At 69.2% G+C, this 57,253-nt stretch carries 43 protein-coding genes and 2 tRNA genes (1 of these 45 only partly in view); 13 read left to right on the forward strand and 32 right to left on the reverse strand.

Going from position 1 to position 57,253, the window contains the following annotated elements; genetic code table 11:
* From ACTWQD_RS04580 to mtrA, 6 genes are all read right to left on the reverse strand, one after another.
* Nucleotides 1-1,112, reverse strand: partial view of a winged helix-turn-helix domain-containing protein gene (locus ACTWQD_RS04580; RefSeq protein ID WP_443195008.1) — the 5' portion only. The gene continues 166 nt to the left of window position 1, outside the view; the window shows 1,112 of its 1,278 coding nt (coding positions 1-1,112); the start codon lies at nt 1,110-1,112; its stop codon lies beyond the left edge, outside the window.
* 32 nt (nt 1,113-1,144) lie between these two features.
* Entirely contained in the window at nt 1,145-1,870 is a 726-nt protein-coding gene (hpf, locus tag ACTWQD_RS04585; protein ID WP_066432764.1) for a ribosome hibernation-promoting factor, HPF/YfiA family, read from the reverse strand.
* 143 nt (nt 1,871-2,013) lie between these two features.
* Nucleotides 2,014-3,045, reverse strand: coding sequence for a ComF family protein (locus tag ACTWQD_RS04590; protein ID WP_443195009.1), 1,032 nt, complete (start codon nt 3,043-3,045; stop codon nt 2,014-2,016).
* Nucleotides 3,046-3,167: 122 nt separating this feature from the next.
* Nucleotides 3,168-4,889 carry an LpqB family beta-propeller domain-containing protein gene (locus ACTWQD_RS04595; RefSeq protein ID WP_443195010.1) on the reverse strand — a complete coding sequence of 574 codons (1,722 nt, stop codon included), beginning with the start codon at nt 4,887-4,889 and terminating at the stop codon, nt 3,168-3,170.
* The gene (gene mtrB, locus ACTWQD_RS04600; protein ID WP_443195518.1) at nt 4,886-6,598 is read right to left on the reverse strand and encodes an MtrAB system histidine kinase MtrB; all 1,713 of its coding nucleotides are present in this window, start codon (nt 6,596-6,598) and stop codon (nt 4,886-4,888) included. The genes ACTWQD_RS04595 and mtrB overlap by 4 nt, the downstream gene beginning before the upstream one ends.
* A 355-nt stretch (nt 6,599-6,953) precedes the next feature.
* A complete protein-coding gene (mtrA, locus tag ACTWQD_RS04605) occupies nt 6,954-7,628 on the reverse strand; it encodes an MtrAB system response regulator MtrA (RefSeq protein WP_066432760.1) in 675 nt (224 codons plus the stop codon).
* 155 nt (nt 7,629-7,783) lie between these two features.
* Between mtrA and ACTWQD_RS04610 the strand changes: the two genes are divergently transcribed.
* Nucleotides 7,784-8,497: a DUF4166 domain-containing protein gene (locus tag ACTWQD_RS04610; RefSeq protein ID WP_443195011.1), complete on the forward strand. Its 714-nt coding sequence runs from the start codon at nt 7,784-7,786 to the stop codon at nt 8,495-8,497.
* Nucleotides 8,498-8,515: 18 nt separating this feature from the next.
* Here the strand turns inward: ACTWQD_RS04610 and ACTWQD_RS04615 are convergent, their stop codons facing one another.
* The 7 genes from ACTWQD_RS04615 to mnmA form a co-directional block, all read right to left on the reverse strand.
* Nucleotides 8,516-9,565, reverse strand: a complete 1,050-nt coding sequence (locus tag ACTWQD_RS04615) for a hypothetical protein (RefSeq protein WP_443195012.1) — start codon at nt 9,563-9,565, stop codon at nt 8,516-8,518.
* Nucleotides 9,566-9,567: 2 nt separating this feature from the next.
* On the reverse strand, nt 9,568-10,035 hold the full coding sequence (locus tag ACTWQD_RS04620; RefSeq protein WP_443195013.1) for a chorismate mutase: 468 nt from the start codon (nt 10,033-10,035) through the stop codon (nt 9,568-9,570).
* A gap of 164 nt (nt 10,036-10,199) precedes the next feature.
* Nucleotides 10,200-11,903 (reverse strand): dipeptide ABC transporter ATP-binding protein, encoded by a 1,704-nt coding sequence (locus ACTWQD_RS04625; protein WP_443195014.1) that lies wholly within the window; start codon nt 11,901-11,903, stop codon nt 10,200-10,202.
* On the reverse strand, nt 11,900-12,925 hold the full coding sequence (locus tag ACTWQD_RS04630; RefSeq protein ID WP_443195015.1) for an ABC transporter permease: 1,026 nt from the start codon (nt 12,923-12,925) through the stop codon (nt 11,900-11,902). Before ACTWQD_RS04630 ends, ACTWQD_RS04625 begins: the two co-directional genes overlap by 4 nt.
* Before the next feature lies 1 nt (nt 12,926).
* A complete protein-coding gene (locus ACTWQD_RS04635; protein WP_066432748.1) occupies nt 12,927-14,018 on the reverse strand; it encodes an ABC transporter permease in 1,092 nt (363 codons plus the stop codon).
* Nucleotides 14,019-14,148: 130 nt separating this feature from the next.
* Nucleotides 14,149-15,783, reverse strand: a complete 1,635-nt coding sequence (locus ACTWQD_RS04640; protein ID WP_443195016.1) for an ABC transporter substrate-binding protein — start codon at nt 15,781-15,783, stop codon at nt 14,149-14,151.
* Nucleotides 15,784-16,108: 325 nt separating this feature from the next.
* Entirely contained in the window at nt 16,109-17,209 is a 1,101-nt protein-coding gene (gene mnmA, locus ACTWQD_RS04645; protein WP_443195519.1) for a tRNA 2-thiouridine(34) synthase MnmA, read from the reverse strand.
* A 244-nt stretch (nt 17,210-17,453) separates the two neighbouring features.
* Between mnmA and ACTWQD_RS04650 the strand changes: the two genes are divergently transcribed.
* Nucleotides 17,454-18,698, forward strand: a complete 1,245-nt coding sequence (locus ACTWQD_RS04650) for an NAD(P)/FAD-dependent oxidoreductase (protein ID WP_443195520.1) — start codon at nt 17,454-17,456, stop codon at nt 18,696-18,698.
* On the opposite strand, the gene ACTWQD_RS04655 is transcribed toward ACTWQD_RS04650, so the two are convergent.
* A complete protein-coding gene (locus ACTWQD_RS04655) occupies nt 18,695-19,924 on the reverse strand; it encodes a cysteine desulfurase family protein (RefSeq protein ID WP_443195017.1) in 1,230 nt (409 codons plus the stop codon). The two genes, ACTWQD_RS04650 and ACTWQD_RS04655, sit on opposite strands and share 4 nt — an antisense overlap.
* A gap of 50 nt (nt 19,925-19,974) precedes the next feature.
* Here ACTWQD_RS04655 and ACTWQD_RS04660 point away from each other — a divergent pair, with 50 nt between their 5' ends.
* Nucleotides 19,975-20,910, forward strand: coding sequence for a DMT family transporter (locus tag ACTWQD_RS04660; protein ID WP_443195018.1), 936 nt, complete (start codon nt 19,975-19,977; stop codon nt 20,908-20,910).
* Here ACTWQD_RS04660 and ACTWQD_RS04665 read toward each other — a convergent pair.
* The 3 genes from ACTWQD_RS04665 to ACTWQD_RS04675 all read right to left on the reverse strand — a co-directional run bounded on the left by ACTWQD_RS04665 (nt 20,810) and on the right by ACTWQD_RS04675 (nt 23,490).
* Complete coding sequence (locus ACTWQD_RS04665; protein ID WP_443195019.1) at nt 20,810-21,631, reverse strand: helix-turn-helix transcriptional regulator; 822 nt, start codon at nt 21,629-21,631, stop codon at nt 20,810-20,812. The genes ACTWQD_RS04660 and ACTWQD_RS04665 overlap by 101 nt on opposite strands.
* 101 nt (nt 21,632-21,732) lie before the next feature.
* Complete coding sequence (locus ACTWQD_RS04670; protein WP_443195020.1) at nt 21,733-22,467, reverse strand: hypothetical protein; 735 nt, start codon at nt 22,465-22,467, stop codon at nt 21,733-21,735.
* A gap of 120 nt (nt 22,468-22,587) precedes the next feature.
* Entirely contained in the window at nt 22,588-23,490 is a 903-nt protein-coding gene (locus ACTWQD_RS04675) for a diacylglycerol/lipid kinase family protein (RefSeq protein ID WP_443195021.1), read from the reverse strand.
* A gap of 125 nt (nt 23,491-23,615) precedes the next feature.
* Here ACTWQD_RS04675 and ACTWQD_RS04680 point away from each other — a divergent pair, with 125 nt between their 5' ends.
* The 4 genes from ACTWQD_RS04680 (at nt 23,616) to ACTWQD_RS04695 (ending at nt 26,793) form a co-directional block, all read left to right on the forward strand.
* Nucleotides 23,616-24,578, forward strand: coding sequence for a J domain-containing protein (locus ACTWQD_RS04680; protein WP_443195022.1), 963 nt, complete (start codon nt 23,616-23,618; stop codon nt 24,576-24,578).
* Between the two features lie 21 nt (nt 24,579-24,599).
* Nucleotides 24,600-25,067 (forward strand): tRNA (cytidine(34)-2'-O)-methyltransferase, encoded by a 468-nt coding sequence (locus ACTWQD_RS04685; RefSeq protein ID WP_443195023.1) that lies wholly within the window; start codon nt 24,600-24,602, stop codon nt 25,065-25,067.
* A gap of 228 nt (nt 25,068-25,295) precedes the next feature.
* Nucleotides 25,296-25,901, forward strand: a complete 606-nt coding sequence (gene sigK / locus ACTWQD_RS04690) for an ECF RNA polymerase sigma factor SigK (RefSeq protein ID WP_443195024.1) — start codon at nt 25,296-25,298, stop codon at nt 25,899-25,901.
* 1 nt (nt 25,902) lies between these two features.
* Nucleotides 25,903-26,793, forward strand: a complete 891-nt coding sequence (locus ACTWQD_RS04695) for an anti-sigma factor (protein WP_443195025.1) — start codon at nt 25,903-25,905, stop codon at nt 26,791-26,793.
* Nucleotides 26,794-26,919: 126 nt separating this feature from the next.
* Here the strand turns inward: ACTWQD_RS04695 and ACTWQD_RS04700 are convergent, their stop codons facing one another.
* The 5 genes from ACTWQD_RS04700 to ACTWQD_RS04720 all read right to left on the reverse strand — a co-directional run bounded on the left by ACTWQD_RS04700 (nt 26,920) and on the right by ACTWQD_RS04720 (nt 31,888).
* The gene (locus ACTWQD_RS04700) at nt 26,920-27,444 is read right to left on the reverse strand and encodes a gluconokinase (protein WP_443195521.1); all 525 of its coding nucleotides are present in this window, start codon (nt 27,442-27,444) and stop codon (nt 26,920-26,922) included.
* Between the two features lie 75 nt (nt 27,445-27,519).
* Nucleotides 27,520-28,296, reverse strand: coding sequence for a PIG-L deacetylase family protein (locus tag ACTWQD_RS04705; protein WP_443195026.1), 777 nt, complete (start codon nt 28,294-28,296; stop codon nt 27,520-27,522).
* A gap of 4 nt (nt 28,297-28,300) precedes the next feature.
* Entirely contained in the window at nt 28,301-29,254 is a 954-nt protein-coding gene (locus ACTWQD_RS04710; protein ID WP_443195027.1) for an electron transfer flavoprotein subunit alpha/FixB family protein, read from the reverse strand.
* Between the two features lie 14 nt (nt 29,255-29,268).
* Entirely contained in the window at nt 29,269-30,069 is an 801-nt protein-coding gene (locus ACTWQD_RS04715; RefSeq protein WP_443195522.1) for an electron transfer flavoprotein subunit beta/FixA family protein, read from the reverse strand.
* A gap of 229 nt (nt 30,070-30,298) precedes the next feature.
* Nucleotides 30,299-31,888, reverse strand: coding sequence for a S1C family serine protease (locus ACTWQD_RS04720; RefSeq protein ID WP_443195028.1), 1,590 nt, complete (start codon nt 31,886-31,888; stop codon nt 30,299-30,301).
* A gap of 308 nt (nt 31,889-32,196) precedes the next feature.
* Here ACTWQD_RS04720 and ACTWQD_RS04725 point away from each other — a divergent pair, with 308 nt between their 5' ends.
* The 3 genes from ACTWQD_RS04725 (at nt 32,197) to ACTWQD_RS04735 (ending at nt 36,741) form a co-directional block, all read left to right on the forward strand.
* A complete protein-coding gene (locus tag ACTWQD_RS04725) occupies nt 32,197-34,233 on the forward strand; it encodes a TPM domain-containing protein (RefSeq protein ID WP_443195029.1) in 2,037 nt (678 codons plus the stop codon).
* Nucleotides 34,234-34,365: 132 nt separating this feature from the next.
* Nucleotides 34,366-35,154, forward strand: a complete 789-nt coding sequence (locus tag ACTWQD_RS04730; protein ID WP_443195030.1) for a PspA/IM30 family protein — start codon at nt 34,366-34,368, stop codon at nt 35,152-35,154.
* 147 nt (nt 35,155-35,301) lie between these two features.
* Complete coding sequence (locus tag ACTWQD_RS04735) at nt 35,302-36,741, forward strand: cryptochrome/photolyase family protein (RefSeq protein ID WP_443195031.1); 1,440 nt, start codon at nt 35,302-35,304, stop codon at nt 36,739-36,741.
* A gap of 90 nt (nt 36,742-36,831) precedes the next feature.
* On the opposite strand, the gene ACTWQD_RS04740 is transcribed toward ACTWQD_RS04735, so the two are convergent.
* The 4 genes from ACTWQD_RS04740 to ACTWQD_RS04755 all read right to left on the reverse strand — a co-directional run bounded on the left by ACTWQD_RS04740 (nt 36,832) and on the right by ACTWQD_RS04755 (nt 41,645).
* Nucleotides 36,832-36,905 (reverse strand) — tRNA-Met (locus ACTWQD_RS04740).
* 186 nt (nt 36,906-37,091) lie between these two features.
* A tRNA-Met gene (locus ACTWQD_RS04745) sits at nt 37,092-37,165 on the reverse strand.
* Nucleotides 37,166-37,388: 223 nt separating this feature from the next.
* Entirely contained in the window at nt 37,389-40,388 is a 3,000-nt protein-coding gene (locus ACTWQD_RS04750; RefSeq protein ID WP_443195032.1) for a UPF0182 family membrane protein, read from the reverse strand.
* A gap of 114 nt (nt 40,389-40,502) precedes the next feature.
* On the reverse strand, nt 40,503-41,645 hold the full coding sequence (locus tag ACTWQD_RS04755) for a YlbL family protein (RefSeq protein ID WP_443195033.1): 1,143 nt from the start codon (nt 41,643-41,645) through the stop codon (nt 40,503-40,505).
* A gap of 235 nt (nt 41,646-41,880) precedes the next feature.
* Between ACTWQD_RS04755 and ACTWQD_RS04760 the strand changes: the two genes are divergently transcribed.
* Nucleotides 41,881-43,446, forward strand: a complete 1,566-nt coding sequence (locus ACTWQD_RS04760) for a zinc-dependent metalloprotease (protein ID WP_443195034.1) — start codon at nt 41,881-41,883, stop codon at nt 43,444-43,446.
* Nucleotides 43,447-43,586: 140 nt separating this feature from the next.
* Here ACTWQD_RS04760 and ACTWQD_RS04765 read toward each other — a convergent pair whose 3' ends face one another.
* From ACTWQD_RS04765 to nudC, 3 genes are all read right to left on the reverse strand, one after another.
* On the reverse strand, nt 43,587-44,234 hold the full coding sequence (locus ACTWQD_RS04765; protein ID WP_443195035.1) for a M48 metallopeptidase family protein: 648 nt from the start codon (nt 44,232-44,234) through the stop codon (nt 43,587-43,589).
* On the reverse strand, nt 44,234-46,324 hold the full coding sequence (locus ACTWQD_RS04770) for an ATP-dependent DNA helicase UvrD2 (protein WP_443195523.1): 2,091 nt from the start codon (nt 46,322-46,324) through the stop codon (nt 44,234-44,236). Before ACTWQD_RS04770 ends, ACTWQD_RS04765 begins: the two co-directional genes overlap by 1 nt.
* Before the next feature lie 192 nt (nt 46,325-46,516).
* Nucleotides 46,517-47,572, reverse strand: coding sequence for an NAD(+) diphosphatase (gene nudC / locus ACTWQD_RS04775; protein WP_443195036.1), 1,056 nt, complete (start codon nt 47,570-47,572; stop codon nt 46,517-46,519).
* 201 nt (nt 47,573-47,773) lie between these two features.
* On the opposite strand from nudC, the gene ACTWQD_RS04780 reads away from it, so the two are divergent.
* Nucleotides 47,774-49,123 (forward strand): phosphotransferase, encoded by a 1,350-nt coding sequence (locus ACTWQD_RS04780; RefSeq protein WP_443195037.1) that lies wholly within the window; start codon nt 47,774-47,776, stop codon nt 49,121-49,123.
* Here the strand turns inward: ACTWQD_RS04780 and ACTWQD_RS04785 are convergent.
* The 3 genes from ACTWQD_RS04785 to ACTWQD_RS04795 all read right to left on the reverse strand — a co-directional run bounded on the left by ACTWQD_RS04785 (nt 49,120) and on the right by ACTWQD_RS04795 (nt 56,452).
* Entirely contained in the window at nt 49,120-52,626 is a 3,507-nt protein-coding gene (locus ACTWQD_RS04785) for an ATP-dependent helicase (protein WP_443195038.1), read from the reverse strand. The two genes, ACTWQD_RS04780 and ACTWQD_RS04785, sit on opposite strands and share 4 nt — an antisense overlap.
* On the reverse strand, nt 52,623-55,901 hold the full coding sequence (locus tag ACTWQD_RS04790) for an ATP-dependent helicase (RefSeq protein WP_443195524.1): 3,279 nt from the start codon (nt 55,899-55,901) through the stop codon (nt 52,623-52,625). The genes ACTWQD_RS04785 and ACTWQD_RS04790 overlap by 4 nt, the downstream gene beginning before the upstream one ends.
* Before the next feature lie 134 nt (nt 55,902-56,035).
* The gene (locus tag ACTWQD_RS04795) at nt 56,036-56,452 is read right to left on the reverse strand and encodes an MGMT family protein (RefSeq protein WP_443195039.1); all 417 of its coding nucleotides are present in this window, start codon (nt 56,450-56,452) and stop codon (nt 56,036-56,038) included.
* A 66-nt stretch (nt 56,453-56,518) separates the two neighbouring features.
* On the opposite strand from ACTWQD_RS04795, the gene ACTWQD_RS04800 reads away from it, so the two are divergent.
* Nucleotides 56,519-57,229, forward strand: coding sequence for a 3'-5' exonuclease (locus ACTWQD_RS04800; RefSeq protein ID WP_443195040.1), 711 nt, complete (start codon nt 56,519-56,521; stop codon nt 57,227-57,229).
* Nucleotides 57,230-57,253: the final 24 nt, after the last annotated feature.

A 57,253-nucleotide genomic window follows, 5' to 3' on the forward strand; every position in this document is an offset into this window, starting at 1 on the left:
GCGCCGGGCTCCGCGTGGGCCGCCCTGGCGAGCAGGAGGCCGGCGGCCCGGTCGGCCTTGAGGTCCACCCGGGCCACGATGGCGTCGCGCAGGAGAAAGGGCAGCACGTAGTAGCCGAAGCGGCGCTTCGGCTCCGGCGTATAGATTTCAATCCGGTAGTGGAACCCGAAAAGGGCTTCCAGTCGTTTGCGTTCGAAAACCATCGAATCAAAGGGGCTCAGCAGCGCGCGGCCGGAAGCGGTGCGCGGGAGCTTTGCTTCGGCGTGCCGGTACACGGACTTGTTCCACCCGCGCACGGTGACGGGCCGCAGCCGGCCGGCACCAACGAGGTGTTCCACCGCGGGGGCCGAGGCGCGCAGGGGCGTCCGAAAGTAGTCGGCGAAGCACCGCAGCGTGCCGATGCCGTGGGCCTGGGCCGCGGCATCGATCAGGCGGACCATCGCCGCCGCCGGATCGCTGTCACCCCCTGCGCCGGCGCCAGGCGCGGGTCCGGCGGGAGCCGCGTCCGCCCGGGCGGGAAGGACGTTGGCGGTGAGGGTGTAGCGCCGTTCAAAGGAATCCGTCCGGGACGCCGCTGAAATGAGGCCGGCCTCGAACAGGTGCTCCAGGACCCGTTTCACGGTGTTCCAGTTCCATCCCCAGTTGCCCTGCTGGCGGTCCTCCACGTGGCCCAGCCGGGCGGTGAGTTCGGCGGCGGTCATGGGCGGCCCCGCGGCGAGCGCCGCAAGGAGCTGCCCGGCGACGCCGTTCCGCAGGTCGGGGTCCATGGAATGCGCCCCCACCCATTTGCGGCTCTGCCACAGGAGCAGGTCCTGGAAATGGTCAGGCCGGATGAAGCTGGCCTCGTGGGCCCAGTACTCCATCATGCGGCGCGGGTGCGTTCCTGCCATGCGCTGCAGGATGGTCCGGTCATAGTTGCCCAGCCGGGAGAAGAACGGCAGGTAGTGGCTCCGGGCCAGAACATTGACGGAGTCGATCTGCACCAGCTGCAGCCGGGCAAACGTACGGCCCACCGCCCGTGCTGTCACGGGTCCGGCGGGCCGTACCTTGTCCAGTCCCTGGGCTGCCAGTGCGATCCGCCGTGCCTGCTTGAGGCTCAGCACTTCCTGCACATCAGTCCCTTCGCTGGATGGTCAGCACCAGCTTATGCGGTGGCGGGCTCATCCTCGGAACGGTAGGCGAGGATCTTCTCCTCCAGGGCTGCGGCACCGGGCTCGCAGGTCTGGTCCAGCGAGATCACTCCGTAGGTCCACCCCTCGCGCCGGTAGACGACCGACGGTGCCTTGGTCTCCTTGTCCACGAAGAGGTAGAAGTCGTGGCCCACGAGCTCCATGTTGTCGACGGCGTCGTCAAGAGTGAGGGATGAGGCGGGGAACACCTTCCGGCGGATGAGCACCGGCGAGTCCCCTGCCGGGATGTCGTTCTCGACCTCGTAGGGCGATTTTTCCGCGGGAGCCGTTTTGGGCTCGAGCCAGTGGTTGGCCTCTTCGTAGATGGGCTCTTTGGTACTCGCGGGTTCAAGGGTCGCCGTCGCTTCCGTGACGGACTTGGGGGTGTGACGGCCGTGGTGGACCTTCTTGCGGTCCTTCGCCCGGCGCAGGCGTTCAAGAAGCTTGTTGTAGGCGAGATCGAACGCGGCGAATTTGTCGGCGGCGCTGGCTTCGGCACGAATCACGGGGCCCCGTCCCAGGACGGTCAGCTCAACCGTGAGCATCTCGTCGGTCTGCCGGGCCTTGGTCTCCTTGGAAACCTTCGCGTCCACCCTCTGGACTTTGTCCCCCAGCGACGCGATCTTCGAGATCTTCTCGTCGGCGTACTCGCGGAAACGGTCCGAGACCGTCAAATTGCGTCCGCTGATCATGAACTCCATGGTGCCCTCCAAATGACTTCGGTGACACGACAGCGGCACTTCCTGGGGCTGGTCTGACAGACAGTCGAGCCCCTTTCCGAGCCGCTATCGACAGGTACATCTTCTCTTGGTACCCATATTCGACGTTAGTTCATCGCTACCTCTTATTCATCCTTTTTTGGTTTATTTTTTTCCTTGACGGGGCGCTCCCCTGCTGTGGCGGGGCCGGGCGCGCCGAAGCCGGGAGAGCCGGGCGGGCGTGTCGCGGCGAGGACGACGGCGCCCCTCACCAGTGCGCCGCCGGCCCGCAGCGCGCGGGCTGCTTCGGCGAGGGTCGCGCCCGTTGTGAGGACATCGTCAACGATGATGCACGGGACGCCGCGCACGTCCGGTGCGAACGGCCCGCGGCGGACCCGCATGGATCCGCGCACCCGCTCGGCGCGCTCCCCGCGGCCCAGCCCTTTCTGGCCGGCGGATCCTCCGGGGGCCCCGGGCCGGCCGAACCGGGACCACGCCACCTGCCCCGCGCTTCCCCGCCCGCCGGTCCTGCTGCCGGCCGTCCGGCCTGTTGTCCAGCCTGTCGTCCAGCCCTTTATCCAGCCCTTTGCCCAGCCGCTCGTTCTGCCCAGGGCGCGGGCGGTGGCGAATCCGGCGTGCGGCTCCGCCCGCAGCGTACCGCGGGGGTCCAGCCTGCCCAGCAGAACATGAACCGGGCTGAAGCCCCTCCTCCGGTAGGCCCTGCCGCTGGTGGGGACGGGCACGAGCAGCACCCCCTCGCCCGCTCCGGCAGCAGCCCTCAGGGCGCCTGCAAGGCCTTTCGCCAGGACCCGCGCCAGCTGTCCCTGCCCGTGCTTCTTGAAAGACAGCACGGCTTGTGCCAGCTCCGCGCGGTAGGCCCCGGCGGCCACCACCGGCAGGAGCACCGAACCGTCCACGTCCATCAGCGCCGGAGCGTGCGCTTCTGCCCTGAACGGTGTGCGCATCAGCAGCCGGACCTGCCGTTCGCAGCCGCCGCAAAGCGCCAAGTCCTCGGCCCCGCAACAGACGCAGTCAACCGGCGCAGCAAGCGCCATCACTTCGGCCGCGGCGGCCGCGGCTCCGTCCGCCAGCCGGGCCAGCGCCCGGCGGTAGGAGCCCCGGTGCTTCGCTGCTGCCGGTGCCGCTGGAGACAGGTCAGGGTCCGCGGATACCACCATGGGACAACCATGACGCCCGGGGCGGGCACCGCGGAAGGCCCTGCACGGGCCATGTGGACAGCCGGCGGCAAGGACCGGTCACGGGTGTCTGCACGCTGCAAGGCTCCAGTGACCCGCATACCTCAGCCGGGGAAGGAGGGGTCGACCGGTCCCTTGAGCTGCGGAGACCATCCGTTGCCGAGCCGCTGGAAGATCCCTTCCGTTGATTGCGCGTAGATGTCTTCGACGCCGTTGCCGGCGCTCAGGGCGGTCAGCCCCGGCCAGGGCGCCAGCTGCAGCGGCTGCGACGAGGTGAGGAACAGGAGTTCGGGAGTGACGGCGCCGCTGGACGAGCCCCGCATCACGGCCACCGTTGTGTCATCGACCCACACACCCTGGTCCGGGTCGTTCGTGGCCAGCAGGGTCATCGGCGCCGTCAGGTCCTTGGGCGTGCCGTCCGCTGAACGGATGATGCCCGTCATCTGGACCTTGCTCTTGCCGTTCTGCTCCGTGATGATGAGGGCGCGCGTTCCCTCGCGCGAGACCCTGAACTCCTTGACCGAGCGGCCGGAAAGCCATGCCGGCGCCAGCGTCACGGCGGGAACGCTCGCGCCTTCTGCGACGCCGACAGGCCTGAAGGCCGTCATTTCCGTGGCGCCGTCGGCCCCCGGCCCGGCCGTCCAGACCCAGTCGTACCGGTCGAACGAGGGCCGGGTCAGGGTGCTTCGTGTGGTCAGTGCCCGGGCAGGCTGGCCCGGAATGATGGAATACAGGGTGCCGCGGCCGGAGCCGAGGAAGGCGGCGGACTGCGAGACCGGGGACTCTGCCGGTGCCCGGGGCCCCAGGGCCGCCACGGGCTGCATGTCCGGAAGCGGCGAGATCCGGTTGTTCTCATACCGGACCAGGTCGTTCTCGCTCACTGCGATCTGGTGGCCCGGGACGTTCTTGTCACGGATGGGAGGCAGCACCGAACCGTTGTCTTCCACGCGGACCAGGTCCTGGTTGGCACGGAGTTCGACGTTGATGACGTCGGGCTGGCTGCGGAAGGTGAGCGCAAGCTGGGTCTGCATCCGCAGCCTGTCCTCGTTGGACGCCTCGACGAGGTCCTTGGCCGTGAGGTCCACCTGGGCGGCGCCCGACACCACGGGGACGGACTCGCGGGCCAGCTTGATGCCGGAGGGGAAAGCGCTCACCACGGCACCTTTGAGGTACGGGGCCGGGCCGCCCAGCAGGGCGCTGGTCATGGCCTTGACGGTCTTCTTCTTGATGAACCAGCGGACGTCGGGCACCGCGTAGGTGAAGGAGGGATCGTAGAAGTAGATCGGATACGCCCCGTAGATGACCTTGAACGTCTCCTCCGGTATGGCCGTGCCGTCCGGAAGCTCCGCGATCCGCCATTCGCCGTCGACCTGCGTCAGCGTGGCGGGAATGTTTTCCTTGGTGCCTTCCGGCATCTGGGTCGCCACCCCGTCCGCGTCAACGGAGTAGGACACGTCCAGTTCGTAGTTGAAGACGTTTTCGACGCCGGTCGGCACCACTCTCGCCGAGCGGAAGACGAGGACGCGCTGGTCCGGCTTCCAGGTCACGGACGACGCCTGGGTGAGGTACTGGCGGGCCACCGCATAGTCGTCCTCGTAGCCGCTGCCGGCCAGGTAGAAGTCTTCGATCACCGCTTCAGGCCCGGCCCCCGCACGGGGCGCGGACGGGAAGAACACGGGAGCGTTGTTGGGGTTCCCCGCGCTCTCATCAGTGCTTTTCCCCACCGGACCCGATCGCGGGATCTGGGCGCACGATGTCAGCAGGAACAACAGGACCGCCAGCAGCGCGGCAGCGGCACGGGTGGCTTTTCGGGGGGCTCCGCTCATGGCCTCTCCTTCGTTCCGGTGTCCGCTGACGTGTTGTCCGCTGCGCGGTCGTCGGCTGGGTTGTTGTCCGCTGGTGCGGATTGGGCCGGTGACGGGTCCAGCAGCAGCATGGTCCGTTCGCTGCCCGCACCGTGGAGGCCCACGTCCACCGGCTCCAGCTGGAGCGGGGATTTGGTGATGGTGTCGCCCTGGCGCAGCGGAAGGGTGAGCCGGAAGTTGGCCCCGCTGCCCTTGCTGCCCCATGCCTGGAGCCAGCCGTTGTGGAGTTTACTGTCCTCGGCCGCGATGGACAGGCCGAGGCCGCTGCCTCCGGTGGTGCGGGCCCTGGCCGGGTCGGCGCGCCAGAACCGGTCGAACACGCGGGCGGCTTCCGCGGCGGTCATGCCGATGCCGTGGTCCCGGACGGCAACTGCCACAGCGGTGCCGTTGGCGGCCACGGAGATGTTCACCGGCCGGCCTTCGCCGTGTTCCAGGGCATTCAGGACCAGGTTGCGCAGGATCCGGTCGATCCGGCGGTCGTCCATGTCCACGATGATGCCTGCAGCGGGGGCGTTGAGCGTGACCTTGGAGCCGTACTCAGCGGCGACCGGGCCGACGCCCTCCAGCACGTGGGAAACCAGCTGCACAATGTCGCCCGGTTCGGCGTCGAGCGTTGCCACGCCGGCGTCGAAGCGGGAGATTTCGAGCAGGTCGGCGAGCAGCGACTGGAAGCGCTCCACCTGGTTGTACAGCAGTTCCGCGGAGCGCTTGTTGATGGGGTCGAAGTCATCGCGCGCGTCATACAGCACCTCTGCGGCCATCCGCACGGTGGTGAGGGGGGTGCGGAGTTCATGCGAGACGTCGGAAACAAACCGTTGCTGCATCTGGGACAGTGTGGCGAGCTGGGTGATCTGTTCCTGCAGGCTGGCAGCCATGTGGTTGAACGATGCACCCAGCCGGGCCACCTCGTCCTCGCCTTTGACCACCATCCGCTCCTGCAGCTGGCCCGCAGCCAGCTTCTCCGAGACGAGCGCGGCGTGGCTGACCGGGCTGACGACGTTGCGCGTGACGTACCAGGCCACGGCGCCGATCAGCAACGCGAGTACCGCGCCGCCTGCCAGCAGCACGTTCTGGATCTCATCGAGGGTCTTTTGCGCCGTGTTGAGGTCGTAGATCAGGTACAGCTCGTACACCGTGCCGTTGAACGTGACCTTGTTGCCGACGGCGATCCCGGGCCGGTCCTCGGTTCCCACCGGGAACTCCGTGGAGGCCCAGAACTGCTCTTTGCCGGAATCCTGGACGGCCTTGCGCAGCTCGTCTGGAATGACGCTGATGGTGAGCTGGTCGGACGCCCGCGACTCCACCCAGCGGTTGCGTGGTTTGGTCTGCTCCGGCATCGCCTCGAAGACGTAGCGCCGCTGGATCACGGAACCGCGGCCCTCCACGGCGTTCAGGGTGTCGTAGACCAGCGTGATGACGCTGGACTGATCGGTGACTTGCGCGCCGTCGAACGTGTCCTGGACCTGCTTGACGTTATAGCGGGTCTCCGACTCCGCCTGGGCGAGCCGTTCCTGAAACAGGTTGTTGGCAATCTGGTTGGACAGGTAGGCCCCGACGACCGCGAACGACGCGATCGCCAGCATCAGCGTCGTCAGCACGGTCCGGAACTGCAGGGACCGCCGCCACTTGCGGTGCAGTGAGCGGGCCAGGTAGCGGATGCCCGGCAGCATGCTGCTGGCGCCGATCCGGACCAGCCGCGCCACCCGCACGCCCACAATCCGCGCGCGCTTTACCCAGATCCTGGTGCGGAAGCCCAGGGCATTCCAGCTGGCGAGGAACCCACCCTCACGGTGGGCGGCCGGGTCCAGGGCTGGTGCTGGTACGGGTGCTGGTGCGTCTACACCGGTTGCCGGTGCACCGGGCGCGGGCTCGACGGGGGCCGGGTCGACAGTTGGGTGCTCAGCGGCTGCGGGCGCGGCGTGCCCCGGCTCGCGGAGGTCAACTGAGGTGGCGGCGGCCTTCCCGGGAACGGCCCCACCTGCAGGGGCGCTCACCGGCCCCCCTGCGGGATGTCCCTCCGCCGGGTCAGGAACCTGCTTTGTAGCCGACACCACGGACCGTCAATACAACTTCGGGGGCTTCCGGGTCGCGTTCGATCTTTGACCTCAGCCGCTGGACGTGGACATTGACCAGCCGCGTGTCGGCGGCGTGCCGGTAGCCCCAGACCTGCTCCAGCAGGAGCTCCCGGGTGAAGACCTGCCAGGGTTTGCGGGCCAGCGCCACCAGCAGGTCGAATTCCAGCGGTGTCAGCGAGATGCGTTCTGTGCCGCGGCTGACGAGGTGCCCCGCGACATCGATGGTCACATCGGCGATGCGCAGAGTCTCGGGCGCCTTCTGGTCGCCGGGACGGAGGCGGGCCCGGACGCGGGCGACGAGTTCGGCCGGCTTGAACGGCTTCGGGACGTAGTCATCGGCCCCGGATTCAAGGCCCCGGACGACGTCGGACGTGTCGGCTTTGGCGGTGAGCATCACGATCGGCACGTCGGATTCGCCCCGGATCTGGCGGCAGACCTCAATGCCGTCGATGCCCGGAAGCATCAGGTCCAGCAGCACGAGGTCGGGCTTGGCGGAGCGGAACACTTCCAGCGCCTGCCCGCCGTCAGCGCAGAAGACGGGTTCAAAGCCGTCGTTGCGCAGCACAATACCGATCATCTCGGCCAGCGCCTCGTCATCGTCCACTACCAGAATGCGTGCCTTCATATGTATATATTCCCCTATCGAAATGGCTTTGTCGTATTCAGCGCTGCCCGGGCATGGCGCCCGCGCCGGAACGATTGCGGCCCGGCGCACAAACTATAGGCTGGTCCCACGCCCGGACCGCTGGGTGCGGAACACCTGGCTGGAAGGAATTGTCTGTGAGCACCCCTATTTATGAACGTGCACTCGGCGCCGGCTTTACGCGGTTGCAGCCGGAGCTGCAGGACTACTTCTCGCTGGCTCCCGGATCGGGCCACTACGGGGTCGGCGAGGGCGTTTTCGACGTGGTGGGCTGCCGGCAGGCGTGGCTCCGCCCGCTGCTGCGGCTCGCCAGCTCCGAGGAGTCCTTTTTCCCCGAATACGGCGAGGGCATCCCGTTCCGGATCGAGAACCACGCCCATCTGGACCCGTTCGGCCGGTCCAGCCTCACCGCCCGGCGCGAAATCTTCTTCCCGTCCACCACCCGGCTGTTCCACGACACCACGAGCTTCGAGGAGTCCGGCCGCCGGCACGGCCTGGTGGATTACGTGGGGCGGTACCGGCGGATGGTCACCGACCTCAACCTAAGTGTCACCGCCGGGGGCCGGTTGCGCGGGGTTTCGGAGGCTTCGCGGCTCTTCCTGGGACCGCTGCGGATTCCCCTGCCGGCCGCCCTGGATGCCAAGGCGTACGCCGAGCAGTGGTGGGCTGCGGAGGAGGGCCCGGCCGGGAAACACAGGATCCAGGTGAAGGTGATCCAGCCGCAGCTGGGGCTGGTCCTCGTCTACGCCGGGCATTTCGACTACCGGCTGGAGCCCTATCCCGGCGGACAGTCCAGTCCCGGCTACCTTCCGGACCGCGCCCGGCCGGACCGCTGGGAAGCCCGTATCTGACGTACGCCGCCGCCGGCGCTAGCCGAGAGCGAGCTGGTTGAGCCCGTCGGCGACCTTGGTGAGCCGCGCCAGCACAGCAGTCGCCGCCGACGGCGAGTGCCTGGCCAGCCCCTCTGAAGGCGTCACCCGGACGCCGGCGAGGGCGGAGGCCGGCAGCCCCAGCTGGCGCCAAGGCCGCCAGAGAGTTTCCACGACGTCGGCCACTCTCGGCGGCGCGGCGGAGGGGTCTCCGACGTCGAGCACGCCGGCCCACAGCCGTTTGCCCGACTCCACCGCGGCCGCAAGCTGTTCCCACTGCCGGGACGTCAGGGCGCGCAGGGGCACGGCGATCCCGTCGGCGCCGGCCGCGAGGATCCGGTCGAAGGGCGCTTCGATTTCCGGGACGGACACCACCACCTCGGCGGCGCCGGCGGCCCGCAAGGCGTCAATGACCAGTTGCCACGAGTCGGTGGCCTCCCGGCCCGGCACGGAGCGCAGGGTCCGATATCCGCTGGAGGTGGGAATGGTGCCGCCCAGCACCGAGGCAATTTCGGGCTCGTCGACCTGGACCACAATCCGGGCCCCGGGGGCCGCAGCAGCCACCCGGCGGAGGTAGCCGCCGGCCCCGGCCGCCAGCGAGGCCGCAAGGTCCCGGCGGGCACCGTGGTCAATCAGGGCCCGTTCGCCATTGTGGAGGTGCAGGCCCGCGGCGAGGCTCAGGGGTCCGCGGAGCTGGACCTTGATGTCCGCCGCGGGCGTGTCCTCGGCGCCGATAACGTCGGCGAGGATGTTGATGTCGGTGGACAGCGCGGACTGGGCGCGCCGGGAATCCTTGCCCGGCCGGTCCACGATCCGCCAGCCGTAGGGCTGGACGTCCACGGCGAGGTCCACCAGCAGCGCGGCCGTCCGTCCCAGCGCGTCGGAGCCGACGCCCCTGTCCGGCAGTTCGGCGAGGAACGGAAGGTGGGGGCTGCCCAGCTCGCCGCGGATGATGCGCGCGGCCTCCAGGGGGTCCTCGCCAGGCCAGGTGCCCAGGCCGGTGGCAGTGACCTGCTCCGGCTGCGCGGCCGGGAGTGGTGTCTGTGCCACGGCTAGGCGGTGGCGGAGACGGCCGGGCCGGCGGCGCCGGGTACGTCGCCGCCGGCTTGCGGGCGCACGGAACCGGCGGTCCGGGGCTCTGTGGCCAGGGCCGCCTCGTGGTCCTCAGCGATGGCCTCATGGTGCCGGATCACTTCGCCGATGATGAAGTTGAGGAACTTCTCCGCGAAAGCCGGATCCAGGTGGGCCTCCGCGGCGAGGCGCCGCAGCCGTGCGATCTGCGCCGTTTCCCGGCCGGGGTCCCCGGCGGGAAGTTTGTGCGCGGCTTTCAGGAAGCCCACCTTCTGGGTCGCCTTGAAGCGCTCGGCGAGGAGGTACACGAGGGTGGCATCGATGTTGTCGATGCTGGAGCGGATCGAGAGCAGCTCCGCCATCACCGCAGGATCCACCTGACCGGCCAGCGAACTGGCCCCGGGGTCATACGAATCGGCGTCGGGAAGAGTCTGGTTCTGCTCGGTCATTGCTCCAGTCTAGGGGCACCGGCGCCCATCGCTTCCGCTGTTACGCGTCGCCGCGTCGCTGCTGCCGGCGGTTGTTCCGGCGCGGCCGGCGGGACGAAAAAGGGACATGCCCGCCGTTCGGTGCGAACGGCGGGCATGTCCCCCGGGGCTGCGGGCCGGATGACTCAGCTGTGCAGCACGGCGCGGAATTCCTCCCGGCGCCGGGCCTGCTCGTCCGGGTCCGGAACGGGCAGGGAGGCGATCAGCTTCTTGGTGTACTCATGCTGCGGATTGCCCATGACCTGGCTGCCGAGGCCCTGTTCCACCATCTTGCCCTTGTACAACACGCCCACCCAGTGGGACAGGATGTCGACGACGGCGAGGTCGTGGCTGATGAACAGGGCGGCAAAGCCGAACTCGGCCTGGATCTCCCTGAACAGTTCCAGCACCACCGCCTGCACCGAGACGTCCAGGGCCGAGGTCGGCTCGTCGGCGATCAGCAGCTTGGGGTTCAGGATGAGTGCCCGGGCGAGGGAGGCACGCTGCCGCTGCCCGCCGGACAGCTCATGCGGGAACCGGTCGGCGTAAGCGGCCGGGAGCTGCACGGCTTCCAGAAGTTCCCGGGTCCGTTGCCGGGCCTGGGCGGGGGTGGGCTTCGTGTGGATGACCAGGGGTTCTGCGATGCAGTCCCCGATGGTCAGCTGGGGGTTGAAGGACGCCGCCGGGTCCTGGAACACGAACCCGATCTCCTTGCGCAGCGGCTTGAAGGTGCGCTCCTTCATGGTGAGCATCTCGTAGCCCAGCACCTTCAGGCTGCCGCCGGTGGTCCGGTTCAGGCCCGCGATGGCCCGCCCGATGGTGGTTTTGCCGGATCCGGACTCCCCCACGAGGCCGAAGACTTCCCCCTCGGACAGGGTGAAGTCGACGCCGTCCACAGCCTTGAAGGCGGGGCTCCCCAGGCGTCCGGGGTACTCGATGGTCAGGTTCCGGGCCTCCACGAGCACTTTGCCGCCCTGGTGGGCCCGCTGGGTCATGCCGTGGGAGGCGGAGTTCCTGCCCAGGTGCGGGACTGCGGCCAGGAGTTTCCTGGTGTAGTCCTGCTTGGGTTCGGCAAAGAGCACCCGCGACGGCGCTTCCTCCACGACGTCGCCCCGGTACATCACCACGACCCGGTCGGCGAGGTCCGCCACCACGCCCATGTTGTGCGTGATGAGCACGATCGATGTCCCGTACCGGTCGCGGAGGTCGCGCAGCAGGTCGAGGATTTCGGCCTGCACCGTGACGTCCAGCGCGGTGGTGGGTTCATCGGCCACGATGAGTCCCGGGTTCAGCGCCAGCGCGGCGGCAATGACCACGCGCTGCTTCTGGCCGCCGGAGAACTGGTGCGGGTAGTAGTTGACCCGCGTTTCCGGGTCCGGGATGCCCACCTTGCGAAGCGCCTCGATGGCCCGGGCCTTGGCGTCCTTCGCACTGACCCGTTTTCCTCCGGCACGGCCGGAGTGGGCGCGGATGCCCTCGGCAATCTGCCAGCCAACGGTGAAGACGGGGTTCAGGGCTGTCGACGGTTCCTGGAAGACCATGGCCACGTCGCGGCCCCGGATCTCCCGGAGCTTTGCCGGGCTGACACTGATGACGTTGCTGCCGTTGATCAGCACGGCACCGGAACTGATGGCGGTCTCGGGCAGCAGTCCGAGGATGGTCTTGGCGGTGACCGTTTTCCCGGAGCCTGACTCGCCCACAATCGCCACCACCTCGCCAGGTTTCACTTCGAGGCTGACGTCCTTGACGGCGTACACATCCCCGGCGTCGGTGGCGAAGGTGACCTTGAGGTGGTCGATGTCGAGGACCGGGCCGGCGCCTGTGCCGGGCTGGTCGATGTTGATGGTCATGAGCTGCTCACTTCTTCGTCACGTGCCGCCGGGGCGCCGGAGGTGGGCAGCGGGCCGCCCTTTCCGGAGGCAGCCTTCTTGCGGCCCCGCAGGCGGGGATCGTTGAGGTCGTTGATGCTTTCGCCCACCAGGGTCAGGCCGAGGACGGTGAGGACGATGGCAAGGCCTGGGAACACGCCGGTCCACCAGATCCCCGAGGTCGTATCCGCGAGGGCCTTGTTGAGGTCGAAACCCCATTCCGCGGCCGAGGTCGGCTCGATGCCGAAGCCAAGGAAGCCCAGGCCGGCCAGGGTCAGGATGGCCTCGGAGGCGTTGAGGGTGAAGATCAGCGGCAACGTGCGGGTGGCGTTTTTGAAGACGTGCAGGCGCATGATCCGGATGTTCGAGGCGCCCACCACCTTTGCCGATTCCACAAAGGGTTCCGCCTTGAGCCGGATGGTCTCGGCCCGGATGACGCGGAAGTACTGCGGGATGAACACCACCGTGATGGAGATGGCCGCGGCGAGGATGCCGCCCCACAGGCTGGACCTGCCGCCGCTGATCGCAATCGCCATGACGATGGCGACGAGGAGCGGCGGGAAGGCGTAGACGGCGTCAGCGATGACCACGAGGGTGCGGTCGAGCCCGCCGCCGATGTAACCGCTGACCAGGCCCAGTGCCACACCGATGAAGATCGACATGATCACCGCCACGATGATCACCAGGACGGCGGTCTGTGCCCCCCAGACAACACGGGAAAAGACGTCGTAGCCGCCGACGGTGGTGCCCATGAGGAACTTCCCGCCGGGAGGCTGCTGCGCCGGGAAGTTGCCGTCGGCGTCGGAGATCTGCGAAAAGCCATAGGGCGCGATCAGCGGCGCGAAAACCGCGGTCAGCAGGAAGACCGCGGTGAGGACGAGGCCCGCCACCAACATGCCGCGCTGCAGGCCGACGCTCTTGTTGAAATGCGAGATGACCGGCAGGCGCCGGAACCAGGGGTCCTTCGGGTCCTTGACGGGTTCAGTTACGGCAGTGGTGGTCATATCAGTACCTCACGCGGGGGTCGATCAGCGCGGCGACGATGTCCACGAAGAAGTTGGTCACGGCCACGATCACGGCGAGGAGCACCACGATGCCCTGGACAGCCACGAAGTCGCGTGCCGTCAGGTAGGTCGCCAGCTGGAACCCGAGGCCCTTCCATTCGAAGGTGGTCTCGGTCAGGACCGCACCGCCGAGCAGGACGGCGATCTGAAGTCCCATGACGGTAATGATGGGGATGAGTGCCGGCTTGTAGGCGTGTTTGGTCAGCAGCCGGTATTCGCTGACGCCGCGGGAGCGGCCGGCCTCGACGTAGTCCTTGCCGAGCGTGCCGATGACATTGGTGCGGACCAGCCGCAGGAAGATCCCGGCGGTCAGCAGCCCCAGTGCCAGGGCCGGCAGGACGGCGTGGGCCATCACATCGGCCAGGGCGGCCATGTTGCCGCTGCGGATCGCGTCCAGCCAGTAGATGCCCGTCGGGGCCTCGAGCGAGGTCAGGGCCAGCTCGGTGGCAGGCGTCGCCCTCCCGGCGACCGGGAGCCAGCCGAGCCAGACCGAGAACGTCAGCTTGAACAGGAGCCCGGAAAAGAACACCGGCGTGGCGTAGCAGAGGATCGCGAAGACGCGCAGCCCGGCGTCGGGGCCCTTGTCGCGGCGGTGTGCGGCGATCAGGCCCAGCGGGATGCCCACGGCCAGGGCCACCAGCAGGGCGTTGATGGTCAGTTCCAGGGTGGCGGCCCCATAGGTGGCGAGCATCTCGGCAACCGGCCGGTTGTCCGAGAGGGTGGTGCCGAAGTTGCCGGTGATGAGCTGGGCCAGGTACTCGAAGTACTGCACGAAGATGGGCCGGTCGTAACCGGCGGCGGCAATGCGTTCCTGCAGCTGCTCCTGGGGAAGCCGGCCGCCCAGGGCAGCGGTGATCGGATCGCCGGTGGTGCGCATCAGGAAGAACACCATGGTGACCAGGATGAGAATCGTCGGGAAGATCAGGAAGAACCTGATCAGGATGTAGCGGCCCAGTCCCCCACCGGACGTTTTTTTCTTTATCGGAAGAAGGCCTTCGCCGTCTTCCGGCGGTGCCTCGATAAGTGTTGTCATTGGTACCTAAATGTGTGTTCCGGGAGCCTTGTGGGCTGCGGAAGCTGTTGTCCTGTACCCGTGCCAAAGGCGGGGCGCCGTGGTGGCGCCCCGCCTCGTCGGCTGGTCAGAACCGGATGGGGAATACGACCTACTTGGAGATGACACCAAGGCGGGTCTTGAAGGAAGCATCGAGAGTCTGGTCGACACCCTTGACGTCCGCGCCGGCCACCATGAGCTGTGCGCCCTGCAGCAGCGGCAACGTGGACAGGTCCTTGGCGACGGCCTCCTGGGCCTCGCCGATGACCTTCTCGCGCTCCGCCTTGTCAACGGTGGTCAGCTGCTTGTTGATCAGCTCCGTGACGGCGGGGTTCTCGTAGTGGTTGCCCAGGAAGTTGCCCGGAACGAAGAACGGCGTGAGGTAGTTGTCGGCGTCGGAGTAATCCGGGAACCAGCCGAGCTGGTAGACCGGGTAGGCGTCCGCCGTGCGGTCTTTGGAGTAGGTGACCCACTCGGTGGACTGCAGGTCCACCGTGAACAGGCCCGACTTCTCCAGCTGCTCCTTGACCATGGCGTATTCATCGCCCGAGGACTTGCCGTAGTGGTCCGGGTTGTACTGGAGCTTGATGTTGACCGGAGCCGTGACGCCCGCGTCGCTGAAGACCTGCTTGGCCTTCTCGAGGCTGGGCTTGCCGCTGCCGTCGCCGTACATCTCCTTCAGCGGCTGGGTGGCGCCGACGAAGCCGTCCGGCACCACGGAGTAGGCCGGCAGGTAGGTGTCCTTGTAGACCTGGGTCGCGATCGCGCCGCGGTCAATGACGTGGGCCATGGCCTGGCGGACGGCCAGCGCCTTCGCCGGATCCGCGTCGGGGGCCTTGGCGCCGAAGGGCATGGTGTCGAAGTTGAACACGATGTAGCGCAGCTCGCCACCCGGGCCCTTGTGCACCTTGACCTTGGAATCCTTCTCGAGGTCCGCGGCGTCGGTGGCCGTCAGGCTCCGGCCGGCGACGTCGATGTTGCCCTGCTGGACGTCCAGCTTGAGGTTGTTGGAGTCGGCGTAGTACTTGATGGTGGCGCCGCCGTTGGCGGGCTTGCCCAGCAGGCCCTGGTAGTCCGGGTTGGGCTTGAGGCCGACGAGTTCGTTCTTCTTGTAGCTCTCGATCGTGTAGGGGCCGGCAAACGGCTTGCCCTTGACGATCTCGTCGTCGGACATCAGCTTGTCCGCCGGGAAGACCTCTTCATCGATGATCGGGCCGGCGTTGGCGGCGAGGACGCCCGGGAAGACCTGGTCGTTGGCGGCCTTGAGGGTGAAGACCACGGTCGAGTCGTCCTTGACGGTCACCGAATCGAGGTTGCCCAGCAGCGAGGCCGGGCCGTTGTCGTCGGCGATGCTGACGACGCGGTCGATCGAGAACTTCACGTCGGAGGACGTCAGTGCGTGGCCGTTGGCGAATTTCAGGCCGGGCTTGAGCTTGACCGTGTACTCGGTGGGGCTGGTGAAGGAGGCAGACTCGGCAATGTCGGGCGTGGAGTCAGCACTGCCCGGCTTCGAGTTGAGCAGGAACGGGTAGATCTGGTTCATCACCATGAAGGAGCCCGCATCGTACGACCCTGCCGGGTCGAGGGTGACCACCTTGTCGGTGGTGCCGTAGGTTATGGTGCCGCCGCCGGCGGCGCTGCCGGTAGCCGTTCCGCCGCCGGAGGGGCCGGTGCAGGCGGTCAGTGCGAAGGCGGATACCCCGGCGAGCGCGATGGCGCTCTGCAGGGCTTTTTTGTTCATTGCCATCTGTGAACTTTCTGTTCGATGAGTACTAGTGCGCAGCCCGGTAGTGCCTAAGTCGACTCGGGGGCAGAACACTGTCCTGATGCCTCGATTCAACCAGACGGATGCCCGGTGAATCGTTACATCTTGTGAGTTGAGACACAAAATTTACACGAACGGGCAGAACTCATCGTGATCTTCGCCGATTCCGTGCGAATTTCGACACCCGGGCCCGGCCGTCGGCTCCCCTGCACGGGGACCTCCGCCGCGTCCGGGCAGCAAAAAACCGCACGCCGGCGGCGTGCGGCTTTTCCGGGCCTTGACCGCCCTAGAGGGCAGCCCGATTACCCTAGAGGGCAGCCCGCTGGAGCGAGCGGGCGGCGTCGATGGTTGCCTGTCCCAGCACACGGCTGCCCTGGTACAGCACCACGGTCTGGCCGGGGGCCACGCCGCGCAGCGGCTCGGCCAGGGTGACCACCAGGTTGCCGCCGTCGAGGTCCATGCGTGCCGTGGCGGGCACGGGGTCACCGTGTGCCCTGACCTGGGCGTGGCAGTCGAAGTCTTCGCCGGTGCCGACCTCCGCGATCGGCAGGCCCGCCCAGGAGACCTTGATGCCGCGGATCTCGTCGATGGCCAGCAGCGCCTCGGGACCCACCACCACCTTGTTTTCCTTCGGCCGGATCTCCAGCACAAAGCGCGGCTTCCCGTCCGCGGCAGGAGTGCCCAGCTTCAGGCCGCGGCGCTGGCCGACGGTGAAGGCATTGGCGCCGGGGTGTTCGCCCACCTTCGCACCGGACTCGTCCACAATGTCACCGGTGGTCATCTCGATTTTCTCGGCCAGCCAGCCGGCGGTGTCGCCGTCGGGGATGAAGCAGATGTCATGGCTGTCCGGCTTGTTGGCCACGGACAGGCCGCGGCGTTCCGCCTCCGCGCGGACCTCGGCCTTGGACGGCGTGTCCGCCAGCGGGAACATGGAATGCCGCAGCTGCTCGTGGGTCAGCACCCCGAGGACGTAGCTCTGGTCCTTGGCCCAGTCCGCGGCGCGGTGCAGCTCCGGGTTCCCGTCGGCGTCCTTGATCACCTTGGCGTAGTGGCCCGTGCAGACGGCGTCGAATCCGAGCGCGATTGCCTTTTCCAGCAGCGCGGCGAACTTGATCCGCTCGTTGCAGCGCATGCACGGGTTGGGCGTGCGCCCCGCGGCGTATTCATCGATGAAGTCCTGGACCACGTCCTCCTTGAAGCGCTCGGAGAAATCCCACACGTAGTAGGGAATTCCGAGCACGTCGCAGGCCCGCCATGCGTCACGGGAGTCCTCGATGGTGCAGCAGCCGCGGCTTCCGGTGCGCAGGGTTCCGGGCATCCGGGAGAGCGCGAGGTGGACGCCGACGACGTCGTGTCCCGCCTCGACGGCGCGGGCTGCGGCGACGGCGGAATCAACGCCGCCGCTCATGGCTGCAAGAACTCGCATACTGACTTTCCGTGGGGTATGGGGGGTCAAAGCAGGCACCGGCGGCTGCCGGATGCAGAAATAGCACAAATGCCTGCCGAACTATTCTATCGCCACGCCAAATCCACACCCAAAAGGCCTTGACGCTCCGCATCGCCAATTCTAAAGTCAAGAGAACCGATTTTAGATGCTTCTCCGCAACGTTGCGGCCTGGGATGCCCCGGCGACCGCAGGAATCGAGGATGACATGGTCTCCGGGAACATCGTGATCGTGGGCGGCGGACTCGCCGGCGCCACGGCCGCAAAGACCCTCCGCGCCGAGGGGTACAGCGGGCCGGTAATCCTGCTGGCCGAGGAGGGGCACCCGCCCTATCTCCGCCCGCCGCTGTCCAAGGACTACCTGCTGGGCCGGGCCGGTGAGGAAGCCCTCCCCGTGGTGCCGGACGGCTGGTACGAGGATAACGGCGTCGAACTGCGGCTGGCTGCCGCCGCCGCAGCCGTTGATCCGGGCGCCCGCAGGGTGACCCTCCGCGACGGGCGGACCCTGGACTATTCGTCGCTGCTCCTGGCCACAGGTGCCCGGCCCCGGCGCATTCCGGTCCCCGGCAGCGACCTGGACGGGGTCAGCACCTTCCGCACGGTGGACGACAGCCGCCGCCTCCGCGAGGGCCTGGCCGGCGGCGGCCGGAAGGTGGTGATGATCGGTTCGGGCTGGATCGGGCTGGAACTCGCAGCGGCGGCGAGCGCCTATGGAAACGCGGTCACCCTGCTGGGTCTGGAGCAGGTGCCGCTGGAAGCGGCCGTGGGACGGGAACTGGGCGGCTTTTTCCGGTCCCTGCATGAGGATCACGGCGTCCGGTTCCGGCTCCCCGCCTCGGCGGCCGCGATCAAGGGGCAGTCCGGCCGGGTCACCGGCGTGGAGACGGATGCCGGGGAGGTCCTGCCCGCGGATCTCGTGATCATCGCCGTGGGCGTGGTCCCAGAGGTGGCCCTGGCGGACGCGGCCGGCATTGCGCTGCGGAACGGCATCCTCACCGACGCGTCCCTGCGGACCTCCGCCCCCGGCGTCTTTGCCGCCGGCGACGTCGCGAACGCCCTGCATCCCTACACCGGCGAACACCACCGCAGTGAGCACTGGGCCAACGCACTGGCCGGCGGCAAGGTGGCGGCCCGGGCGATGCTCGGCATGGAGGCGGCCCTGGACGCGGTCCCCTACTTTTACACCGACCAGTTCGACGTGAGCATGGAATATTCGGGCTTCGCGTCGCTCGCCTCGGGGCCGCCCACCGTCCGCGGTTCCTTCGAGGCCAAAGAATTCCTCGCGTTCTGGCAGCGTGAGGGGCGCGTGGTAGCGGGCATGAGCGTGAACTGGCCGCGTTCGGCCAAGCCGCAGCAGACCATCAAGCAGCTCATCAATACAGGAACCGCCGTCAGTCCTGCCGACCTCGCGGATCCCGGCGTCCCGCTCGGCGGACTGGTGCCGGCGGCCTAGCCCGGGCCGGCGCCGTGGCGCGCGACCGTGCCGGCGGTCTGGATGGTGGATTCGTGGCCGGCCATACCGGCCTGGCGCGCGCGGGTGCAGGCCCCGGGCAGGGCGGCCAGCAGCGCGTCCACGTCCGCGCCGGTGGAGGAATGCCCCAGGCTGAACCGCTGGGCACCCCGCGCGGTTTCCTCGTCCAGCCCCATGGCCAGCAGCACGTGCGACGGCCGGGGCACCCCCGCGGTGCAGGCCGAGCCTGTGGAGGATTCCACCCCGGCCAGGTCGAGCAGGAACAGCAGCGAGTCCCCCTCGCAGCCCGGGAAGGTGAAGTGTGCGTTGCCCGGGAGCCGCCCTGCCCCGGAAGCGCCGCGCAGCACCGCGTCGGGGACCGCCGCCTGGACACCCTCGATCAGCCGGTCCCTCAGAGCGGCGATGCGTGCCGCTTCCTCCGGCAGTTTGCCGGTGACAGCTTCGGCCGCCGCGGCAAAAGCGGCGATGGACGCGGTGTCCAGCGTCCCCGAGCGGACATCGCGCTCCTGCCCCCCGCCGTGCAGGACGGGCGTCAGCGCCACTGCCCGGCCCAGCAGCAAAGCCCCGACGCCGACCGGTCCGCCGATCTTGTGGCCGGAGACGGACATGGCGTCCAGACCCGACGCACGGAAGTCCACGGGCACCGAACCGAAGGCCTGGACGGCGTCGGAATGCACGGGAACGGAGGCTGCGTGTGCCAGTTCGACGATCTCCGCGATCGGCTGGATGGTGCCGACCTCGTTGTTGGCCCACATCACCGTGACCAGGGCGATCGAGTCCGGGTCCCGGGCAAGTTCGGCGGCCAGCACGCCCAGGTCCACCACGCCGTCGGGGTCCACCGGAAGCCAGGACACCTCGGCACCCTCGTGCCGTTCGAGCCATTCGACGGTGTCCAGCACAGCGTGGTGCTCGACGGCGGAGCACAGGATGCGCGTGCGGGCCGGATTCTGCGCCCGGCGGGCCCAGTAGAGGCCCTTCACGGCAAGATTGTCGGCTTCCGTGCCGCCCGAGGTGAAGATGACCTCGGAGGGGTGCGCTCCGGCTGCTGCTGCCAGCACTTCGCGTGCGTCCTCGACGGCTCGCCGGGCCCGGCGGCCTGATCCGTGCAGCGAGGAGGGGTTGCCGGTCCGGGCCAGTTCACGGGTCAGCGCCGCCAGGGCCTCCGGGGCCAGGGCGGTGGTTGCGGCATGATCAAGGTAAACGGGCACGGTCCAATTCTACCCGCGCGCCCGGCGCAGCCCTGGTGTAGATTCAAGCGGTGAAAGCGCCCCTGTACCTCGTCCTGGCCACGCTCTTCTGGTCGGGGAACTTCATGGTCGCCCAGGCCGCTGTCGCCTCCATGACCCCCATGGACCTGACCTTCTGGCGCTGGACCCTTGCCGCCGTGCCGCTGCTGGTCCTGGCCCACCTGGTGGAGAAGCCGGACTGGCGTGCGGCGCTGCGCCGCTGGCCGGTACTCCTGCTGCTGAGCGTGCTGGGCATGAGCGGCTACACCCTGCTGCTGTACGGGGCGCTTGGCCATACTTCCGCCATGAACGCCTCCCTGATCACCGCGGCCAATCCGGCCCTGATCGTCCTGATGGCGATGGTCCTGCCCGGCGAGAGGACCACCCGCTGGGGCTGGGCGGGCATCGGCCTTGGGCTGCTCGGCGTCCTCCTGGTGCTGACCCGCGGGGAGCTGCACCGCCTGCTCAGCCTGTCCCTGAACATCGGCGAAGTCATGATGCTGGGCGCGATCTTCGTCTGGGGCTGCTACACAATCATCGCCCGCCGGCTGGACCTTCCGGCCATTGCGGCCACCGCCGTGCAGGTCTCGCTGGCGGCCGTGACGCTGGCACCGTTTGCCCTCGCCATGGGCGTGCGCCTGCCGCAGCTGCCGGCCGAGGCCTGGTCACTGGCGTACATCGTGGTCTTCCCGTCCCTGGGCGCCTACCTTCTGTGGAACCTTGCCCTGAAAACCACCCCTCCGGGCACCGCGGGGAACTACCTCAACCTCATTGTGGTCTTCACGGCGGGAATCACCGTGGCGCTGGGGACACCGCTCTCCCTGGTGCAGGTCGCCGGCGGCCTCCTGGTGATCGCAGGCGTGCTGCTCACCGGGATGAAGGGCCGAGCCCAGGCCCCCGCTCCGGAAACTGACGTTCCGGCGACTCCGCGCCTTGGGGATCGGGACGCGCGGGTTCCCCGGGGCTGATCCTGGCGCAGCACTGCGCCGGCAGCGCGGTTCCGCGGGACCGTAACTCCTCGATGGCGAGGGCCTGCACCCGGCCCGGGTCGATGCCGCAGCCGGCCGCAGCGCCGCCAAGGAACGCACCGTTCATTGCGCAGACGACGTCGGTGTGGCCCCGGGCGATCCGGTGGAACGGGCAGTTGAGCAGCACAAGGCCGCCTTCGCCGTCGTCCTCCGGCCGGTAGCCTTCCGCGGACAGCAGTGCGGCGAAGTTGTCCCCGGCGTCCGGCGGCGGGCCGGCCTGCCCCGCCGCTTCACTCCGTGCCCGGGCCGCCGCCTGCCCGCGGGCGAAGGCGGTGCGCAGCAGCGCCTCCCGGGCTGACCCGCCGCCGGCTGCGGAGTCCTCGATGGCCGAGACCAGCAGCTCGGCGGCCAGGTCGTAGTTACGGTCCGGGACGGATGCGGCAACCTCCGGCACGGCGGCGAGGTAGAGCTTCGCCGGGCGTCCGGATCCCGGGCCGCCCCGGCCGCCGAGCTTCCGGAATTCCGCGGTCAGGAGCCCGTCCTGCACCAGCCGGTCCAGCTGGAAGGACGCGGTGCTCCGCGGCAGGCCGGTGGCGGCTGCGGCCTCGTCGCGGCTGACGGCGCACCCGGCCGCGGCGACGACGTCGAACAGCTTACGGCGGTTTTCATCCCCCAAGGAGGCGACGGCCGCAATCCTGCGGTTCCACGGGGCGCGCGTCATAAAACCAGCCTATCTCTAAAAACAACTTTCATTGCTTAATGAGCGGCTCGCGGTTCGACTCGCTGCTCGTTGCGGCCTGGCTCGTAGCGCCCGCGGCAGCCTCAGGCGGACGGCGGAATGACGGCGGTCCATGCCTCGGCGTCCGCCCGGGCAGCAGCCAGCGTTGCGGCGTCGGGGCAGGAGACCGACAGGTAGATCGAGGACCCCGACGTGCTGAAAAGCCGCGCGTAGACGGCGGTGGCACGTGCCCCGGCCTGGTCCCCGCCGGTGAAGACCAGCACCTCGACGGCCGGAGCCGGCGCGCCGGGCTCGCCGCCCCAGCGCAGGGTGCCCGGCTGCAGGTAGGCCGGCAGAATGCTGGCGTCCAGATACTGGAAGAGAGCCTCCGTGGACGCCTTGTCGTCCCCGGCCACGGCGAGCGCCGACTGGTTGGTCCGCACCTTGGCCGAGGCCAGGCAGCCGTCGTCCTTGACGTACTCACTCGCCCCGGCGACGTTCTCGGTGACGGGCTTCCATCCCGGGGCCTCGCGCAGCCCGTCGGAGAGCTGGACGGGAGAGCCCTCGGCCAGTGTCCCCCCGGCGGCGAAGGGCATGTCCTGCGCGGCCACAGCGGCGGCGTCATGTCCCGGCGTAATGGTGGGGGTGGCCAGCGCCGGTGCCGACGACGTTATCGGAGAGGCTGCGGGGTCCGGTATGCCGATGCTGCAGCCGGCCAGCGCAGCCGCAGCCGCGAGCGCCAGGAACGCTTTGCCGCCGTGCCGCACACTGCGCGCGCCGAAGAGTCCAGCCTTCCTGGCCGCCCGTCCCGCCGGCCAGGCTTCCAGCCTGCCTTCCATGCCCCGCCCCGTTTCCGCCATGCCGGGCCGCCGTGGGCGCCCGGACCTCCGCACGATTCTAGACGCTCTCCACGACGGCGCCGCCCCTCGGCCTCCGCTCCGTGGACTCCGCTCCTGGGATTAGGCCAGGACACGGACGGCCCGGGGAACCACGTCGATGGTCAGCGGCAGCGGCCCGATCCGCTCCCCGTCGGCGTAGGCCGCCACGTTCTCCGCTGCCAGCTCCACCGAACGGACGCGCCGGATCTGCACGGCCGGATGGCCGAGGTGGCCGCCGGCAAAGACCTTGGGGAACACCCGCAGCAGGCCGGTCCGGCTGAGCGGGCCGACAATAAACAGGTCCAGCCAGCCGTCGTCGAGCACGGCGTCAGGGGTGACTTTCATGCCGCCCCCGATCGACTGGCCGTTGGCCACGGAAACGAGCATGGCTGCCTGCTGCCAAGTCTCGCCGTCGGCCGTCACGGTGTAGTTGATGGCCCGGAAGGAGGCAAGTTCGCGGAGCATGGCGAGATGGTAGCGCGCCTTGCCGCGCGGCCACCGCCAGGCGTTGGCCCGTTCGTTGACGGCCGCATCGAACCCCGCCGACACGACGCCCGCAAACCAGCGGGACATCCCCGGAGCGGATGCGCGCCCTGCGTCGATCAGCCGGCCGCCGGACTCCAGGCCGGCGAGCACCGCCGCGCAGGCGGCGGGAATGTCGTGGGCCGGGATGCCGAGCGCCCGCGCCATGTCGTTCCCGGTGCCGGTGGGGACGATTCCGAGCGGGACGGTTCCCCAGGGCAGGCCGGACCCGGCGAGCGCGTTAACGCCGAGGTGGACCATGCCGTCCCCGCCCACCACCACCAAGGCGTCGATGCCCGCGGCCAGGGCCTTGTCCACGGACGCTGCAAGCGCGGCGTAACTGTCCTCGCACAGCAGCAGGACGCCGGCCCCTGCCTGTTCGAAAATCGCCGCGGCTTCGTTGCCGGCGTGCACACCGCGGCCGAAGGATGCCCGCGGGTTGACGGCGACGGCGATCATCATGCGCTGAATTATGCCAGCCGCCGGGAACCATCCGCGCCGCTGCACTCGTTCTTTCCCTAGCCGGTTAAACTGGCCAGGCCGGACGTCCAGGATGGGCTGGCACCATCGAGGCAAAGGATTCTTGCTTGACGCACGGCAACAGCTCGCATTACCAGGTCCTCCGGATCCCCGTCACGGCGACGGAGAAGGAAATCAAGGTGGCCTACCGCAAGGCTGCCCGCACCGCGCACCCCGACCACGGCGGCGATCCGGCCGCCTTCCGGCGCGTCACCCTCGCCTACGAGACACTGATCGATGCCAAGAGCCGGGCCGACTACGACCGCTCGTACGGTAGCGGCACCTCCGCCCGGCAGCCCGCCGACGAGGGTGCGCACTTTGACGCGCCGGCGGCCGGCAGCCGCGCGTCGGCGAATGTCCGGCGCCCCAACACGCCCCGGAACACGGCGTCCGACGCCCCGGTCTACGTTCCGCCGTTCGAACAGTACGCGGGGACCTCCGAGGTCCCGCTGATCCCGGAGGACCTGGCCCGCCAGCAGGTCCACGGGATGCCCCGCAAGCGCGGGATCTTCGGAGCCGAGGCCAGGATCCAGCGCGAAATGCGGACGGTGCAGCTCATCAGCCGGCAGATTCTTCCCGCCATCCCGGCCGCACGCCTGATCAACGGGCTGCAGTCCCCGGCAGACAACAGCCACATCGACCACGCGGTCCTCTCCGGCTACCGCATGGCGATCATCGGCTCCATGCTGCTGCCGCCGGGTGCCTACGCCTGGAACGGCAGCACCCTGACCCACGGCGGACGGTCCATCGCCCCGCCGCAGCTGGCCCACGTGGTGCGCCGGATGCAGGACATCTTTCCGGAACTCAACGTCACGGGCTGGACGGTGGTCCACAGCACCGACGGAAACCTGCACGAACCGGTGATCGACCGGCACCGCCGCCCCCCGGGCCGGGACACCAGCCACGAGACCGTGCAGGTGGTCAACGCCGCCGGACTGGCGCGCGGCCTCAAGCAGTTCCTGGCGTCCGGGCCGGCCCCCAACACAGTGATCGTTCCGGTGCTGGCCCGGCTCCTGCGCGGCATGCACTAGCAGGCTCGCTAGGATGGGACGGTGTTCCGCATCCTCTTCCACACCCCAGAAATCCCCGGCAATACGGGCAACGCGATCCGGCTCGCCGCCATTACCGGCGCCGAGCTGCACCTGGTTGAACCCTTGGGCTTCGACTTCTCCGACGCGAAACTGCGGCGGGCCGGCCTCGACTACCATGACCTGGCCGTGGTGACCGTCCACCCTGACATCGGCGCGGCCTGGGCGGCACTGGCGCCCGAGCGCGTCTTCGCGTTCACCTCCGACGGCGAGACCTCCTATACGGACATCAGCTACCGGCCAGGCGACGTGCTGCTGTTTGGCCCCGAATCGGTGGGCCTGCCGGAGGACCTCAAGCACGACCCGCACGTCACGTCCCGCGTGCGCCTGCCCATGCTTCCCTCGCTGCGCTCGCTGAACCTGGCGAACGCGGCCTCGATCGCGGTCTACGAAGCCTGGCGCCAGAACGGGTTCGCCGGCGCCAGGCTGTAGCCGCGCATTTCCTGCCGGCACCACCCATCCGTTTCTCCGGCTGTTCCGAATCCCTTGTGAAGCCCGGCTCAGCCAACGGGCCAGAGGCGCGGGAGAGGGAGCGAGGAACCGCCGGTGACAACAGTGCAGGTGGACAGGCGCCCCGTCCGACGGGCTGCCGGCAGCCACGCCCCGGGCGGAGGCGTTTCTGGGCCGGGTCCGGCCGAGGGCGCATTATGCTTGAAGGTGATGGAAACTCCCAACGCCCCGAATCCTGAGGCCGCCGCTCCCCCTGGCACTCCGGCCGACATGAACCGCAGGCTCGGAATGCTGCTGGAACAGATTGCCCGCGGCGACCAGGCCGCTTTCGCCGAGTTCTACGAACTCACGTCCCGGCGCGTGTTCGGCATGGCCCGGCGGGTGCTGATCGACGTGGAGCTCAGCGAGGACACGACCCAGGAGGTTTTTCTCCAGGTCTGGCAGAACGCCGCCAAGTTCAGCCCGGAGGCCGGAAGCCCGCTCGCGTGGCTCATGACCATCTCGCACCGCCGCGCCGTGGACAAGGTCCGTTCCTCCCAGTCGTCCACCGACCGGGAGGCGAAGTACGGCGCCAGCAGCCAGGACATCGACCATGATTCCGTCGCCGACGAGGTGGACAGCCGGCTCGAGGCCGAGGCCGTGGTGCGTTGCCTCGGAACGCTGACCGACACACAACAGGAATCCGTGCGGCTCGCCTACTACGGCGGCCTCACGTACCGGGAAGTCGCAGAGAAGCTCAACGCTGCGGTGCCCACCATCAAGTCCCGTATCCGCGACGGGCTAATCCGACTGAAAACCTGTCTGGGGGTGAGTTGATATGAACGACATGAACAAACACGGCAAGGACCGCGTCCCCTCCGGCTTTGCCGCTGACATCGCCACCGATCTGGCGTCGGGACGGGCGGCCGACCTCGCCGAGCTGTACGCCCTGAACGCTGTGGACGACGCCGAGCGGGCCGCCATCGAGCGGTACCTCGCGTCGGCCCCGCAGGCTGAACGCGCCGCCTTCGACAACCGCGTCCGCCAGGCCCGCGAAACCCTGGCCGCCAGCTTTGCCGCCGAGGAAGAGCCACCGTCCGGCCTGCTGGACCGGATCCTCGCGTCCCTCCCCGCCCAGGCACCCGCAGCGCCGGGCGCCTGGACCGCGGAGCAGGAAGCTCCGGGGGTCCCGCCGGTCGTAGCCCGGCCCGTCCGGGAAGCCACCGGCCTCTCCGCGACCGACGAACTCGGTGCCGCCCGCCAGCGGCGCCAGGAACGGCGCCGGCCGCAGGGCATGCGCAACTGGCTGGTGGGCGTCGCGGCCGCCGCGTTCATCGCCCTGGGCGGTGTCGGCGTCGGCGCCTATATGGCGAACCTGAACGATCCGCTGAACCAGGTCCTGCAGGCCGGGGACGTGAAGCAGGCGACCGTCAATGTCACGGGCGGCGGCACCGCCACCGTGTCCGTGTCGCCGTCGAGGGACTCGATGGTGGTCAAGATGAACGACGTCCCTGCGCCTCCGCCCGGCAAGGTCTACCAGATGTGGCTGATCCCCAAGGACGGCTCGGCACCGGTGTCCCAGGGGCTCATGGACGCGGAAGCGCTGTCCAAGCCCGCGGTGGTCACGGGCATCGGCTCTGCGGCGGCCCTCGGCATCACAGTGGAACCGACCGGCGGCTCCGCGTCGCCCACCATGCCCACCGTCGCCGCGGCCCCGCTGAACGCGTAGCAGCAGCACCAACAACACCGCAGCAACACAGCAGGGCGGGCCCCGGACCTGACATGGTCCGGGGCCCGCCCTGTGTTATTGGCTCTGTGTTGTCGGCTCTGAGTTGCTGGCTCTGTGGTGCGGCGTCTAGGGCCGCACGGCGTTGAGCTGAAGGCGGTCGATGATTTCCTGCGTCTCGTCGGCAGGAGCGGCGCTGACACTGAGGGTGATGGCGTTCTCCTCGGGACCGGGCGCCTCAAGGGCCTCGAACTGCGACTCAAGCAGGGCCGCCGGCATAAAGTGCCCCTCCCGGGAGGCGAGCCGGTCCGAGATGCGGTCCTTGCTGCCGTTCAGGAACACAAACACCACCCCTTCACCGCGCAGGACGTCCCGGTAGCGCTTTTTCAGCGCCGAGCAGGTGACGACGCCGGGTGTGCCGGCGTCGGTGTGCTGCCTGATCCACCCGGCGATGCTCTCCAGCCAGGGCCACCGGTCCTCATCCGTCAGCGGCTGTCCGGCCTGCATTTTCGCCACATTGGAGGCCGGGTGCAGGTCATCGCCCTCGGCGAAGTCCCAGCCCAGGCGGCCCGCCAGCGAGCCTGCCACGGTCGACTTCCCTGATCCGGAGACACCCATGATGACGAGTACCGGGTTCTGCGCAGTCTTCTCCATCAAAGCCCGCCTCCTCAATTAAATATGATTTAAACTGAAGGCCAGCTTAGGGGACACGGCAGCGCGGAGGCAAGGCTAGAAGCCCGCAATGGTGCCCGGCCCGTTGACGGCGACCACGTGGAACGCCTCGGCGCTGCGGCCGGGCGGGAGCCCGCCGCGTTCCGCGGTCCGCAGCATCAGCCCGCGCACTGTCCGGTCCATGGCCTCGATGTCGGGGTGCTGGCTGACATGGACATGGACGGCCTCGAGTTTGCTCCCGACGTGGTCCGTGACGTCGACGAAGTGGTTCTCGCGCTCCTCCGGCCCGGCGAAGAGCCACAGCCACGGCAGTTTGTAGGCCTCCAGCCCCGCGGCCGCCAGCTCGGGGTACGCAAAGGGGTTCTCCAGCGCCGGATACACCGCCCGGGTCACGGCCTCCCCCACCGCGAGGTGGTCGGGGTGGCTCTTCTGGATCCGGTCCCAGTTCCGCTCCGGGTGCATTGAGAGCACGACGTCGGGCCGCAGCTGCCGGATCAGCCTCACCACCTCGCGGATCACTTGGTGCGAGGGCTCGAGGTAGCCGTCGCGCTGGTGCAGGTAGTGGATGTCGGTCACCCCCACCAGGGCGGCGGCCCGGCGCTGTTCCTCGTTGCGCAGCCGGACGATTTCGTCCCGCTGCGCTGGGTCGAACCCGCCGGCGTCGCCGTCGGTCATGATGCAGTAGCTGACCTGCACCCCGGCGGTGGTCCAGGCGGCGATGGTGCCGGCGGCGCCGAAGTCGATGTCGTCCGGGTGGGCGGTGAAACAAAGCACCCGTTCGATCCGGTGGTCCGGATCGAACGGGCTTTGCGCCTGCGCGGCGGGGCTGGCCAAGGGATCAGCCCCTGCGCTTCTTGATTTCTTCGGTGGCCTGCGGCAGGACCTGGAAGAGGTCCCCCACGATGCCGAAGTCGGCGATTTCGAACACGGGCGACTCGGCGTCCTTGTTGACGGCCACGATCACTTTCGCGGTCTGCATCCCGGCCTTCTGCTGGATGGCCCCGGAGATCCCGGCAGAGATGTACAGCTGGGGCGAGACCGTTTTGCCGGTCTGGCCGATCTGCGCGTCATGGCCGATCCATCCCGCGTCCGTTGCGGCGCGGGAGGCGCCGATGGCCGCGCCGAGGGCATCGGCGAGGTCTTCCAGCGGGCCGAAGTTGCCGTCGACGCCGCGGCCGCCGGCCACAACGATGCGCGCCTCGGAGAGGTCCGGGCGGCTGCTGGCGGCCTTCTCGCTGCGGGCCGTGACCCGGGCGGAGGCTGCGGTGGCCGTTTCCGGCACGGGCACCGTGACGGCGGCCGGGGCCGTGCCGGTCACGGCGGGCTCCGGCGTGATGCTGTTCGGCTTGACGGTCAGCACCGCGACCGGTGTGGTGGCCTTGGCGGTGGTCATGTAGGAGCCCGCCAGCACGGACTTGTGCGCTGTTCCGTCCGGGTCCACGGCAACGACGTCGGTGATGACGCCGGCGCCGAGCTTGATGCCCAGCCGCGCCGCGACTTCCTTGGCCTCCGCCGAGTTCTCCGTCAGGACGACGGTGGCACCGGAAGTCTGCACCGCGGCGGCGAGGAAGGACGCCTTCGGGCCGACGAGGTAGTCGTCGAGGTCCGCCGCGGAGGGCCGGTACAGCCCTTGGACGCCGTAGGCCGCCAGGGTGTTCGTGACGTCGTCGTGCAACTCGCCGTTGACGGCGACGGCCGTCTCGCCCAGCGACCGGGCAATGGTGAGCAGTTCCAGGCTGGCCTTCTTCAGGACCTGGCCGGGGTTGTCGATGAATACCAGTACTTTTGCCATGTCTGGGGTTCCCCTTAGAGCAGCTTCTGGGCGGCCAGGAACTCGACCAGCTGGATGCCGGCGTCGCCCTCGTCGGTGATGATGGTGCCGGCGGTGCGCGCCGGGCGTGCCTCCGCGGTTTCGACGGCGGTCCAGGAACCGGCCCGTCCGACCTGCGCGGGGTCGACGCCGATGTCGGCCAGGGTCAGCGTGGTGATGGTCTTTTTCTTGGCCGCCATGATGCCCTTGAAGTTCGGGTACCGGGGGTCGTTGGCCTGGTCCGTGACCGAGACGAGGGCGGGCAGGTCCGCCTCGACCGTGTCGGCGTGGGTGTCGCCGTCGCGGCGGGCGGTGAGCCTGGCGCCGTCGAGCTCCAGCGACGCCGCGAACGTGACCTGGGGCAGGCCCAGGCGTTCGGCGAGCTGGGCCGGGACGAGCGACGTTTCGCCGTCGGTGGAGGCCATGCCGGTGAGGATGAGGTCCGCGGGGGTGTCCGCCCCCAGGTGGCGGATGGCTGCGGCCAGCGCCAAGGACGTGGCGGCGGCGTCGGATCCGGCGAGGGCGTCGTCGCTGAGGTGGACGCCCTCGCTGGCGCCGATCTGCAGGGACTTCTTCACGGCGTTGACTGCGCCGGCGGGGCCCATGCTCAGGGCGATCACCTTGTTGCCGGCGGCCTCGCCGCCCCGGGCCTCAATCAGCTGGAGGGCGGCTTCGAGGGCGTACTCGTCCAGTTCGGACAGGATGCTCTCGGAGCGGTCCGCCGTGTTCCCCTCGCCCGTGAGGTGCCGGTCGAACTGGGCGTCAGGGACGTGCTTGACCAGCACGATGATCTTCAATGTCTCTTCCACTGTGTTTACAGCAGCCTTCCATGCGGGTGGACAGCCAGCCGGGTGGGGTCGTGGCCACGGAACGCCCGGGTGCCGGGGTGCTCCTAGCTAACCATATCGGGGCTGGCCGGCGCGGCCTGGGTTAAGGCCTGTGTCAGCGCTGGCCACAGCACGGCACGGCGGGGGCCGGGCGGCACCCCCTGGTGCTGCCCGGCCCCCGCTGGCACGCGTGTTGTGGCTATTGCTCGGCCGCCGCCCCGAGGGTGACGTCGAGCTCTTGTTCCTTGCCGCCGCGGATGACGGTCACCTTGACGGTGGCGCCGGCGGGCTGCTCGCGGACCGCCGCCGTCAGCTGGTTGGGATCGCTGATGGCGAGGTCCTGGAACCGGGTGACGACGTCGCCGACTTTGACCCCGGCCTTGTCGGCAGCGGAGTCGGGCTCGACCGTGGCAACTTCCGCCCCGACGGAGAATCCGGAGGCCGAGGAACTGGCGGTCTTTTGCTTCACGCTCACGCCGAACTGGCCGTGCGTGGCCTTGCCGGTGCTGATGATCTCCTGGGCCACCCGCTTGGCGTGGTTGATGGGAATGCTGAAGCCGACGCCAATGTTGCCGCTGCCGGCGGAGTCGCCGCCGGCGGAGGCGATGGCCACGTTCACGCCGATGATTTCGCCCTTGGTGTTGACCAGGGCACCGCCGGAGTTGCCGGGGTTGATGGCGGCATCCGTCTGGATCACGTTGATCGCGATGCTTCCCTGGTTGGCGGTGCTCTGGCCCTGGCCGCCGTCCGGCGGGGCGAACTGGAAGCCCTGGTCGCCGCCCTGGGGGTTGTCGGCGTTGTCCTTGGGTGCGGCCGAGGACGCCACGCTGATGGTGCGGTTGAGGGTGGACACGATGCCGTCGGTGACGGTTCCCGTCAGGCCGAGGGGCGAGCCGATCGCGACGGCGGTGTCGCCGACGTTCAGCTTGCTGGAGTCGCCAAGGACGGCCGGCACCAGATCCCCGGCGTTCTCGATCTTGACGATTGCGAGGTCGGACAGCGGGTCCGTGCCGACGATCGTGGCACTGTAGACCTTGCCGTCGCTCAGGCGGACTTCGATGTCGGCGTTGGCGGCCGTGCCGTCGAGCGTCACCACGTGGGTGTTGGTGAGGACGTGGCCCTCACCGTCGAGAATGATGCCGGAACCGGTGCCGCCCTCACTGCCGCTGGACGCCTTGATAGTGACGACGCTGGGGGTTGCCTTCACCGCAGCGGCGGTGATGGCGTTGACGTCTTCCCTGTTGTTCACGATCACGGGGCCGGCCTGGCTGCTGCTGCTGGAGCCCATGGACGTGACGGGCTGGCCGCCCACCAGCTGGGTGGTCCCGGCGACCACACCGCCGCCGACGAGGCCGGCGGCGAGAATGCTGGCGACGAGGGTGGGCACGCCGAAGGCGGCCTTGCGCTTCGGTGCATGGGCCGGGTTGCCCGCGTACGGCGAGGCCGGCTGGTTGCTGCCGAAGCCACCGTACTGGCCCTGGCCGTAGGGGTTTTGGCCGTACTGGAAGCCTCCCTGCGGCGTTCCGAACCGCTGCGTCTCCGGCGGGCGGCCATAGGACGGCTGGTGCTGCGGGTACACGGGCTGCGGGCGGTTGTCCGCCTCCCGGTCCAGCCGGAGCGTCGGATTGTCCTGGCTGGGACCTTGCGGGGAATCCGGGCCGGAATCCCGGGCCTGATCAGGGGCTGAGCCCGGCGCGGAAGCTGCCTGCGGGTGCCTCGATGGGTCTTCGCGCGGCGTGGCCGGCTCCCGGTTCTCCGGTGAAGCGCCCTGCGCTGGGTTGTCAGTCATAAGACTTCCTTTCATCCTCGTCTGCATTAACTATGGACGATCTCACTGAGACTGGAGCGCACGTTTGCTGTGAGGTTGCTGGACGTCCCCAGCGGGCTCCCGCCCCGTCTCCGCAGACGCTGCGGTTCCGGGTTCAGCGCTTTTCGCTGGTGGCATATTCCCGTTGGTGGACTGCCCATGGGGTGCACCATAGAATCAAATGGAATCGCCACAGCGACCTGCGGCTTTACATCTGCGTGGGGGCGCTGCTGCATTCTGTGACGACCGGTTCGGCCCGAACTGGTCGCAGAAGTGCTGAAGGGTTGCACATGCGGTCTATCTCTAAACGTCTCCTCGCCGTTCTCGGCGTCGTCGGACTGCTGGCGCTTCCCGCCGCTCCGGCCTTCGCCGAAGATCCGGTGACGCTCGACCCCGTTACGAAGGTGGTGGACTCCGCCGGAGTCCTCGGCGACCGGAGGGGTGAAGTCGAACAGGCCATCAAGCAGCTCGGTGCCGATCACGCCATGACATACCACGTCGTCTACGTGAAGAAGTTCGAGAACCCCACCGACCGGTACGCCTGGGCCGCTGCCGTGGCGGACAAGGCCAGCCTCGGCTCCAATGCGATGCTGCTGACGGTAGCCACGGAGGGACGGCAGTATCTGCTGAGCAAGCCGGCCAACAGCAAGATCACCGATGCCCAGCGCGACACGATCGTGACCAGCGCAGTTGACCCGAACCTGCGCAACGGGGACTACGCACAGGCTGCCATCGACAGCGCCGCAGCCATCGGCGACGCCGCCGGGGGCGGCAAGGGCACCGTCCCGTCGGAGGGCGGCGCCGGCAGCGGCGTGCTCGTCGGTGTGGGCATCGTCGCCGCGGGCGGCGCGGGAGCCTACCTGTACCTCCGCAACCGCCGGAAGAAGGCCGCGGCATTGACCGCTGCCGGCGCCGGCCAGCCGGGCGCCGCGCTGGATCCGCTCGCAGGGCTCACCGTGGAGGAGCTGCGCCGCAAGAGCGGTTCCCTGCTGATCGAGGCCGACGACGCCATCAAGTCCAGCGAGCAGGAGCTGGGGTTTGCGCAGGCGCAGTACGGCGATGCCGCCGTCGGGAACTTCACGAAGGCCCTGCAGGATGCCAAGGGCCACATGTCCGAGTCGTTCAAACTGCAGCAGCAGCTCGATGACCACATCCCCGACACCGAAGAGCAGCAGCGGACCTGGCTGGCCGAGATCATCCGCCGGTCCGAGGCAGCGCTGTCCTCCCTGCAGGAGCAGAAGGCGGATTTCGATTCGCTCCGCGAGCTCGAGAAGAACGCCCCGCAGGCCCTCGCCGCCGTCAGCGCCGGGGCGAAGGAGGCGGAGGCCAAGATCGCCAGCGCCGAGCAGTCGCTCGAGACGCTGCGGGCCAAGTACGCCGAGAGCGCGCTGGTGCAGGTGGGCGACAACATCACCCAGGCGAAGGAACGGCTCGCCTTTGTGCAGAACGCCTCGGTCACCGCGCAGGAGAAGCTCGACGCCGGCGAGGGCAGCCTCGCCGCCGTCGCCGTCCGGGCGGCGGAAGAGAGCCTGCACCAGACGAACGTCCTGATCGGCGCCATCACGAAGGTCGCCGGAAGCCTGGACGAGGCGCGCAGCGGGCTGGAGTCCGCCGTCGTCGACACCTCCCAGGACCTGGCGCAGGCCCGGGCGCTGATCCAGTCCGGGGCGCACCCCGAGCTGGCCGGCCCGGTCGCAGCGGTGGAAGCCTCGCTGGCGCGGGTGAAGGCCGAGATCCAGGGCGGCAAGATCGATCCGATTGCCACCTTGGAGCGCGTCGAGACAGCGCACCAGTCGCTGGACGCGGCCCTGACCGGCATCCGCGACCAGCAGGAGCAGACCCGCCGCGCCCAGGCCTCGCTACAGCAGAGCATCATGTCCGCACAGGCGCAGATCAGCGCAACCTCGGACTACATCACGGCACGCCGCGGCGGCGTGGGCACTGAGGCCCGGACCCGTCTGGCGGAGGCCCAGCGGAACCTGGACTACGCACTCTCCATCTCGCGCAACGACCCGGTGACGGCCCTGCAGTACGCGCAGCAGGCCCATTCCCTCGCGGCGCAGGCGGCGCAGCAGGCCCAGTCCGACGTCGACCACTTCGGCGGCTACGCCAACCAGGGCTACGGCCGCGGCGGCATGTTCGGTGGCGGCGGAGGCGGCGGCCTGGGCGGTGCCATCCTCGGCGGCATCCTGATCAACTCCATCCTGCACGGCGGCGGCGGAGGCGGCGGCTGGGGCGGCGGCGATTCCGGCGGAGACTTTGGCGGCGGCGACTTCGGCGGCGGCGGAGGCTGGGGCGGGGACTTTGGCGGCGGCGGCGACTTCTAGCCGCTCCCCCGGACGGCCCCCCGGCCGATTCAGACTAGGCGCCGGCGGGACCCCGCGGGCGGATAGAAGCAGTACATTTTCACGGTTCACCGAATTCAGTGGCAACCACTGAGCAGGACGAAAGGTAACACCATGGTTAAGCAGTCCATTTTCGGCCGCATGGCGCAGCTGGCGAAGGCGAACATCAACTCCCTCCTGGACCAGGCCGAGGATCCGCAGAAGATGCTCGACCAGATGGTCCGGGACTACACGAACAACATCGCCGAGGCCGAGTCTGCTGTGGCGCAGACCATCGGGAACCTGCGGATGCTCCAGGACGACTACAACGAGGACGTCAAGAACGCCCAGGACTGGGGCCGCAAGGCCCTCGCCGCCTCCCGCAAGGCGGACGAGTACCGCGCCAACGGTGACACCGTCGACGCGGAGAAGTTCGACAACCTTGCCAAGGTGGCCCTGCAGCGCCAGATCACGTCAGAGAACGAGGCGAAGTCGGCCGAGCCGAGCATCGCGTCGCAGACCGAGGTGGTGGACAAGCTCAAGCACGGCCTGGACCAGATGAAGGGCAAGCTCAACGAGCTCACCAGCAAGCGCAACGAGCTGGTGGCCCGTTCCAAGACCGCCGCCGCCCAGAGCCAGGTGCACGACGCCCTCAAGAGCATCGACATCATGGACCCGACCTCCGAGGTGGGCCGCTTCGAAGAGAAGATCCGCCGCGAAGAGGCCAAGGTCCGCGGCCAGCAGGAACTCGCCGCGTCCAGCCTGGATGCACAGTTCAACTCCCTGGAGGACCTCGGTGAGCAGACGGAGATCGAGGCACGGCTTGCCGCGCTGAAGTCCGGAGGCTCCCCGGCGGCCATTGGCGCCGGCGAGGGCCGGTCCGCCTCATCCACCGTCGAAGAGGCCGACTTCGACAAACTGTAGGCACCACGCCCGGCGGCCTGCCGCCGGCACCGGCACCTCGCCAGAGGCCGGGTCCCGGACCATTCACGGTCACGCCGGACCCGGCCTTTGCTGTGTCCGGCCGCTGCCGGCGCCCTGACCTGCGGACTTCCCGTGTACCGTGGGTCCATGTCTTCGGGATCCCTGTCTTCGACCCTTGTCTGGCTCCGCGACGACCTCCGGCTGGACGACAACCCGGCCCTCTGCGAAGCGGCCTCCCTAGGACAGCCGCTGACCGTCGTCTATGTTCTCGATGAAACCTCCCCCGGCGTGCGTCCCCTCGGCGGCGCCGTGAAATGGTGGCTGCACCATTCACTGGCGGACCTGGCCACCGGGCTGGAGGCCGCCGGCTCCCGCCTGCTCCTGCGCCGCGGCAGTGCCGCTGCCGTCATCCGGGAGCTCGCCGGCGAGACCAACGCCTCCACCGTGCTGTGGAACCGCCGCTACGGAAGCCCGGAACGGGAGGTCGACGCCGGGATCAAAGCGTGGGCCACGGAGGAGGGCCTCACCGCCACCAGCTTCCAGGCCAACCTGATGTTTGAGCCCTGGACGGTGCGGACCGGGGCGGGCGGGCCCTACAAGGTGTTCACGCCCTTCTGGCGGGCTTGCCTCGACGCCCCCGAGCCGCGGGAGCCGCTGGATGCGCCGGAACGGCTTCCGGCCCCGGCCAAGGGCCAGGACGGAGGGCTTCCGGCCGGCGACGGGCTCGACAGCTGGGGGCTGCTGCCCCGCAGGCCGGACTGGAGCGCAGGGCTGGCCGCCACCTGGCAGCCCGGGGAGGCCGGCGCCCGGCAGCGGCTGGATGACTTCCTCGACGGTCCCGCCGAAGAGTACGGCACGGGCAGGAACACCCCGGGGGTCGAAGGGACCAGCCGGCTCTCCCCCCATCTGCGCTTCGGTGAGATCAGCCCGTTCCGGATCTGGCACGCACTGCGCGAACGCTTCCCGCGGTCGGCCCCGGCCGACGTGGGGATTTTCCGCTCCGAACTTGGCTGGCGCGAGTTCTGCTGGCAGCTGCTCTACGAAAACCCGGATCTGGCCACACGCAACTACCGACCCGAATTCGACCGCTTCGACTGGCAGACGCCGTCGGACGCCGAACTCCGGGCCTGGCAGCAGGGCCGCACGGGGTACCCGCTGGTGGACGCCGGCATGCGCCAGCTCTGGCAGACCGGCTGGATGCATAACCGGGTCCGGATGGCCGCCGCGAGTTTCCTGGTCAAGAACCTGCTGGCGGACTGGCGGCTGGGCGAGGCGTGGTTCTGGGACACCCTGGTGGATGCCGACGCCGCGAGCAACCCCGCGAACTGGCAGTGGGTGGCCGGATCCGGCGCCGATGCCTCGCCGTACTTCCGCATCTTCAACCCGGTCACCCAGAGCAAAAAGTTCGACGCCCAGGGCCGCTACCTTCGCGAGTTCCTTCCGGAGCTGTCCGGGCTGGACGACAAGACGATCCATGAACCCTGGAAGGCCAACGGTTTGGCCGAGGACTATCCGGACCCCGTGGTCGGGCTGCCGGAGTCCCGTGCCCGGGCGCTGGAGACGTACCAGCGGCTCAAGGACGGCTGAGGCCCTCCCTGCTGCCTCGCCGGGCCGTAACGCCCGGGGCAGCAAGAAGGGCCCGGATCAACAGATCCGGGCCCTTCTTTTTCTCTCCAGTTGCGGGGACAGGATTTGAACCTGTGACCTCTGGGTTATGAGCCCAGCGAGCTACCGAACTGCTCCACCCCGCGTCGCTTGATCAACACTACCCTAGTTTTTGCTCCGCCCGAACCACGGACCCGTTCCACGGTCCCTTTCCCGGGAGCCGCGGCGCCGCTCCGTGGCGGCCGCCGGGGCCTCCTGGCATAAGGCAGAAGGCCCGGCTTAAAGCAGAAGGTCCGGAACACTGTTTCCAGTGTTCCGGACCTTCTCTTCAGTTGCGGGGACAGGATTTGAACCTGTGACCTCTGGGTTATGAGCCCAGCGAGCTACCGAACTGCTCCACCCCGCGTCGCAAGATCAACTTTACCTGCCGGTGAACATGAGGCCAAATCGAGGGGGCGTGATGTGTGTCTCCCCGCCCGGGCCGGACGGCGGGCCTACCGGGGCGGGACGGGCGGAACGGGAAAGGCCGGGCTCCGCTCCGGTGGAGCGGGAACCCGGCCTTACGCCGTGGACCAGTTGCTGCGCGCAGACGCCCGTGACGTCAGGAGCCTGGCGTCAGCCGCCGTGCGTCAGCTGCTGGGTGTCGGTGCCGGAGTGGCCTCCGGCGTGGTGGCCTCCGGCGAGGCCGCCGGAGCGGGAGCCGGTGCCGCCGCGATCTTGGCTTCGGCGTCGATGGCCCGCTGCAGGGCCGCCGAGAGCTTCCGCTGTTCCTCGCCGTAGGCGGCAAAGTCGCCCCGGGCGAGGGCTTCCTGGCCAGCCCTGATGGCTGCGTTCGCCTCTTCGAGGGCGGCTTTGAGCTCCGCCTTCGCGTCCGGAGTGCCGGGAGCGCCCGGTTCCGTGGGCGAGGCGGGCGTCTGCCCGTTGTTCGCCGAGTCGCCGGCGCTGGCCCCCGAGGCACCGCCGAACAGCTGGTTCAGGGCTTCGTCCAGGGTCGGGGCGAACCCGATCTTGTCACCGAAGGCCACCAGGACGCGCTGCAGGGTCGGGTAGGAGGTCTCCCCCGTGGACCGCAGGTAGACCGGCTGCACGTATGCCATGCCGCCGCCGACCGGGAGTGTCAGCAGGTTTCCGTTGAGCACCGCTGACGCACCCTGGCGCAGCAGGTTTAGGGCCTGCGACACGGTGGGGTCGGAGTTGAACTTGTTTTGCGCCTGGCCGGGGCCGGGAACGTTGGTCTCCGGCGGGATCTGCAGGAGCCTCAGCTGGCCGTAGCTCTCCGCCTTCACACCCTTTTGGTTGCCGGCATCGGAGTCCGCGGCCAGGAAGCCGTAGAGGACGTTGCGGGCGTTTCCGTTGACCACCTGGGGAATGAACGAGGAGGTCAGCTGGAACGCCGGCTTTTCCTGGTCCGGCATCTTCAGGGACATGTAGTACGGCGGCTGCTTGACGTCGTCCTGCACGGTGGGATCGTTCGGGACGCTCCAGGCGTCGTTGTTGGTGTAGAAGTTGTCCGGCTGGGTGACGTGGTAGCGGCCCAGGAGTTCCCGCTGGACCTTGAACAGGTCCTCCGGGTACCGGACGTGGCTCATCAGGGCGGCGGACATCTCCGAGTACGGCTTGAGCGAGGTCGGGAAGATGTTCTGCCAGGCCTTCAGTACCGGGTCCTGGTCATCCCAGGCGTAGAGCGTCACCTTGCCGTCATAGGCGTCCACGGTGGCCTTGACCGAGTTGCGGATGTAGTTGACGGAGGTGTTTGGCAGGGAGGCCGTCCGGCCCGCGGTGGTCTGCGAGTCGGCGGTGGCCTCCGAGAGCTGCTCCTGCTGGGAGTACGGGTAGAACTGGCTGGTGGTGTAGCCGTCCACGATCCACTTGACGCGGCCGTCGACGACGGCCGGGTAGGCGTTGCCGTCCACGGTCAGGTACGGGGCGACCTTTTCGACGCGCTCCCGCGGGTTCCGGTCGTAGAGGATCTGAGATTCGGCGTTGACACCGTCCGAGAGCAGCAGGTCGGAGGACTGGAACTTGATGGCGTAGAGGACCTTGTTGAAGAAGCTGCCCACGTTCGGGCCGCCGTCGCCGGTGAAGGTGTACTGCGTTTCGCCGCCGCCTTCCTTGGCGGCCGGGCGGTCCTGCTCACGGTTCGGTGCGCCCTCGGGGGCACCGACAATCGAGTAGTCTGGCGAATTTTCGCCGAAGTAGACGCGCGGCTGGTAGGTCGAGTCATCGCCCAGAACACCGGTGGACGGGATTCCGGACTGCAGGAACTCCGGCTTGCCGTCGACAGTGAACTTGTTGCCCTTGGCGGCGACGACGCCGTAGCCGTGGGTGTAGACGACGTGGCGGTTCAGCCAGGACTGCTGGTTGGCGCTCAGCCCGTCCGGGTTCAGTTCGCGCACCGCAATCACTGTGTCCTGGACCTTGCCGTCGATCTCGTACCGGTCGACGTTCAGGGCGCTGGGGAACTGGTAGTACGGACGGTACTGCTCAAGCTGGGAAAACGCGTCCGAGATCAGATTCGGGTCCAGCAGCCGGATGTTGGCCGTGGTCTGCGCGTCGGGGGCCAAGGCGCCCGTGGTGGCGTTGGTGGTGGCGTTGTAGACGGACTCCTGGATCTTGTCCAGGCCGTACGCTGCACGGGTCATGTTGATGTTGCGCTCGATGTACTGCTTCTCGAGCGTCTGCTCCGAGGGCCGGACCTGGAACTGCTGGATGACCCAGGGGTAGACGCCGCCGGCGAGGATCGAGGTGATGACCAGCATGGCGGTGCCGATGACGGGAAGCCGCCACTTGCCGATCACGGCTGCGACGATGAACAGCACTGCGACGAGGACCGCGGCCACCGCCAGGATGGCTTTGGTGGGGATAACGGCGTTGACGTCCGTGTACAGCGCACCGGCCCAGCGGCCGCCGCTGTTCTGGACGGACGAGTACCGGTCCAGCCAGAAGTTGGCGCCCAGCAGGAGCAGGAAGGTCGCACCGGATACGGCAAGGTGGATCTGGGCGGCACGGCTTGTGAAGATGCCGCGCTCCATGATCCGGATGCTGCCGTAGAGGTAGTGCGTCAGGATACCCGCGACGCCCGCGACGATGGTGACGCTGATGAGGAAGCCCGTGATGAAGCCCAGGAACGGCAGCGTCATCAGGTAGAAGCTGATGTCGATATTGAAGAGCGGATCGTTCTGGCCGAAGGGTTCCTGGTTCAGGAACAGGAGCACCCGCTGCCACTGGCTGGCCGCGGCGCTTCCGGCGAACAGGCCGAAGAGAATGGGCAGGCCCACCATGACGATCCGGCGGACCGGTTCAAGCTGGACCTGGTAGCGGTTCAGGTTGTCGCGGATGTCAGAGTCCGGGGCGTACACCGGGCGTGCGTGGTAGGCGATCCGGATGGCAAAGAACACCGCGGAGAACATGATGGCGAAGCCAACCAGGAAGATGACGATCCGTGCCAGGTTCTCGGTCAGGAAGACTTCGAAGAAGCCCAGCTGCTGGTACCAGAGGACGTCTGTCCAGACATTGGCGAAGAAGATGAAGCCGACCACGATCAAGGCCACAACAATCAACGTCGGCGTCAGTGCGCTTCGACGTGGCTGGGGTCTTCCGGGCGGGACAGTGCTGGCTGGACGGGACAAACTCGGTACCTCATAGCTGGTCGTCAGGTGCTGGTTTTTAGTTATCAGTGCGGCAGCGCGGCGAAGCCGTCATATGTGCCACGAGTGGCAGCGGATCTTAGTTCCGCCGCCAGTCTAGTTGGTGGAGCAACTGGGAAGTCCCGATGTGTCGGCTCCTGACGCGGCCAGTTCGACAGCTTTCCGCGCTTCGGCCAAGGTCTCGACCCGCACCACCTGCAGTCCGTCCGGGATGTGCCCGGCGACGTCGTCGCAGTTTGCGGCCGGGGCCAGGAACAAGGTGGCGCCCCCGGACCGTGCGCCGTGCATCTTCTGGCTGATGCCGCCGATCGGCCCCACGGCGCCGTCAGGGGTGATGGTGCCGGTTCCGGCGACGTGCTCGCCGCCGGTCAGGTCGCCCGGGGTAACCGTGTCCACGATGCCCAGGGCGAACATCATCCCGGCGCTGGGGCCGCCAACCTTGTCGAGCGAGATCTTGACGTCGAAGGGGAAGGTGAACTGGTACCGCAGCATGACCCCGAGGATAAACCGTCCGGCCGGGGTCTTCGTGGGAGTGATGGTGGCCGTCACGTTGCTGCCATCGCGGGCGACGACGACTTCCACCGGTGCGCCGTTCCCGGCGGCCAGTTCGTCCTGGATGACGCTCAGCGCGGTTGCCGGCTTGCCGTTCACGGAGACGAGCGTGTCGTTTTCCTGGAGCTTCCCCGCGGATGCGGATCCCTCCGGGATGCCTGCAACGAGCATCTTCTGCTCGAACGGGATCGCCAGTTCCTTGAGGGCCGAGGCGACGGCGTTCTCCTGCGACGTGGTCATGGCCACGGCGCTCTCCTGCTGCGACTGTTCCTTCGTCACGCCGGTGGGGAACACGAGTTCCTCCGGGTAGACGGCCTTGGAGCCGCTGAGCCAGGCGGTGAGCGCCTCGATGACTGTCACCGGCCCGTTGGGGCCGCCGTCGACGTAGACGGTGGTGAGGTCCAGGTTGCCCTCCGCGGGGAACGTCTCACGGCCGGTGACGCTGATGACTGGGGTGCCGTTGTCGCTGCCCAGAGTGTTGAACGTGGGGCCGGGAGACTCAATGGCATACGGGACCGGCAGGCTCACCGCGGTGATGCCCAGTGCCAGTGCGAGGAACCCCGAGACCAGCATGGCGGATGACCGCGCGTCGCGCTTTCCAGCCGGACGCGGCCCGGCGGAACGGGCCTGCCGGGACTGTCCGGGCGCCGGCTCGCTGGCGGGCTGCCCGCCCTGCGTAATCGTCAATGAAGGACCTCTCCGTGCCGGCGCCCGGGGACCTGCGGATCCCCTGGTCAGCGCACCGCGTCCGCGGCCTCCGCCGCGGCTGCCGCCTGCAAATATTCCAGTGTCTAAGACTACGCGCTCGGCCGCCGTGCGGGCTCTTTGCCGACAGCGAACGGGCCGGGATTTCGGCAGACAGCCCGCTGTCAGCGGGGTAGCGTGAACGGAAGAAGCAGCCACACCGACGATCGGCGGGATCATGACCTCCAACCCACTTAATCCGTCCAACGGCGACGAGGAGCCCAAGGATCCGCTGGCGGAAATGCTGAAGAATCTGATGGGCGGCCAGGGCATGGGAAACATCGACCCTGCGGAACTGGCCAAGGCGGCCGGCCTTCCGAATGACCCGAACCTCCTCGCCCAGATGTTCTCCCAGGTGCAGGCCATGATGAGCGCGTCCTCGGAGGGCCCCGTGAACTGGCAGCTGGCGCACGAGAACGCGCGGCGCGTGGCGGCCAGCGGCTCCGACCCCTCCATCACCGCGCAGCAGTCGCGCGAGGTTGACGAGGCCCTGAGGCTGGCCGAGATGTGGCTTGACCAGGTCACCGGCCTGCCGGCCACCGGGCTAATCGGCCGCGGCTGGTCCCGGGCCGAGTGGGTTGAAGAAACGCTGGGCACCTGGAAGCGCCTGACCGAGCCGGTGGCCAACAGCGTCGCGAACGCGCTCTCCACTGCCATGACCGAGCAGATGCCCGAGGAAATGAAGTCCATGATGGGCGGCGCCTCGTCGATGCTGCAGAACATGGGCGGGGCGATCTTCGGCATGCAGCTGGGCCAGGCCATCGGCGCACTGTCCGCCGAAGTGGTCAGCTCGACCGACATCGGTGTTCCCCTCGCGGATCTCGAAATGGCGTTGCTGCCCACCAATGTGGCCAAGTTCGGCGAGGGCCTCAGCCTGCCGGAGAGCGATATCCGCCTGTTCCTGGCCGTCCGTGAAGCAGCCCACGCACGCCTGTTTGTCCAGGTCCCGTGGCTGCGGGGCCACCTGCTGGGCGCGATCGAGGCCTACGCCCGCGGCATCCACATCGACACCTCGAAGATCGAGGAGCTCGCGCGCGAACTGGATCCGGGCAACCCGGAGGGTATCCAGGAGGCGCTGTCGCAGGGCGTCTTTATGCCGCAGCGCACCCCCGCGCAGGACCAAGCGCTGGAGAAGCTGGAGACCGCCCTGGCCCTCGTGGAAGGCTGGGTGGACGAGCTGACCTGGGCGGCCACCGAGAAAATGCTGCCGTCGGCCGCGGCGCTGCGCGAGACGGCGCGGCGCCGCCGCGCCACCGGGGGTCCGGCCGAGCACGCGTTCTCCTCCCTCGTGGGCCTGGAACTGCGGCCCCGCCGGCTGCGGGAGGCCGCGGCGCTCTGGGCTTCGCTCAAGGACGAACGCGGTGTCGACGGGCGCGATGCGATCTGGCAGCACCCTGACCTGCTGCCGACCGCCGAGGACCTGGAAGACCCGAAGGGGTTCAGCGAACGCCGGCAGCTGGCCGAGGCCAGTGACTCCGAGGTTGACGATGCCCTGCAGAAGCTGCTCAGCGGCGGCTTCGATGAGCCGAAGGATGCCCCGGCGGCCGGAGAAGAAACCGGAAAGACTGAAGAGACCGATGGGGACGGCGGCGGTCCCGGCGACAACGGCACTGACCAGGACGTAATTGACGGCGGCGGCCCCGGCGACAACGGCACTGACCAGGACGTAATTGACGGCGGCGGACCCGGCGACAACGGCACTGACGGCAGCGCTCCCGGAGCCGGAGACGGCCCCAAGCCCTAGCGAATCAGTTGGCGGCCCCGGCCGGATCTACGGATCCGGCCGGGGCCTTTTCGTGGAGGCTGCCTGACCTCGCCGGAGCCCGCGGTATCTGAGCGAAGCCCGCTGGACCAGGGCGGCATCACGTCGGTATTGCCGCAGTATCAGTCGGAGACTTCCGCCCCGCCGCCGTCCACGTCATCGTCACCGGACGGCGGGAGACCGCGGGACGTGGCGAAGGAGACACCCTCAAGGAACGCCTTGGCCCGCTCGGTGTCCGGGTAGGCCTTTAGCAGCCGCCAGAACGCGGCGTTATGGCCGGCCACCAGCAGGTGGGCCAGCTCGTGGAGAAGCACATAGTCGATGACCCACTGGGGCATGGGCTGCAGCTTGTCGGAGAGTCGGATGGTGCCGTCCGACGGCGTCGCGGATCCCCAGCGGGAGTTCTGGTTGCCCACCCAGCGCACTGAGGAAGGCACTGCCCGCCCGCCAAGATAGCGGGCGGACAGGGCGGCCGCGTGCTCTGCCAGGGCGGCGTCGCTGCGCGGACGCCGGCGCCCGGCGCCGCGATTTCCCCGCTCCCCCTGCAGCCGCAGCTTTTCGAGCATCCGGTGTACCCATTCCCGTTCCTGGGCGCGGCTGAAGGACGCCGGGATGGCCACGACGGCGGTGCCGTTCTCCCAGAACGCGGCAACGGTCCGGCGTCGGCGGGCGGACCGCCGCACCTCCACCGGGGCGCCGTCGGCGGTGGTCAGCGGGACGGCTCCCGCGGCGGCCTGCCTTCCGGCCGGGGCATTGCTGCTGCCGGCCATCAGAGGGCGGCGCTTTCGGCCAGCACTGCCAGCACCGCTTCGCCGTATTTCTCCAGCTTGGACGGTCCCACTCCGGGGAGTTTGGCGAGCTGCTCAAGGGACTCGGGCCGGGCCTCGGCGATGGCGGTCAGTGTGGCGTCGGTGAACACCACAAAGGCGGGGACGTCGGCGTCGAGCGCTGCTTCCTTCCGCCATTGCCGGAGCGCATCGAACGTCTGCTCCTCATAGCCCGGCGGGCACTGGCTGCAGCGGCCCACTTTTCGTTCGGCGCCGGAGGTGAGCATGGTGCCGCAGACCCGGCAGGTGGCCGGGACGGCGGCTTTGCGGCGCGGGGCGGGGCCTTTGCCGCGGGCTGAGGAGCTGGCCACGGAGTCCGGGCGCAGCCCGTCAAGGAATCGCGAGGGCTTGCGGTTGGCGCGCCCGCCGGGCGTCCGGGCGGTGGACCAGGACAGGAACAGGTGTTCCCGTGCCCGGGTGATGCCGACGTACAGCAGCCGGCGTTCCTCGTCCACGGACGCGGGGGTGTCCGCGAAGGAGATCGGCATGAGCCCCTCGCTGAGCCCTACGAGGAACACTGCGTCCCATTCGAGGCCCTTGGCGGCGTGCAGCGAGGCGAGGGTGACGCCCTGGACAGTGGGGGCATGCTGGGCGAGGGAACGTTCCTGGAGTTCGTTGACGAAGTCCGCGAGCGTGAACTGGGCGCCGCGGCTGACCACAAGTTCATCGGCCAGCGCCACGAGGGCCGCCAAGGATTCCCAGCGCTCCCGCAAGGCCCCGCCGCTGTGCGGGGCGGCTTCCGTGTATCCCAGCGAGGCGACGATGTCGCGGACCACCTGCCCCAGCGGCTCGGGAGTGGCCGACTCGGCGACGGCCCGGGTGGCCGCCCGAAGCTGCAGGATGGCGTCGCGGACTTCCTTGCGGGCGAAGAACCGCTCCCCGCCGCGCAGCTGGTAGCCGATGCCCGCCGATGCTAGGGCCTGTTCGTAGGCCTCGGACTGGCCGTTGGTGCGGAACAGCACGGCGATCTGGCTCGCGGGGGTGCCGGCGTCGAGGAGCTCGCGTACCTTGACCGCCACGGTGGCGGCCTCCGCTTCGTCGTCGGAGCATTCGGTGAACTGCGGGGCGGGACCGGCCGGGCGCTGCGCCACCAGCTGCAGGGGCGCAGCCCAGGCCGCGTCGGCGACCGGGCCGCCGCTGCGCCGCCCGGCCAGCAGCTCGTTGGCCAGCTTCACCACCTGGGGAGTGGAACGGTAGTCGCGGATCAGCTTGACGACATTGGCCTCGGGGTACTGCGCCTTGAAGCCGAGCAGGTGTTTCGGCGAGGCGCCGGTGAACGAGTAGATGGTCTGGCTGGCGTCGCCGACGACGCACAGCTCGTCCCGGCCGCCGAGCCACAGTTCCAGCAGCCGCTGCTGCAGGGGCGACACGTCCTGGTACTCGTCGACGACGAAGTGGCGGTACTGCTCGCGGACAGTCGCGGCGACCTTGGGGTCCTCCTGCAGGATGCCGACGGTGATCAGCAGGACGTCCTCGAAGTCGATGACGTTCCGGTCGGTTTTGACGTCCTCGTAGGACTGGAAGACCCGGGCCACGGCGGTCAGGTCGAAGCCCCCGGGGGTGCCGCGGCCCTGGGCTTTCTCCAGGTAGTTGGCCGGGGTCAGCATGGACACCTTCGCCCACTCGATTTCGGAGGCCAGATCGCGGATCGAGGCGCGGTCGGTGCTGAGCCGCAGCCGCCGGGCGGCCTCGGCAATCATCTGTGCCTTGTGGTCGAGCAGGTTGGGCAGCGCGCCGCCGATGGCTTGCGGCCAGAAGAACTGAAGCTGGCGGAGCGCGGCCGCGTGGAACGTGCGGGCCTGGACATTCCCGACGCCGAGGTCACGGAGGCGGCTGCGCATCTCGGCCGCGGCCCGCGCCGTGAAGGTGACGGCCAGCAGCCGTTGCGGGCTGTACACCCCGGAATGCACCCCGTAGGCAATCCTGTGGGTGATGGCCCGGGTCTTGCCGGTGCCGGCGCCGGCAAGGACACACATGGGCCCCTGCAGGGTGCTGGCAACTTCGCGCTGTTCAGCGTCGAGGCCGCCGAGGATGCGCTCCTCAAGGGAACGGTTGTCCGGCGCGGGTTCGTCCGGTGTGCCCGGGCCTGCCGGGCCGGAGGGAAATGCGGCGGACTGGAAGATATCTGTGTTCACTGTTGCTGCTCAGCCGTTCGGGGTGTCCGGTGGATGCGCCGCGGGTACAGGGCGGCGGCGCGGTGGTGCCTGGGTGGTGTCACAAGGGCCTCAAGCGGTGTCCGCGCGGTCCTGGATCACACCGCCGTACCAGTGCTCGATCAGGGACCGGGCAATGGACAGCCTGCTGGAAATGACGATCTCCCCGCTGAGCACGGCGTCCTGAAGCTCGTCGCGGCTGAACCACCGCGCCCGGGTGACCTCAACGCCGTCGGGCGTGGCTTCGGTGTCCTCGGTGGTGGCGGTGAAGCCGAGCATCAGCGAGGCCGGGAACGGCCATGACTGCGATCCGAGGTACTGGCAAGCAGTGACCCGCACCCCGACTTCCTCGCCGATCTCCCTGACCACGGCCTGTTCCAGCGACTCCCCCGGCTCGACGAAGCCAGCCAGCGTGGAATAGTTCCGGGCGTCGAGCGGGCCGCCGCCGCCGAGCAGCAGCCGGCCGTCAGGTCCCACGACCGTGACGATGATCGCGGGGTCGGTGCGCGGATAATGCTCCGAGCCGTCCGAGGGGCAGCGGCGGACCCAGCCGCCGGCCTCGGGCACGGTGGCGGTCCCGCAGCGCGGGCAGTGGGTGTGGGTGGCGTGCCAGTTGGCGATGGCGCTGGCTTCGACGAACAGGGCGGTGTCCATGGGCGTCAGTGTGGCCGCGACATCACGGAACCCTGCCCACAGCGCACCCTCGGGAATGCCGGCAATGTGGGCCTCGAATTCCTCCGCCTGGACTTCGAACTGCTGCGGCAGGAGGAAAAGGACCACCTCGGTGCCGGCCGCAAGATCAGTGCCGGGCAGGGCCGACCCCAGGTAGATCACCTGTTCCGGGGAATAGGGCGTATCCCGCAGGTGCCGCCCCAGCTCGGCCGCGTCCAGCAGCACCAGGCTGTTGCCGTCGACGAGGGCCTGCCGGCCGGACAGCACCATGGCCCGGGCGTTGCCGGACGCCATGACGTCCTGGACCATTCCGGGCCTAAGCCGGGCGGCGGATCCGCGGTCCATCAGCGCCGGGCGAACCGGAAGGACGCTGTCCATCAGGTGGTTCGCCGCCAGGCCGGTTTCCGGGACGTGTGGGGCCCGACTGTTGGGTGCCGCCGACTCCGCAAGACTCATGTACCCACCGTACTGACTCCCGCCGACAAATGACATTTTCAGCCGGCGTATGTGGGCAGCCGCACGTGCCCTCCGCCCGGCCCGTCCCGGCTCCGCTGAATGACCGGCGGCGGAGGCTTCCGGCACGCAAATAATTCCTGAACTTTCAGACTCGCCGCGCTACAACGCGGTCTTGGGCGCCGCTCAATCTACCGTGGAAGAGTGAGAAGAAAACCAATCGAACTGGCAGCTGTGGCAACCGCGGCAGTCCCCGGACTGACCCCGACCGCCGTTAGCTCTGCGCCCGACGATCCGGCAGACTTCGATTCGGCGCTCCTCCTGGATTCCGAAGGCAAGCGCTGGCGCGTCCGGTCCCCCCGCCATCCCGAAGCCAGCGCACGGCTGGAAACGGAGTTCCTGGTACTGCGGGCCTTCGTCCCCGCCATCCGGGCCGAACTCCCGTTCCTGATGCCCACCGTTGCCGGCACCGTCCGGCAGGGAACGCTGAGCACGTTCGTGTACTCCCACCTGGCCGGCGCCACCCGGTCCGTCGAGGAGCTGGGGTCCGCGTCCCCCGCCGTCGCCCGCGAGATCGGCGCGGCCCTCGCCGCCATCCATGACCTGCCGCACTCCCTGGTCAGCAACGCCGACCTGCCCAGCTACACGCCCAACGAATTCCGCCAGCGGCGGCTCAATGAACTGGACCAGGCGGCCACCACCGGCAAGATTCCGCCGCTGCTGCTCCGCCGCTGGGAACACGCCCTGGAGGACGTTTCCCTCTGGCGCTTCAACCCCTGCGTGGTCCACGGCGACCTCCACGAGGACAACCTGCTGGTCGACGGCGACCGCGTCACCGCCGTGACCGGCTGGACCGACCTGCGCATCGGCGACCCTGCCGACGACATGGCCTGGCTCGTCGCTTCCAACGACCAGGACTTCGTGGACGCCGTCCTGAAGCACTACACCTCGGCACGGCGCGATGTGCCCGACGCCCATCTGCTGAGGCGTGCGGCGCTGTCCGCCGAGTTCGCCCTGGCGCAGTACCTCGTGAAGGGTCTCGCGGCCGGGAACCAGGACATGATCGACGAGGCCGAGTCGATGCTCGCTGTGCTCGCCGAGGACGTCGCGGAATACGGCGGGCAGCCGATCAGCGTCGAGCCGCTCCCGGCGCCCGCGCCGGCCCCGGGCTCCAGCCAGGCCACTGCTCCGGCCGGCGGCACTGTTCCGGCCGGGGGCGCTGGGCCCGCCGTCCACGTGACACCCATACCGGTTCCGGTTGCCGCCGATGCCAGCGCACCCGGCAAGGTTCCCGCCGTCTCGGTCACCGCGATCCCCGCCGCCGCACCGGACGGCAGCGAAGACGCAGGCGAGGACACCTCGACGCAGGCGATCGCCGTCGTACCGCCGGCCAGCCCGGCCCAGACGGACACTGCTCCTCCGACGGACAGCGCCGGCCGGCAGGGCATTGCAGTTCCGACGGACAACACGGCCGGGAACGCCGGCGCCCCGGAGGACGCCGCGGACGACACCTCGACCACCACCCTGACGGTGGTCGAGGCGAAGACCCGCTAACCGGTGCCCAGGGCCGCAGCCACAATCTGTTCGAGCCGTTCGGCCGAGCCTAGGTCGTACGGCCGGACCACCTGGTTGTCAGCGACGTAGTAGAACGCCGCCCGGACCTGGTCCAGCGGAACGCCTTTGAGCCTGGACCAGGCCAGGCGGTACACGGCCAGCTGCACGGCTTTGGTCTTCAGCTGGGCGGCGGACGGCCGGCGGCCGGTCTTCCAGTCCACCAGGTCCCAGCCGCCGTCGGCGTCGCGGAAGACGGCGTCGATCCGGCCGCGGACCACAACGTCACCCACCCGGGTCTCCACCGGCACTTCGACGTGGGCCGGGGCGCGGTCGGCCCACTCGGACCGGCGGAACGTCTCCACCATGGTGTCCAGCCCGTACGCCTCATCGATGTGGTCGTCGGAGCCCGCCTTCTCCCCCAGGTCCAGCATGCCCGCGGTCCCGTAATATTCCTCCACCCAGGCGTGGAAGGCAGTGCCCTTGCGCGCTGACATTCCGGGTTCGCGCGGGACGGGACGCCGCAGCCGCGCGACGACGGCCTCCGCGTCATCCTCCAGGTCCACCAGGGTGGATGCGGAGATGTGGCCCGGGAGGTGGACGTCCTGCACCAGCGTCCGGCGGGAGCGGCGTTCCAGCAGGGTCGCTGCTTCGACGGCCCAGCCGCCCGCCGGGCCGCGGAGCGGCGGGCGCTGCCCCGGTCCGTCACCGGCGGCGCCGCCGCCGCTGGCGCCGGCACCGTCGGCGGCGTCCAGCGCCGCCCCGGACTCAAGGAACTCCAGGACCCGTCCCGCTGCTGACTGCATGGCCGCCCGCCGGCCGGGAACCAGCCGCAGCCTGGCACCCGTGCGCGGATCGATGGGCCCCTCGAGCGGATCGTAGGGCCACCCGGCGACTTCAAGTTCGGAGGTCAACGGGCTCTCCTCCGGCAGCGCTTCCTCAGCGACGGACAGCGGATGGATTCCGGCGGTGCCGTCGGCGGCAAGCACCTCGAGTTCGGCCAGGAAGGGCGACATGTCGGCCATGCCGGCGCGGGAACCCACCCACGCGGCGCTCGACACCCACAGCACGTGCTTGGCCCGGGTGTAGGCCACGTAAGCCAGCCGCCGTTCCTCGGCCTCGCCATGGACCTGGACGGCGGACTTGAACTCCTTCTCGGCGTCGAGCCAGCCTTTCTGGTCCGGGTGCTCGAGGTCCCATTGCGGCAGGTCGGCGCGGTCCCCGCGCAGCGGCCAGGGAAGGGCGGCGCTGCCGCTGCTCCAGCGCGAATCCCGGCTGCTGGGGAAAGCCCCGGCGTTGAGGCCGGGCACGAAGACCACGTCCCACTCCAGGCCTTTGGACGCATGGACGGTCAGCAGCTGCACCGCCTCGTGGTTCACTTCCGGGACGGCGGCATCGAGGCCGTTCTCTTCCGCGGCCGCGGCCTCCAGCCACGCCAGGAAGGCCAGCACGTCGACGCGGTGCGAGGTGTGCAGGAACCCGGCGGCGGCATCGTGGAACGCATCCAGGTTGCGGCGGGCCTGGTGGATGCTGATCCCGGGCCGTGCAGCCACTTCAATGTCGAGCAGCATGGCCCGCTCCACCTCGCCCAGGAGCGTGGTGAGGTCATCCCCCATGTACCCGCGCAGCAGCCGGAGTTCCGCCGAGAGCCGGCGGAGCCGGTCCAGTGCCTCGGCGCTGAGTTGGCGGCCGTGCGCGGACGTCCAGCCTTCCCGGGGAAGCCAGTCGAGGGCTTCGACCAGGCTGGCGGCGTCCGTGAGGTCACCCTCGATCACGGCCGCCTCCCCGCCGTCGGCGTCGTCCTCGTCAAGGCCTCCCGGGCGGCCGCGGCGCCGGGCCAGGAAGCTGGACCAGTCCCGCAGGGCCATGAGGTCGGCAGGACCGATCCGCCAGCGTGCCCCGGCGAGCAGCCGCATCAGGGAATCCGAGCGCCCCGGGTCGGCCAGCACCCGGAGGGTCGCCACCAGGTCGACAATTTCGGGGGTGTCCAGGAGTCCGCCGAGGCCCACGATCTCGTACGGGATTCCGCGGGCCTCGAACTCCCGGCGGATGCATTCCATCTGCGCGCGCCGGCGGCACAGCACCGCCATAGCGGGCGGTTCGGGTTCGTCCGCGCCGTTGAAGTCGGTGACCCGGAACCGCAGCACGTCCCCGGCGATCGCCGCGGCCTCATCCTCGTCGGTGCCGAAACGGCCCATCAGAACCCGGCCCTGGACTGCGGCCGGGCTCGGCTGCAGCGGCGGGACTTCCACGCCCCCGGCGGAGTCCCGCTCGCCGGCCGGTCCCGTCAGGGCGGCCGCCCGGCTGAGGGGGGATGAGATGACATTGGCCGCGGCCAGGATGTTCCGGCCGTTGCGCCACGCCGTGGTGAGGTACGACGTCGGGGCCACGGCAAAGCGCGGAGGGCTGCCGGCGTCGTCCGCTCCGGCTGCCCCGAGCCGTACGGGGAATTCGCGGACGAAGTGGAAGAGCTGCCCTGCGGAGGCTCCGCGGAAGCCGTAGATGGACTGGTTCGGGTCCCCCACGGCGGTGACCGCGTGGCCGTCGCCGAAGAGCCGGGAGAAAAGGACAAGCTGCGCGTGGGAGGTGTCCTGGAACTCGTCGAGGAGCACCACTTTGTAGCGCTGGCGTTCGGTCTGCGCGGCGACCGGAATCTGGTTGGCCACCCGGGCCGCGAGAGCCACGAGATCGCCGAAGTCCAGTGCGCCGCGGGCGCGCTTGGCGTCGGCGTAGCGGCCCACCATGTCCGCGACGCTGGCGCGGGTGCGCAGCAGCGCGCTGAGCTCAGCGGCGGCCTGGGTGGGGTTCTTCTTGGCGTCCGCGACGTAAGGCAGCGCCTCGAACTCGGCCACGCGGTCCAGCAGCCAGGCCCGCACCGCGGCCGGTTCCTGGAGGTGTTCGGCGCACTCGCCGGCGAGCTGGATGACGGCTTTGACCAAGGTGGACTTGGCGGACCGGAAGTGCTCGTATTCGCCGTCGAACGCCTCCACCACCTCGCTGGCGAGCTGGAAGGACTGGGCGCCGCCGAGGAGCACGACGTCCCGCTCGACGCCGAGCCGGAGACCGTAGTCCGACACGATCCCGCTCGCATAGGAGTGGTACGTCGAGACCTTGGGTTCCAGGGCGTCGGTGCTGAGCAGCCCGGCGGGGAACACCTGGTTCGTGGTGTCCGCCGCGGCGATGCGCTGCAGCGCAGCCAGCTTGGCACGGATGCGGGTGGCCAGTTCCCCGGCCGCCTTGCGGGTGAACGTCACGCCGAGCACTTCCTCAGGCCTGACCCAGCCGTTCGCGACGAGCCACACCACGCGGTCGGCCATCGTGGCGGTCTTGCCGGAGCCGGCGCCGGCAATGACGAGCCGGGGTGCCAGCGGCGAGGAAATGATGAGCGACTGTTCGGCCGTGGGGCTGTTCTTCTCCCCCAGCATGGCGGAGAGCTCCTCGGGGGAAAACCGCACGGCGGGAAGGGCGCCGGGCTCTTCCGCGGGACGGGTTGCCTCGGTACTCATTCGGTAACCTGCTTTCCCCGCACACAGAGCGGGCAGACTTCGGGAAGGCGGCAGCCGTGCCCGCCGTGACCGCCCTTGGCGGGGTCGTGGCGGGCCTCGAAGGTGCTTCCGGACATCACGCCGGCGGCGTCGCTGACCATGTCCAGGGCCCAGTTGTCCGCCGGGTCCAGCGGCTTCTGCGCCTGGATGCCGGGGCTTTTGGTGGTGGTGCCGAGCTGGGCAAGAACGGCCCCGCCGGGCAGCGGCGGAGGTCCGTCGTCGGGGCCGGCAAAGCCTCCGGCCAGCACCGCCGCCTGGTAGGCGCCCAGCTGCGGGTGACGCTCAAGGTCGGCCTTGCCCGGCTGCCGTTTGCCGGTCTTGAGGTCCACAACCACCAGCCGGCCCTCGGCGTCGATTTCCAGCCGGTCGACCTGGCCGCGCAGCACGGCCGGGCGGGCCGGCCAGGACTCGTCGCCGGCGGGGGCCGCGACGTCCGGCAGTTTCACCTCGAAGTCTTGCTCGACGCCCGCCAGGGAGCGGCCTTCGCTGCGCATCACCAACACATACTGGGCGAGCTTGCGGACCATGGTTTCGGCGCGCCGGAAGTCCAGTTTGCCCTCCCAGTTGTCCTTCATCCCGAGCGCCGGCCAGCGGCGGACCAGCTCGGCCACGTACTCGCTGCCGGACGCGTCCGGCAGGTCCTGCGCGATGGCGTGGACCAGGGTGCCCAGGCTGCGGGCGAAGTCGGTGGCAGCTTCTCCGCCGGCGGCCTGGACAAACCAGTCCAGCGGGGACTTCTGCACGGTCTCCACTTTCGACGGCGAAACGTAGACCGTGCCGCCCGGCGGAACCACCGGTTCGGCGGAGGACAGCGGAGCAAGGCCCCACCAGCTCGAGGGATGCGCGCCGGGCACGGGCGGCTCGGCGGCGGCCAGGGCTCCGAGCACCGCGGTGGCTTCCCGCGCCTCGGCGCTCCCGGCGTCGAGCTGGGCGTATTGGCGCAGTTCGGCGACGAGGGCGCGCAGGGTGAGCGGACGCTCCACCGGGGTGAAGCCGCGCCGGTCCCGGCCGGGTTCCAGCGGTGCCACATAATCCAGGAACGAGGACGGCTGGTCATCCTCCGAGGACACGGCGGTGCAGATCAGCACCTCCTGCGCCCGCGACACCGCGGTGGAGAAACTCCGCAGTTCGTCGTAGCGGATCTCCCGCAGCCGGCTTTGCGGGTCCAGCTGCAGGGCATACTCCACTCCGTGTTCGACGGCGTCGGCGAACAGCGTGCTGCCGAGGAGCTCGCCGCGGAGCCGGGTATTGGGCCACACGCCCTCCTGCAGGCCCGGCACAATGACCACCGGCCATTCCCGCCCGGCGGCGCTGGCCGGCGTCATGAGTTCCACGGCGTCCTCGAGCTGCGCCCGGGCCGCCAGGGTGTCCATCGGGAGCTCCTGGCTCAGGAGATACTCGAGGAACTGCTCAGGCCCCGATCCGGGCAGCTGGTCCACGAACCGTTCGGCGGTATGGAAAAGCGCCATCATGGCGTCGAGGTCGCGGTCCGCCCGGGCGCCGGCCGCTCCCCCGGCCAGCGCGGCCTCGGTCCAGCGGGACGCGAGGCCGGTGGAGTTCCAGAGCGCCCACAGCACCGTTTCGGCGTTGCCGCCGGGAGCCAGGCAAGCATCCCGGCCGGCCTGGATCATCCGCGCAATCCGGCGTGCGGAGTGCCCCTCGATGCCGAGGCTGGCCAGCGCTCCAGGCTCCAGAAGCGCTTCGACCAGCAGCGCGTCGCTGGTCCGCCCGCCGCCGCCCAGCAGCTCCTCGCGGCGGAGGGACTGGCGCAGGCGCCGCAGTTCAATCGCGGTGGCCCCGCCGATCCGCGAGGTCAGCAGTGCCACGGCCGCCTCGGGGCCCAGCGAGCCCGGGTCGAGCGCCACGGCGTAGGCATCGAGCAGGGGGCGGACGGCGACCTCGTCCCGGACAGCCGATTCGGCCACCGGGATCCGGACCGGAATGCCCTGGCCGGCGAGGTAGCGCTGCAGCTGGCTGAGCTGGCCGCCGTTACGGAGGATCACGGCGATGTCCCCGAGTTCGCGGCCGTCGTGGAGCTGGGCTTCCAGGATCCGCTGCGCCACATAGCGCAGTTCGTGCACCGGCGACGGCAGCAGGTGCGCCTCGACGGAGCCGCCGGAGGCCGGCTCCTCCGGCAGTTCGAGCCGGCGGGCAGACTGGCCGCCCGCCCGGCGGGAGATCCGTCCGGCGACGGAGGTCCAGGCGTCGGCGACGGCCGGGGTGTGGCGGTGGGCGGTCCAGAGGGGACGTTCCAGGACGGTCCCTCCGGTGCCCAGCAGCCGGGGCAGCTCCGCCACGAGGTCCGGGCGTGCGCCGCGGAAGCCCTGGACCACGGTGTCCGGCGATGAGGTGATGAAGGCGTCCTTGCCCGCGGCGATGTCGGCCAGCAGTTCGAAGACCGCCGGGTTGGCTTCCTGCATGTCGTCCACCAGGACCAGCTGGAGCCGGTCGCGCTCCGCAGCCAGGAAGTCCGGCTCGTCCTGGAAGATCTGGCGGGCGGCGGTGATGATTCCGGCCGGGTCGAAGGACTCGGGCATCCGGAGATCCAGCACGTCGCGGTACTCCGCGTACAGCGCTGCCGCGGCCACCCAGTCCGGCCGGTGGCAGCGGCCGGCGAGCACCACAAGGTCTTCGGCGGTCCGTCCGGATTCAATGATCCGGTCGAAGAGCTGGCGGACTTCCTGGCGGAAACCGCGGGTCTGCAGGGCTGCGCCCAGGTCTTCCGGCCAGGGCAGCTCCAGTCCCGGCTGCGCGTGTCCCTCGAGCAGTTCCTTGATGATGAGGTCCTGCTCCGGGCCGGACAGGAGTTTCGGCGGGCGGGGCAGGGGCAGGATTCCTTCGGCTTTGGCCCGCCGGATCAGGTCGAAGGCGTACGACGCCCAGGTGCGGGCCGGCGTCGTGCTCAGGCTGCGGTCCAGCCGCGCGGTGAAGCGGTCGCGGAGCGCATCGGCGGCGAGGCGTCCGGGGGCGAGGATCAGCATCCGCTCCGGATCAAGGCCGTCCCGCTGCGCGCGCCGGACGGCGGCCTCCACGAGGACCGTTGATTTGCCGGTTCCCGGCGCTCCGGGAACCAGGACCGGGCCGGAACCGTGCGGGACGTCGACGACGGCCAGCTGGTCTTCCGTCAGGACGGGAGCTGCGTTGTGCACCCGGCGGGGCGGCAGCAGGCGCAGTCCGGAACCCGACGCGCCCGCCCCGGCGTTCGCCGGCCGGCCGGCTGACGGCTGCTGCGGCAGCTGTGGCTGGTCGTTCTGTGGCTGGTCGTTCTGTGGCTGGTCGTTCTGTGGCTGGTCGTTCTGTTGCTGGTCGTTCTGTGGCTGGTACTTCGGAAGCTGGTAGTTCTTAAGCTCGGGGTTCTTGCTCGGAGTGCTCACTCTGTCATTTCATCATCGGGGACCGACAGTTTATGCAAGGCCCGCTCCAGCCGCTCGGCCACGGCGTCGATCCGGTCGAATTCGCCGTCGCCCGGTGCCCAGCGGGCGGTCATCAGGTCCACGCGCCAGCGGCCCTCGCCGGTGCGGAGGTACTCCTCGTAGCGTCCCAGCAGGGGCGTCCGCTCGAGGATGTACCGCGTCAAAGCCTCGCGTTCATGTCCGGGAGGTGCGTCCCCGCTGGCCTTCAGGACCCGCCACCAGGGCACGTCACTGCCGTGGTGGCTCATCACGGCACCCACTTGCCGGGCGCCGCCGGAGCCCAGGAGCTCGGCGACGTCGCCGTACGCCACCGCGGCGCCCGCGGGAATCAGCGTGACGACCTCCAGCACAGCCTCCACATACTCCATCCGCATGGGACAAGCCTAGCGGGGCGGCGGTGCCTGCACTTTAGCGTCGGTGGCAGCAGGTAGCGTTGAAGCATGAGCACCTGGAACAGCCTCCCCCGCGCCGCGTTCGACCTTGAAACAACGGGGCGGAACTCCCGCGCCGCGCGGATTGTGACGGCGTCCATCACCGTGGTGGATTCCGACGGCGGGATCATCAAGGAACACGAATGGCTCGCCGATCCCGGGGTCGACATTCCGACGGAGGCCAGCGACATCCATGGCGTCACCACCGAACGGGCGCGCAGCGAGGGCCGCCCGGCCGCGGACGTCACGCGGGAGGTCGCCGCGGTGCTCCAGGAACTCTTTGACACCGGGGTGCCGGTGATTGCCTTCAACGCCAGCTACGACTTCACCGTGCTCGCCGCAGAGTCCGCCCGGTACGGCGTGCCGCAGCTGACCCGATTCCCCGTCCTGGATCCGTACGTCATGAACAAGCAGGTGGACCGCTACCGCAAGGGCAAGCGCACCCTCACCGCGCTCTGCGAGGAATACGGCGTGGACCTGGACAACGCCCACACGTCGGCGGCCGATGCCCTGGCCACCCTGCGGATGCTCGATGCCATGGCAGGGAAGTTCCCCAAGCTTCGGATGCCGGCGAGCCACCTGCACCAGCTGCAGGTCGAATGGGCCTCCGCGCAGGCCACCGATTTCCAAAACTACCTGCGCAAAACCAAGCCTGCTGCGGTGATCGAGGGTGACTGGCCCGTGCTGCCGCCGGTGGACGCCAGCCGCGGAGACTTCTAGCCGCGGGGACTTCCAGGAGGGACG

This window comes from Pseudarthrobacter sp. 1C304, from assembly GCF_052245515.1.
GTDB lineage: Bacteria > Actinomycetota > Actinomycetes > Actinomycetales > Micrococcaceae > Arthrobacter.

What these genes read in the sequence shown, in the direction of transcription:
- hpf (WP_066432764.1), bottom strand. Translation starts at nt 1,870, where the DNA reads ATGGAGTTCATGATCAGCGGACGCAATTTGACGGTCTCGGACCGTTTC.
- ACTWQD_RS04590 (WP_443195009.1), bottom strand. Translation starts at nt 3,045, where the DNA reads ATGGTGGTATCCGCGGACCCTGACCTGTCTCCAGCGGCACCGGCAGCA.
- ACTWQD_RS04595 (WP_443195010.1), bottom strand. Translation starts at nt 4,889, where the DNA reads ATGAGCGGAGCCCCCCGAAAAGCCACCCGTGCCGCTGCCGCGCTGCTG.
- mtrB (WP_443195518.1), bottom strand. Translation starts at nt 6,598, where the DNA reads ATGCTGCCGGGCATCCGCTACCTGGCCCGCTCACTGCACCGCAAGTGG.
- mtrA (WP_066432760.1), bottom strand. Translation starts at nt 7,628, where the DNA reads ATGAAGGCACGCATTCTGGTAGTGGACGATGACGAGGCGCTGGCCGAG.
- ACTWQD_RS04620 (WP_443195013.1), bottom strand. Translation starts at nt 10,035, where the DNA reads ATGACCGAGCAGAACCAGACTCTTCCCGACGCCGATTCGTATGACCCC.
- ACTWQD_RS04625 (WP_443195014.1), bottom strand. Translation starts at nt 11,903, where the DNA reads ATGACCATCAACATCGACCAGCCCGGCACAGGCGCCGGCCCGGTCCTC.
- ACTWQD_RS04630 (WP_443195015.1), bottom strand. Translation starts at nt 12,925, where the DNA reads ATGACCACCACTGCCGTAACTGAACCCGTCAAGGACCCGAAGGACCCC.
- ACTWQD_RS04635 (WP_066432748.1), bottom strand. Translation starts at nt 14,018, where the DNA reads ATGACAACACTTATCGAGGCACCGCCGGAAGACGGCGAAGGCCTTCTT.
- ACTWQD_RS04640 (WP_443195016.1), bottom strand. Translation starts at nt 15,783, where the DNA reads ATGGCAATGAACAAAAAAGCCCTGCAGAGCGCCATCGCGCTCGCCGGG.
- mnmA (WP_443195519.1), bottom strand. Translation starts at nt 17,209, where the DNA reads ATGAGCGGCGGCGTTGATTCCGCCGTCGCCGCAGCCCGCGCCGTCGAG.
- ACTWQD_RS04650 (WP_443195520.1), top strand. Translation starts at nt 17,454, where the DNA reads ATGGTCTCCGGGAACATCGTGATCGTGGGCGGCGGACTCGCCGGCGCC.
- ACTWQD_RS04665 (WP_443195019.1), bottom strand. Translation starts at nt 21,631, where the DNA reads ATGACGCGCGCCCCGTGGAACCGCAGGATTGCGGCCGTCGCCTCCTTG.
- ACTWQD_RS04670 (WP_443195020.1), bottom strand. Translation starts at nt 22,467, where the DNA reads ATGGAAGGCAGGCTGGAAGCCTGGCCGGCGGGACGGGCGGCCAGGAAG.
- ACTWQD_RS04675 (WP_443195021.1), bottom strand. Translation starts at nt 23,490, where the DNA reads ATGATGATCGCCGTCGCCGTCAACCCGCGGGCATCCTTCGGCCGCGGT.
- sigK (WP_443195024.1), top strand. Translation starts at nt 25,296, where the DNA reads ATGGAAACTCCCAACGCCCCGAATCCTGAGGCCGCCGCTCCCCCTGGC.
- ACTWQD_RS04695 (WP_443195025.1), top strand. Translation starts at nt 25,903, where the DNA reads ATGAACGACATGAACAAACACGGCAAGGACCGCGTCCCCTCCGGCTTT.
- ACTWQD_RS04700 (WP_443195521.1), bottom strand. Translation starts at nt 27,444, where the DNA reads ATGGAGAAGACTGCGCAGAACCCGGTACTCGTCATCATGGGTGTCTCC.
- ACTWQD_RS04710 (WP_443195027.1), bottom strand. Translation starts at nt 29,254, where the DNA reads ATGGCAAAAGTACTGGTATTCATCGACAACCCCGGCCAGGTCCTGAAG.
- ACTWQD_RS04720 (WP_443195028.1), bottom strand. Translation starts at nt 31,888, where the DNA reads ATGACTGACAACCCAGCGCAGGGCGCTTCACCGGAGAACCGGGAGCCG.
- ACTWQD_RS04725 (WP_443195029.1), top strand. Translation starts at nt 32,197, where the DNA reads ATGCGGTCTATCTCTAAACGTCTCCTCGCCGTTCTCGGCGTCGTCGGA.
- ACTWQD_RS04730 (WP_443195030.1), top strand. Translation starts at nt 34,366, where the DNA reads ATGGTTAAGCAGTCCATTTTCGGCCGCATGGCGCAGCTGGCGAAGGCG.
- ACTWQD_RS04735 (WP_443195031.1), top strand. Translation starts at nt 35,302, where the DNA reads ATGTCTTCGGGATCCCTGTCTTCGACCCTTGTCTGGCTCCGCGACGAC.
- ACTWQD_RS04760 (WP_443195034.1), top strand. Translation starts at nt 41,881, where the DNA reads ATGACCTCCAACCCACTTAATCCGTCCAACGGCGACGAGGAGCCCAAG.
- ACTWQD_RS04765 (WP_443195035.1), bottom strand. Translation starts at nt 44,234, where the DNA reads ATGGCCGGCAGCAGCAATGCCCCGGCCGGAAGGCAGGCCGCCGCGGGA.
- nudC (WP_443195036.1), bottom strand. Translation starts at nt 47,572, where the DNA reads ATGAGTCTTGCGGAGTCGGCGGCACCCAACAGTCGGGCCCCACACGTC.
- ACTWQD_RS04785 (WP_443195038.1), bottom strand. Translation starts at nt 52,626, where the DNA reads ATGAGTACCGAGGCAACCCGTCCCGCGGAAGAGCCCGGCGCCCTTCCC.
- ACTWQD_RS04795 (WP_443195039.1), bottom strand. Translation starts at nt 56,452, where the DNA reads ATGCGGATGGAGTATGTGGAGGCTGTGCTGGAGGTCGTCACGCTGATT.
- ACTWQD_RS04800 (WP_443195040.1), top strand. Translation starts at nt 56,519, where the DNA reads ATGAGCACCTGGAACAGCCTCCCCCGCGCCGCGTTCGACCTTGAAACA.